Origin of the sequence: Bacillus songklensis (assembly GCF_042649685.1) — a bacterium.
Taxonomy (GTDB): domain Bacteria; phylum Bacillota; class Bacilli; order Bacillales; family Bacillaceae_H; genus Bacillus_BA; species Bacillus_BA songklensis.
Genome location: NZ_JBHRZT010000072.1, coordinates 746016 through 800735, shown reverse-complemented (window position 1 = coordinate 800735; position 54720 = coordinate 746016). Strand labels below are relative to the sequence as shown.

Sequence of the window (54720 nt, the reverse complement as noted above, 5' to 3'; positions counted from 1 at the left end):
TACAAAGAACAAAAAATGTTCCAACAACAATGATTTTCTTTGATTTATCCATGCCTATTCCCTCCATTATCGGATGATGGTATAAATAACTCCTCCATTGTAATTCCTAAATGCTTCGCTATATCAAAGGCAAGTTGTAAACTGGGATCATACTTATTGTTCTCGATAGCGTTAATCGTCTGTCTACTTACCTTACACAACTCTGCTAATTTCCCTTGAGAAAAACTGTTTTTTTCTCTATACTCCTTTATTCTATTTTCCATTCACTATACCACCTCCACATTTGTAAGGTGTCAAAAATCTTTTACATGTAAATGATAAAATAAGACAAAGAACGTGTCAAATATGTTTTACACCTTCTTTGTCTTATACGTATTTAAAACCAATTTTCATTCTTTTACTAAATGGGTGCTCAGTTTAAATACACTCTTTCACAATCACCATTTTAACATCAACGTAAATATCCAATTTTGTTTGAAAGTCTTATTACACAATCTGGCCCGATTCAAAAAGAACGCCCTTCTTATTCAAGAGAGGCACCCGTTTGAAGATCATTGACCTTATTCAAATAAGTTTTACCCTAAAATGAAAATAAGCGTTCATCCTTGTTCCAAGAAAGCTCTCTTAGAATAAATTAGTTTTGACAGCATCTTCCTTTAATATTAGCGAAAATAAACGTATGACAATTTTATAAAAGCTATTATTATTTTGAAGCAGAAAGGTAAAGTGGAAACACTTTAATAAAAACTGTGCAGCTTATATTTAGAAAAAAATTACCATTAATAATATCGCCAATGTTCCCCATCCTATAAAGGAAACATATAATTGGAGGTAGTTTCATGGCACAATTAAGAGATATCATGACATCAAATGTTGTTACAGTTAACGAAACACAGACCGTACAGGAAGCCGCAGCGTTAATGAGCGAATATAATATCGGAGTTATCCCAGTAGTAAATAACAGCAGACAAATGGTTGGAATTGTAACTGATCGTGATATTACCCTTCGTACGACAGCCCAAGGGGAAAATGCACAAACACCAGTATCTCAAGTCATGACTGCACAGAAAATCGTACAAGGTACACCTGATATGGATGTTCATCAAGCAGCAAATTTGATGGCACAGCAGCAAATTCGCCGCTTGCCGGTAATCGAAAATGGACAAATAGTAGGAATGGTTGCTTTAGGTGATCTAGCAGTACAAAATCAATATGCAAACGAGGCAGAACAGGCATTACAAAGTATTTCAACTCCTTCCGCACCTCAACAATAGTAAGGGGTTACTTTTAATTAGCACAGACCCAGACTTTGGTCTGTGCCAACATTTTTTATAATAGAAGTGAATAGCAGTTTTTTAGTCAATCAAGATAAATTCCACTATTGGTGCATACAACATTCGACTATTACTTCGTTCTCTAATTAAAGTATCCATTTTAAAAATCATTACTTATTCAACAATCTAACACTTATAAAAAGAAAGAGAACACTTCTTACTCTTGAAATGCGCCCGATTGCGGAAAATCGTTCTACACTAATTATGCTGCACAGATATTGTATATAAGTTGAATTAAAGGATTACAGCCCATCTCCGTCGAAGTATACGTATAACATTTACCAATGAACGGAGAGAAATCCCATGACTGATTCACGTCAACATGAAATTCAAACCCTGCTTGCATCGATGAAAACCACGAAAGATAAACGAATGTATGAACGTTATCAAACCATCTACTTCTACTTACAGGGCTATTCTAAAAAAGAAATCACGAACATGATCGGTCGTTCTGAAAAAACCATCTATAATTATGTGAATGCCTATGAGGAAAAAGGGCTGGACGGCTTAATCATGGGACAATCACCGGGGGCACCTCGTAAATTAACCCCTGAACAAGAACAGGAATTAATTCAAGTCATCACAACCAAACTGCCAGTCGATGTTGGTTTTCCAGCTAAACATAATTGGACCTTGGCGATCATCGCTTCTTTTATCAAAAGAGAATGGAACCAAACCTATACTCTTCGTGGGGTATCCCGACTTTTGTATGATTTAGGTCTCCGTTATACGAAACCGACTTATACGCTGGCAAAAGCTGACCCGGTAAAACAAAAAGAGTTTGTAGAAGAGATCTTTCCTGCCTATAAAAAAACTTATGAATGAGGAAATCGATCATCTTCTGTTTCAGGACGAGTCCATGATCCGCGATTATCAAGCTCTCGGGCATACATGGTTTTTAAAAGGGAAACAGCGAATCATTCCCACTTACGGAAAGCATCAAGGTGTCAAACTTATTGGTACACTTAACTATGAAACCGGTGAGGTGTTCTTCAAAAAATACTGGAACGCTATCCTACTGGAAAAATCGTCATGATTCTGGATAACGCCCGCATTCATCATGCGAAGCTGATCCAACCTTTCTTACGTGAAAACCAACATCGTTTAGAGTTGGTGTTTTTGCCTCCCTATAGTCCTGAATTAAATCTAGTTGAAGGACTCTGGAAGTGGCTTAAATCGGATGTGATTTATAACGTTTTTTATTCGTCTGTCAAAGAGATTCGCCAAAATGTGCAAGCTTTTATTCGCCAGTTGAACGACACACCCGAAAAAGTTATTGACCGATTGTGTGTGCGATTGTAAAACATAAATTCAACTTATATAGCTTGAAAACTGAACGGATGGAAGTTATTAAAACAGATAGTGGATGGAAGAGAACAAAATACGGAGATATATATAATTTTGAAAAGCTTGTTGAAGATTTAGAGCTAAAGGTACTAAGGGAGTTACATGATAAATGAAAAAGCTAATGCGGTTCCTTTCGTTATCGGTCGCCTTGCTTTTTGTCTTTCAACTGCCAGCTTCGGCAGAAAGCCTTCAAGATAATTTAGTACCAGAGGATACGGAAGCAGAATCAGTCGGAGAAGTTGACCTGAAATATAATGAGTATCCCCAACACCACTATGAACTTGATACTTATGTAGATACATCGGGTGACTGGATGCCGTGGAATTGGGCAGATGGCGCGGGAAAACAAATCTACATTGCCTTAATGGAGGTAGTAAATGCCGTTTGGAGCCTTAATGTTCTCTTAGGTAATTTTACGATGAAGATTGTTCAAGAAGCCTTTGAACTGGATTTTATTTCAGGTGTCGTAAATAAAATTGGTGCAGCTATTCAAAATATTGCCGGTTTTGGTCCTAGTGGTTTTATGGGCAATGGACTTTGGCCGTTACTTGTAACATTTGTCATCGCGATTGTGGGAGCATGGGCGACTTATGTTGGAATGGTAAAACGTGAAAGCAGCCGTGCATGGGGTGGTTTGATTTCAGCTTTTGTCATTTTTGTTTTTTCGCTTGGTTTCTTTTCTAATGCTTCAACAGTTCTGAAAGGAATTAATGATTGGTCAAGTGACCTTCAAAGCGATGTTTTAGCTGTTTCGGCTAGTATCGTAAACCCGGATGCTACTTATACAAAAGAAGAAGGGATTGCATCGATTCGCAATCAAATGTTTGACTTGATGGTGAAAAAACCTTATATGCTGATGCAATATGGTACTACGGAAGTTGAAGAAAGCCGTGTTAATAATCTTTTATCAATTGATCCTATCATCGATGCAGAAGAACGACAAAATCAAGCTCAATCTGAAGTAGAAGAAGAAAAAAATTCAATGATGTCAATTGATGGGATTACACAGCGTGCAGCGTTTGTTCCATTGCTTTTCATTGGAAATGCCATTATTGGGATCTTCCTATTACTGGTTTCGGGTTCAATCATTCTATATCAAATGATTTTCCTTGTTTTAGTGCTATTTGCGCCGGTTCCATTGCTCATGGCATTGGTTCCAAGATGGAAGCAGACAGCGTTTGATTGGGCAATGAAAGTAGTACATGCACAGTTGATGAAAATTGCGATTGCTTTATTGTTAACGATTTTGTTTGGTATTTCAGCTATTTTATATCGCGCAACAGAAGACTCCGATTTGGGATACCTAGGTATGATGATTCTCCAGATTATCTGTTTCGTTGGTATTTGGGCGAAACGAAAAGAGCTTTTTAACATCGTCTCCACGGCTGCCAATAACGTTCAAAGCAGCACAGGAGCGACATTGCAAAGTTATCGTCAGAAATACAACCAAGCCCGAAAGGTGGCACGTAAAGGTAAAGAGCTGTTGGACTCAACCAACAGCCGTGGACGCATTCGGAATCAGCCTTTAGCACAGCGTAACCTTGGTTTTCTCAATCAAGCTCAACTAGCGGACAGACAAAAACAGCTTCAGGCAACAAAGGAACGTCTTTTTGCTGCTGCAGGTGTAGCGGCGACGGCAGACCGAAGCAATGAAGAGTTTAAAGAAGGACGGGAAGCCTACAAAAATCAACTTCAAAATCGTACAGCTGTGGACCATGCGCCGGTTGGGAATGAAAAGCTGATGGATCGCCGAGATGAAGAAGCCATCGATCAAAACGAAAATGTTACATCTATTGATGAATTGCGCCGTCGTCGTTTAGGAAGGGGCAACCTTGCAAATACTCCTTTAGCAGATCGTCGAAATTCAGAGGGAGCACAACATCGAGAATCGGATACTAGGACAGAACGTTCAGATACACGTGATGTAGAGCTTACGGATCGTTTGCAAAGCCAGGGAAATCATAACATGATGGATCGTCAAAGCCATGAAGACCGCAGTAATGGCCAGCAAAGCCAACAACTAAGCGAACGTAGGGGTATTAAAAGAAATAATGATCGAGAAGTGACTCAAGATATGACCAACCGTGAGTATCATGACGGCAATATTCAAAAAGCTACTAATTGGAATGAGACCGTGACAGATACAGATCGGCGTGTTCAAGAGAATATCACCACAAGGGAAACTGCTTCACAACAAACGAATCGACGTAATGAGCGGAAGGATGAAGATAAAGAGCGTACCCATAGTATTAAAATCGATCCTTCTAAACCTATTACCAAATGGGAGGCACAGCAGCAAATCGATGAACGAAACCGGTCTAAAAAAGAGTAGGGGAGTGAGAAGGAGGGACGTATATGTTTGGATGGGACTTTGAAAATAGTAAAAGTGACCGCATCAAACTGTTTCTCTTTATTCTTGCGGTCTTTCTTGTAGTAGGGTTCACCGTTACGACGATTCTTCGCAGCATGAACAAAGCACAAGTCACAGCTATTGAAACCAAACGTACAGCTGAATCGACTAAACAGGTCGATTCAGCGCCTGCCTCTTCTGAGCATTCACAATCCGCAAGTCTAGAAGATCAAACAAACGACTATGACCAAACGGAGAAATTTTTAGAAGAAACGCTGGAAACTACGAAGGAAATCGCTGTTCAATTCGTCACAGCTTTTCATACGTACAATGCAGATAAGCCAATGGAGTATTTGGAAGACAGTAGGCCTTTTATGACTAATGCTTTATATGAAAAGATGCAACGAAATGGAAGGCGAGAAACTCTTGAACGGTCTTATCTGACGGTAAAAGAAACACAGGTTACACCAGTGGTTAATAAAAGCAGTATGGTCGTCCGTTGGAATGTGATGGTAATGGGGGAAGCGAAATCCGTGGATGGAACGACGTCAGAAACGGAAGACTGGTATTTAATTGGACTGCGTCAAGTCGATGGAGAATGGAAGGTAGAGGATGTGAGAGTCAATGTCCCAAACTAACAATCCTAACGGCTATGAAACAGAGGGAAGCTCAGCTTTAAAGAATACTGCCGGTGAAGCCGGAAAAGTTGCGGGGGAATCTGCACCGGCAAAAGCAGCTGCGGCAACTAAGTCTATTCTAGGAATATGGGGAGTTAAATTACCAAGCTTTTATGCTGTTGTTGTAGTTTTTAAAGACGAACCGTATGTCGAATATATCTATTTTGCACACAATGACATTTTGCAGTTTGATCATAGAATCACAGATGAAGGCAGAAAACAAGGTATTACTGAGTCTGATTTAAAGCATTACGTTCCTTTAGAATCACAGTAAAGGCCTTAAAAATAAAATTTAAGATTTAAAAGATTTGTTGATAAGACATCATCGAAAGATAAAATTTCTTTTTAATCGGGAATTTTCGTGAAAAATAAGTGTAACTAGAGGGTGCTCTTGATGACCTAAATAAAATGTTCACTTGTAATCGAACTCATAATAAGTATGGAATTAATTTCATTGAAAGGAGGTGCATTATGAAAAGACGAGTTGAAACATTTTCGGTTGAAGGTAAATCAATAGAGTATTCAATTATAGGTGAAGGAATACTGATCCTCATCATGCATGGAGGACATTCAAATTGCTATGAAGAATTTGGATATAATGCTTTGGTTGAGCAAGGCTTCTCTTTAATTACCCCTTCAAGAGCAGGATATGGAAAAACTTCTAAGGATATTGGGGGAAGTTTATCAAGTGCTTGCGAATTTTATTTGAAATTGTTAAATCACCTAAATCTAGAAAAAGTGCATCTTATTGCTGTTTCAGCGGGAGGACCAAGTGGTATTTATTTTTCCTCTTGTTACTCAGAAAGGGTTAATACCTTAACGTTACAATGTGCAGTCACGAAAGAATGGCTTACTCCTGAAGATAGGACATATAAAGCTGCACAGATACTTTTCCGTCCCACGGTTGAAAAATATATATGGAAGTTGGTTTCTTTCATGAATAATCAATTTCCTCACTATATGTTTAAACAAATGATCTCTTCTTTTAGTAAGCTTCCACACGATGAAGTGGTATCCAAAATGAAAGAAGATGATATAGAAGAAATTCGAAAGATGAACAATCGCCAGCGGTCAGGGTATGGGTTCTTGATTGACCTGTTACAAACAAGTAAGATCACTTCTGATGATTTGCAAGCCATTACTTGTCCTACTCTCATCATGCATAGCCAATACGATGGAGCAGTGCCTTTGGAACACGCTTACTATGCAAGTAAACTGATCCCTCGTTCGGAACTTTTTTTGCTGAATTCTTGGGGACATTTAATATGGCTTGGAAAAGAGGCTGAAGAGCTTGATAAAAAATTATTAGATTTTTTGACTACAAATAACTAAAAGACCACTTTTTTGACAAAGTGTGGTTCTTCATTGTCTAATAATCAACAACGAAAGATAACAAAACCTTGCTTTTAGACGAAAGTTTTGGATTTTTTATTTGGAATTCCTTCAAGATTAGCTCCTAAAATAACAACAGAATTGTAGTGATTATGAAAGTAATACCTCCCTGTCAAGAAAATAAAAAGAAGACGGAGAGTAATCTTTTCACAGCTTTTTAAGCATGACTAAATAAGCCTTATGATGAAAAGACAAAGTTACCTTTATCATACTACGCTTATGAGGTTAGCTGACGGGTTTGGGCAATCAAAGTTGTTCTATCTTTATGAAAGGATTCACCTACATGATAGAATCAACTTATCAAAAATGGTTTCCCTGCTTCTTGGAAGGAATTAAGGGATTTGGATATAAAATGATTATCATGATACTGTTGTTTCTAGAAAATATAAAGATAGAAAAATAATAAAATTTTCATTTGCTTTTGGTTAAATGAGAAAATGAACTTCCCTGCAGCCTCGAGTTTCATAGGGGCTATCAGGCGTTTTTAAGCAAAAAGAAAGAGAAAAGGATCCTCTTCCTTTTTGGTGTCACTCATAAATTGTTTATAGTTAAAAGGCTGTTAAAAATAATGATTATTTTTGATCTTTGGAAGCTGCTTCGATCATTCGCTCCAAGTCTTTATCCATAATAAAAACCTCAATACGCTCTCCCATTTTAGTGCTGATATCGCTGTGGCTTGAAAGCACTTTGCAGTCCGTATAGCGCTCAACAATCTCTTCAAACTCCTTGCTGTACATTTCACGCAATAGCTGTCTTGCCTGCTTGACCAGTTTTCTGCCGTTGTCGGTTCCGACAAGGTGTTTTTCCTCGACGGTGAGCACACCTTTAAAACGGGTGATGACCATATCTTTAAGAATATATGTTTTCGCTTCTTGCGGTCCACGGCCCATCAGTTCCCGTTGGAATCTTATTAATGCTTCGCTGATTTCAGCTTCCAATTTCTTTTTCGATAAAATGGGCAAATTTGTTACCTCCTGGGCTCCCATGTGGAGTGTTCATTGTGAGCTAATAGTAAGTGGACAATCTTTTATTTGTCAATCTTTCATATTTGGTGAAAAACAGAGTAAATCTTAGAAAAAATAAGATATTTCCATAAAAACATTGATTTTTCGTGATTGTTGGTACATTACGACTCATTTTTGTTGAAAATAACTATTTACAAGTCCACGATGTTCGGCGTAGAATAAGCGCATAAGAACTCAATCGAATATCGGCCTAGTCCCTGGTAACAGGGAGCGGAGGAACCAATTTTTTGGGGTTAATTCTACTGCGTAGAAGGGATGAGATACTCTTTCGCCATCCTACCCGTCAGCTAACTTCGTCGGCTAAAGCGAAGGAGGTCGTAGACCACCTTATAAGGTGTTTTTTTTGTGCGCTTTTTTACGCATGGAATGAATATCCTTATGCCAATAGATGGTCTTTTTATTTTGCTTATTTACAGTATCTAACTGAAAAAGTATGGGAGACAGAACGTAAAGAAAGCCCTTGATGCTTGCTGGACGTTAAGTAGACCAATGAGTGCTTTTTCTCCAAACAACAATAAACCTTGCCTTATTTTATTAAGGTTGTAGATGCATTTGTCTTTTATTCATGAATAGGACAAATGAATCTTCAGGTTTGTCGGTTTATTGCGGGGAAAAAGTAAGCATTGGTCTATTTTTTGTTTACGGGTGAATTCCTTTCAAAGAGGGAATGCACAGGTAAATGAAATCGCCCTTATTACGGTTTCTTCTCCCAGGGGGGAAAAAGGAAAGGAATTTTATGAGGTGATTTCAGAAGCACGGGATTTCTTAAAAGCAAGCTAGAGGAGAGAGGAGGGATAGCATGGATATTGCAGCAATTGGAATAACAGCTTTTATGTTTATTTTGTTTTATGGCTTTATTATGTTCTGTGACAAAATATTGCAGGATTAGGGAGTGAAAACAATGATTATCTTATTAGTACTAGTTTTAGGGCTTTCAATTTATTTAATTGATGCACTTATACATCCTGAAAGATATTAACGTTCATTTCGGAGGAGAAAAAAATGGATTTTGTACAAATTAGCCTTGTGTTGGTGTTGGTTATTCTTCTTGCTATCCCAATGGGAAAATACATGGCCCGGGCTTTTGCACTGGAAGAAACAAAGCTTGATCGAATCTTTGGAGGGGTTGAGAAGGGGATTTATAAAAGCTCAGGTATCACCCCATCACCTATGTCCTGGAAGCAATATGCAAAAGCATTGTTGCTGAGTAACCTGGTGATGTTTGGCATTTGCTACTTAATTGTGAGGTTACAAGGTGTTTTGCCGGGAAACCCAAGTAATATTCCCGGTATGGATCCGTTGCTATCTTTTAATACGATTTCAAGCTTTTTAACAAATACAAACTTACAGCACTACAGTGGGGAATCGGGATTATCTTATTTATCTCAAATGGCTGTCATTATGTATTTGATGTTTACGACACCTGCAACAGGTTTAGCATTATGTATCGCATTTTTCCGCGGGCTTACAGGTCAAAAAAATATCGGGAACTTTTATGTGGATTTAGTTCGCTCTCATACTCGTATTCTGATTCCTTTATCCATTTTAGTAGGACTTTTCCTTGTAGGCCAGGGGGTACCGCAGACATTAAGCCCGACTGCTGAAGTTACTACACTGGAAGGTACAGAACAACAAATTGCACGCGGACCGGTGGCTGCTTTGGAGTCTATTAAGCATATAGGAACAAATGGAGGGGGATTCTTTGGAGTAAACTCCGCGCATCCATATGAAAATCCTACTCCACTCTCAAATGTGATTGAAATTTTATCGATGTTTCTAATACCGGCATCACTTCCTTTAGTATTTGGCCACATGACACGCAGTCGAAAACAGGGATGGATCCTATTTTCAACAATGGGCCTCATGTTCCTGGCATTTTTGTCATTAGCTTACTTTAGTGAAATGAGCGGAAACCCTGCTTTGGAGAAAATTGGGCTGTCTCAAGCAGCGGGAAGCATGGAAGGAAAAGAAGTTCGATTCGGAATGGCACAAAGCGCGTTATTTACAGCAGTCACAACGGCTGCTACGACCGGTACGGTCAATAATATGCATGATACGCTAACACCGCTGGGCGGTATTGTTCCATTGGGTGAAATGATGCTGAACTGTGTGTTTGGTGGTGACGGGGTCGGTACGATTAATATTTTAATGTATGCGATTCTTGCTGTATTCCTGGCGGGACTGATGGTAGGACGAACGCCTGAATTTTTAGGACGAAAAATCGAAGGTAAGGAAATGAAACTGATCGCCATTACCATCCTGGTCCATCCAATCATCATTTTAGGCCCAAGCGCTATTGCACTGGCTACAGAAATGGGAGCGTCGGCTATCTCAAACCCGGGATTTCATGGAATTTCACAAGTAGTATATGAATTTACATCATCTGCTGCAAACAATGGATCTGGCTTTGAAGGATTAGGAGATAACACACCATTTTGGAATGTCTCAACAGGAATTGTGATGCTTTTAGGAAGATATTTATCGATGATCGCCATGATAGCAGTGGCCGGTTCCTTACTAGCGAAGACTCCGGTACCGGAGACATTAGGTACTTTTAAAACGGATAACAGCACATTCCTAGTCATTTTACTTTCGACCGTCTTAATCGTCGGAGCGCTTACGTTCTTCCCAGTTCTGGCGCTTGGGCCGATTGCAGAATGGTTGACCATTCGTTAATCAATTAAAACCTAGAAAGAGAAGGAGTCTTTCCGATGAATAGCAAGCGTAAAGCTACGATAAACAATGATATTGTCAAACAAGCTGCTATAGATGCCTTTAAAAAGCTTAATCCACGTACGATGGCCAAAAATCCTGTGATGTTTGTAGTAGAAATAGGTTTTTTTGTTACTGTCTTACTTGCTTTCTTGCCAGGGTTGTTCGGTGAAGGGGAAAGTGCAGGCTATAACGCAGTTGTCAGCATTATTTTATTTATCACGATTTTATTTGCCAATTTTGCTGAAGCTTTAGCGGAAGGAAGAGGGAAAGCTCAAGCAAATAGCTTAAAAAAAACAAAACAAGATACAAAAGCGAAATTGGTTCAGAAAGATGGAACAATTAAATTAGTTAATTCAACGGATCTACGTAAAGGTGATATTGTCCTGGTGGAAGCAAATGAGCTTATTCCAAGTGACGGTGAAATTATAGAAGGGGTCGCTGCGGTGGATGAATCAGCGATAACGGGTGAATCAGCTCCCGTCATTAAAGAATCAGGCGGAGATTTTAGTTCTGTAACAGGTGGAACCCGCGTCATCAGTGATAGTATTAAAATTCGTATTACGACAGACCCTGGTGAATCCTTCCTTGATCGGATGATTAGTTTAGTAGAAGGTGCCAAACGCCAAAAAACACCGAATGAGATTGCATTGAATACGCTGCTTGTCAGTTTAACGTTAATCTTTTTGATCGTTTGTACGACTCTTGTACCTATCTCAGCCTATGTGGATGCTCAAATACCGATTGCTACATTAATTGCTTTATTGGTTTGCTTGATTCCAACGACAATTGGAGGCCTGCTCTCTGCGATTGGTATTGCAGGAATGGATCGTGTCACCCAGTTTAATGTGATTGCGATGTCAGGTAAAGCGGTGGAAGCGGCAGGGGATATTAACACGATTATTCTTGATAAAACGGGTACCATCACACATGGTAACCGAATGGCATCTGTCTTTACCCCTGTAAACAAAGTATCAAAAGATGATTTACATCGAGTGGCGCTTCACACATCTCTTCATGATGAAACGCCAGAAGGCAGATCGATTATCGAGTTGGCAAAAAAGTTAGGAGTTCCTCAACAAGAGTTTTCATTAGAGGGTTCCGAAGGTATAGAGTTCAAAGCTGAGACTCGTATGAGTGGAACGAATTTCGCTGATGGCCGTGAGGTCCGAAAAGGTGCTGTAGATGCGATTAAGCAATATGTTGTTGAAAAAGGCGGTTCTATCCCGGGTGATTTGGATATGAGAGCCAAGGAAATTGCGACTGAAGGCGGAACTCCTCTAGCGGTAGCAGAAGGAAACCGAGTGCTAGGCTTAATTTATTTAAAGGATACAGTCAAACCGGGAATGAGAGAACGATTTGATGAGCTGAGAAAAATGGGAATCAAAACGGTCATGTGTACAGGGGATAACCCGTTAACGGCCGCTACCATTGCACGTGAAGCAGGAGTGGACGATTTTATCGCAGAGGCAAAACCGGAAGATAAAATTGCGGTCATTAAGAAGGAACAATCACAAGGAAAGCTTGTAGCCATGACTGGGGACGGAACGAACGATGCACCCGCCCTTGCCCAAGCGGATGTAGGGCTTGCGATGAACAGTGGTACCATTGCAGCGAAGGAAGCGGCCAACATGGTAGATCTTGATTCAGATCCAACTAAAATTATTGAAGTCGTTGCGATTGGAAAGCAGCTACTAATGACAAGAGGTGCCTTGACAACATTTAGTATCGCCAACGATGTGGCTAAGTATTTTGCCATTATTCCCGCGATGTTCATGTTGGCTATCCCAGAAATGAAAGCCTTGAATATTATGAATCTGGCAACACCTGAAAGTGCAATTTTATCAGCTCTTATCTTTAATGCCATCATTATTCCGATGCTAATACCTTTGGCGATGAAAGGCGTTAAATATATCCCGATGAGTGCAACAAAACTGTTAAACCGTAACCTCTTTATTTATGGAGTAGGGGGAGTAATTGCTCCGTTTATCGGAATCAAAATCATTGATGTCCTCTTAGTGTTATGTAATCTGACGTGAGTTAAAAATAAAAAACAAAAGGTGAAATAATATGTTGAAAAATATGCGTATTGCCCTTGTTTTATTGCTTATATGCGGTGTCGTTTACCCTTTGGGGATGACCGGAATTTCGAAACTGATTATGCCCGCAAAAGCGGAAGGCAGTCTTATTACGAATGAAGATGGGAAAGTAGTCGGCTCCGAGTTGATCGGACAAACATTTGAGGATCCAAAATACTTCAGCGGTCGTATTTCTTCTATAGAATATAACGCAGCAGGTTCCGGATCTGGAAACTACGCTCCTTCCAATAAAGAAATGATTGAACGTACGAAGAAAGATATCGAGACTTTCTTAAAAGCAAATCCGGATGTGAAGAAAAGTGATATTCCGGCAGATCTTTTGACAAACTCTGGGTCAGGCCTTGATCCTCACATTTCTCCAATGGCAGCAAAAATTCAAGTTCCTAGAATCGCAGAGCTGAGAGGAATAGATGAGGATGTTTTATATACGTTAATTAACGAACATACAGAAGGACGTCAGTGGGGAATCTTTGGAGAGCCAAGAGTAAACGTCTTAAAGCTAAACATGGAATTAGATCGTTTGAAATAAGGAAATGAGGAGGGTGTCCCAAAACCATGGAAAGCAATGTGTTTCTGGGACACCCCATAAAATGAATCGTCATGAAGAAACCGGCAAAATCAAAGGTTCTCGTGACGATTCATTTTATGAAAAGTATTTTTCAGAGAATAGATGAGCAGGTTTTGAGTTTGCTGCTTTTTTCGGTATGTCGTTTAAAAAGAGAGGGAAAAAACATGGATGAACACTTTCGACGGAAGACCTCTGAAGAGCTATTCCAGTCTATATCCAAACTTCAACGGGGCAGGTTAAAGATTATTCTTGGCGCTGTAAGCGGGGCAGGTAAAACCTACCACATGCTACTTGAAGGAAACATCTTAAAGAAAAAGGGAATAGATGTAGCAGTCGGTGTAATCGGGACTTCCAATCGCCCGAAGGTAGTGGAACAAATCGGAGAGCTGGAAATTCTTCAGCCCATTCAATGGTATAACAATGGAGAGATTAAGTACGATTTAAATCTTGAGGCCATTCTTACAAGGAATCCAGAAGTTGTGTTAGTCGATCATTTAGCTCATCAAAATCGGCCGGATGCTAAAAATCATACACGCCTTGAAGACGTGATAGAACTAATCAATCATCAGATCAGTGTCATTACAACGGTCAATATATACGAACTTGACGGTGCAAGAGAAGTCACGGAAAAGCTAACAGGAGTAAAAGTGAAAGTAGATCATTGTGTACCTGATAACACGTTAGCGATGGCTGATGAAGTAAAGCTGTTGGATGTGACACCTGAAGCTATTTTGAAACGCTTACAGGAAGGAAGTATTGAAGAGGCTGATCATAGAAGCAAGGCGAGGGAAAAGTTGTTTCAAAGAGATAACCTGGCCATGCTAAGAGAACTTTCTTTGCGGTTTTTAGCAGGTGAAGTAAACGAGGATTTGGACCAATATAGAGAAAAACACGGTTTAGTGGGTGCTTCGGGCGCTGCTGAGAGAATTCTCGTCTCGGCTCAATACCATTGGAATGGCTCTATTCTTATTAGGCGAGGGCACCAGATTGCCAAGCGATTGGGCGGTGATTTGTATGTAGTTTGTTTTCGTTCCCCTAATCAACCTTTTTCAAATGAGGAAGCCACTTTTAAACGCTCTATCAAAAAGTTGGTGGATAAGCTGGATGGTCGTTTTGAGGAGCTGCCAATTCTACAAGAGGATGTAGCAGAAGAAATTGTGGCGTATGCCATGAAAAACAATGTCACGAGAATTGTTATGGGACAATCAAAGAGAAGCAGATGGGAAGAGATTTGGTATGGTTCCATCATTAACAAGATATTAAGGAAGACAAGGAATGTTGATATTTTTATCGTAGCTGATCGAGCTGAGGTGGAGGGAGAGAGGGTTCTCCCGGCCAAGCAGGAGAAGGCAGAGAAATCCAATCCTTATCGAAGGCTTTCTCCAACGGAAGTAGAAGAAGAAATCCATAAAATAAAGCGGGGGACACTAAAGGTTTATGTTGGAGCTGCCCCTGGAGTGGGCAAAACCTATACGATGCTTCGGGAAGCCAACGAGCTAAAAAAGAAAGGCATCGACATAGTCATTGGTCTGTTAGAGACACACGGACGTAAAGAAACGATCGAGCAAATTGGGGAATTAGAAATCATTCCAAGAGAAAAAATTCATTATAAAAATGTTGTATTGGAAGAAATGGACACAAAGTCTATTATAAAGAGAAATCCTGAAGTGGTCTTGATTGACGAATTAGCGCATACCAATGTCCCGGGAAGTAAACACCTCAAAAGATATCAAGATGTAGAAGAAATTTTAAAGGCAGGTATATCTGTGATTTCTACCATGAATATTCAACACCTTGAGAGTCTAAATGACAGTGTCGAACAAATTACCGGTGTTCGTGTAAGGGAAACTGTCCCGGACAGGGTACTGAGAATGGCCAATGAAATCGAACTGATTGATATTTCTCCTAAATCGCTGAGGCAAAGGATGAGAGAAGGAAATATTTATGCTCAGGAAAAAGTGGAGCAAGCACTAAACCACTTCTTTAAAATCGGAAATTTAATTGCATTGCGTGAGTTGGCTTTGCGTGAAGTGGCAGATGATGTTGATGAGAGACTGGAATCCTGGGAGAGAAAGCAGGCATTAAGAGGTCCCTGGAGAAAACAGGAAGTGATTTTCGTTTGTATCAATCTCGGTCCAAATAGTGAACGGCTTATTCGACGGGGATTTCGAATCGCCTATCGTTTAAAAGCTATTTGGCATGTCGTTTATGTAAAGGACCATCATCCATTAACGGAAGAGAAAGAAAAGAACTTGTTAAAGGCAAAGTCACTAACCGAAAGTTTGGGCGGTAATTTTGAAACGTATGAAACTACAGACCGCCGAAAAGTTGTAAAAAAGATTGTGGAGCAGCTAAACAACAAACAGGCGACTCAAGTCATTATTGGACAATCTGCACGTACACGAAGGGAAGAGATATGGAAAGGGTCAGTTGTTCAGAAGTTATTAAGGGAGACTCGCCATCTTGATGGATTAGTAGTCTCTGATCATAGGTCAGAAAAAACGGACTGCTCCTAAATGTTCTTTATAAAATGAAGCTTCACTCTGTGGGGAATTCTCCACCCGTATCAAGTGTTAGTTGAACCGATCAAGATCTTATGGGCAGTCATCTCCTACTTAGCGTGGTTTGAGGTAATGCTTCTATTACCCATTAGTCGTTAGAGAGGGAGAAATAGTTTCTAACACAGACAGAACAACAAAGGCCCACAAAGAACTGTGGAGCTGAAACTTATATATGAAAGAGGTAGTTCATAATATGAATGTGGCATTTTTTCTTATCCCCAAAAGTGACCTTGTTTATATAAAAATCAATTCAACGATGCGTCAAGCTTTAGAGAAGATGGAATATCACCGATATTCAGCGGTTCCTTTAGTAGATGAAAAGGGGAGATATGCAGGCACGCTAACAGAGGGAGATTTACTGTGGAAATTAAAAAATACCCCTTCTTTAGATTTCAGTAATACTCATAAATTGCGTTTATATGAAGTTCGTTTGCACCGTTTCAATGAACCTGTAAAAATTGATGCGGAAATAGAAAATCTTTTCTCGAGAGCAATAGAGCAAAACTTTGTACCTGTTATAGATGACAATGGAATTTTTATAGGAATTGTGAGAAGAAGAGAAATTATTGAGTACTGTGCGAAAGGGTTATTACTCAAACAACGCTCTGCATGAGTCTATCTACAAAGTTTACAGAGAGGAGTCCTCTAAATGACTAAGGAGTATAGAAAGAGGATTTCAGGTGGAAGAACATTCACCAGAAGTATAAAGCGATTGTTAAGTAATTAATGAGCTAATCCAAACAGATTATAGTTGAATTTTTTGATTTCGGGCAGACTTCACCGACTAGTGAGCCTGCCCTTTTTTGACTATATACATTGTTTCAATGACAATTAAAATAAATAATAATTGTTTAATATGATGATTTTAGTCCTTGGTATTAACGAATTCCTAAATTTTTCTGAGACGGTGAAAATGACAATGCTAACATCCGTTTTAAATATTTGATACAGGTTTTAAAGTAATTCCTAATTTTTTGGCTACATAACCTGTCGTACTGGCTTGAATCAGGATAGTCACTAAGATGGCAATAAACGTGACAGAAGTAATTTCGTTCGCATAATCAACTCCTGCTGCCACGATCATCCCGGACAGAGCTGCGGGGATGACACCTGTTTCACGAACCCAGAACATAAACACAATTTCATTCCATTTCCATTTTGCCTTCCGGTCAGGTAAGGTACATAGAAGAACGGCGAGAGGTCGTGCCACAAACATGAAGACAATGACGATTAGAATTCCTTGTATCCAAAACTGACTTAGTATACCGAAATCCACCTGGGTGCCCAGTAACATAAAAATAAGCGTTCTCATAATTAAGGTTAGAGTTTCGGAAAATGCAAATACAGTTGAATTGGTTTCTTCTGAAACCTTAAAACGAAACAGCTGAGGGTTTCCAGAGATAAGACCAGCTGTGAAGGTAGCCATAAATCCGCTGGCATGGATAAACCCAGCGGCCAAATAAGAGCTAATCGCCACGACCAGGCTGACGACTGTACCGTATTTTCTTAAAAGGCCCCATTTGTGTTCTGAAGTCAAAAGAACTCCTACAAAACCAATCACCAATCCAGCTAAAATTCCACCTCCAGCTTCACGAAAGAAACTCCATAGGGTGGAAGAAACAGATAATTCAGTTTGCCCTAGAATGACGCCGAGTAAGGTAAACGTTAAGATGGAACCTGTCGCATCATTAAAGGCCGATTCACTTTCTACAGTTCGTCTTACCTTTTCCTGAATAGTGACCTGTTTAAAAACCGGCATTAAAGTTGCCGGATCTGTAGAGGCAATAACGGAAGCGAGCAGAAGGGCATACATAATAGGCATATCTAATAAATAGAAAGCGGTAACCGCTACAATCACGGCTGTAACGACAACTCCCAGTATGGATAAAAGGGAAATGGTTATCCATACTTTTTTGAGTACAGCAAAGCGAATGGCTGTCCCTCCCTCAAACAAAATTAAAATGGATCCTAAGACAATAATGAATTGATAGAATACTGAATCATTAGGCACTGTAATCAGATTGAAGGCGGATGGTCCGAGTATGATCCCTATAATCATAAACAGGGCTACATCAGGAATTTTAATTCGTTCGGCTAATTTCATAGCCATTAGTCCAAAAAGAAAGACCATGGTAATCATATATAGTTCACGTTGAACAATACTCATAACGGTGGCTTCCATTTATATCTCTCCTTTTATTTGATTTTCATAATTCTAGATTGCTCTTGTTGTACCCAAGATATTTAAAAATAAATCCGCTTCAGAATATTCGAAAGGGAGAAATGAGAAAGCTGTGACAGATGTTCTCGATTTTACATATGTTTCATTCGTTATTATGTGGGTGTCTTAGTAAAGGATATAATGTGAAAAAAGCAGTATAAGTGATTGAGGTTTTTGAACAAATAGAACATGTTTCAATTCAAGAACAAATGGAAAAAATATTCAGAGATAAATAGGTGACTTTCTGAACAATGTATGTCGGTAATAATCCGTGTACAAAAAGTTTAAGGAGATAGATCATGTCTTATTCGTTATTCAACAAACGGGCCATTTAATGGAATAAGGCTTCTGAACAAAATTGAATATTTATCCTAATTAATCAGTATGAGCTTGTAAAGAAATGTACTTAAAAGTAACGGGTTAGCTGTACAAGTTATAAATTTAATGGTTTAAAGTTATAGAGCACTTCTTTGAATGAGGAATGCTTTTTATTTTTGCTTAAAGTAAAAATATACAATAAAAAAATCATCTAAATTAATAAAATTTTATTGTAAATCGATAAAATCTATATTAAAATCAAAATCAGAATAAATAGGTGAGGTGCTTTTTATGGAAAAAGTAACAACGTTGTTTTTAAAAATAGCTGTTATTCTTTTAGGAATCCCAGTTCTTGCTCTGTGCACCTTTTTGGTGCCTGAGATGGCGAATTTTGCAGCAAAATTGCTTCCAGAGTTTGCTTTTATAAAATATCTCGTTTTCATGGCTTTTGATGCATCGGCGATACCTTTTTACTTTGCTTTGTATCAGGCTTTCAAACTCTTACGCTATATTGACAAAAATAAAGCTTTCTCCGATTTATCTGTAAAAGCTTTAAAGAAAATTAAATACTGTGCCATCACAATCAGTATTTTGCATGTGCTAGTTTGGCCGCTCTTCTATATCTTTGCGGAAGTAGACGACGCACCAGGAGTTATCTTTGTCGGATTGGTTGTTCCTTTTGCTTCGATGGTTATCGCAGTCTTTGCGGCTGTTCTCCAAAAACTTTTACAAGAAGCAATTGATATCAAATCAGAAAATGATTTAACGGTCTGAGGTGAATAACGATGGCAATTATAATCAATATTGATGTGATGTTAGCAAAAAGGAAAATGAGCGTAACAGAACTTTCGGAGAAAGTTGGAATAACAATGGCAAACCTTTCTATATTGAAAAATGGAAAGGCAAAAGCGATTCGATTATCTACTTTAGAAGCAATTTGTAAGGCTTTAGAATGTCAGCCTGGAGATATTTTAGAATACAAAAGTGACGAAGACAGTTAAACATTGTGGAGGAAACTTAATATAACAATTATTAGGGGAGGTATAACTATGGACATTAACAATTTGATTATTGAAAATATTGCTAACCCTCATGAGCTGGAGAGAATGTATAGAAAAGACCCGAAAGCTTTTAAAGAGTCATTCCCACACGCATGGGAACAAAATCCTGATTCTCAGGTTCTTGGCGTTTGGTATGAAAGATTGCATTTCAAGGAGACGGCAAATACAGAAAAATCTTCCTTGCTTCAAAAAGGTTTCTTATTCATGGGCATTTTAGCCATTCTGGCCGGGATAAGCACCAGAATCATTTTCCATTTTGTCGAACTGGAAGCAATTGCTCCAATTAACCTGGCTTTTGGTATAATTCCCTTTATTGCTGCCTATTTTGTTTACAATAATACTCCGAAAAAAAATGTTATTTATTCCCTTGCAGCGTTGTTCCTAATTTCCGGGTTTTATCTTAATATGCTGCCATTAAATTATAAAGACAGTATTATCCTTGCTTATTTGCACCTTCCCATATTCTTATGGGGATTGGTAGGGCTTGCATTTACAGGAAATGAATATTCAAAAGGCAGTACAAGATTAGCCTATATTAAATTTAATTTGGAATATTGTATTCTCTACGCCAGCATGGCAGTTAGCGGAATGGTGCTAGCAGCATTAACCATGCAGTTATTTAGCTTTGTTGGCTTGGATATAGAAGACTTCTATTTTAGTAATGTCGTTTTATTTGGTGCTGCCGCTCTCGCTATTGTGGCTGCATACCTGGTATCAATGAATCTTAAACTTGCTAAGAATATTACACCATATATAGCTAAAATTTTTAGTCCTCTTGTCCTGGTTACATTGTTGGTCTATCTTATAACGGTTATATGGGTCGGAAAAAATCCATTCTTGGACCGCAATTTCCTGATAGCCTTCAACGGAATACTCCTTGGTGTATTGGCCGTTACCATATTTTCCATTATCGAGAGCGACTCAGTCGAGAAAAAGAACATTTCAGATTATATAAATTTTGCCTTAATTGTTCTTGCGCTTATCATTGACAGTGTGGCTTTGTCAGCCATCGTGTTCAGACTTTCTTCTTATGGGATTACGCCTAATAGACTTGCTGTTTTAGGAGTAAACATACTTATCTGGGCAAATCTAATTTGGATTATGCTCTCCTATATGCGTTTTCTACAAAACAAATCCGGACCTTCAACTATCCAAGATGCCATTACTAAGTATTTGCCGGTCTACGGACTTTGGGCAGCTTTCGTTACATTTACTTTTCCTATAATTTTTAATTAGAAAAGCTCTGTTAATGTCACGAAAAGCTAATCTTCTATAACGTATAAAACCCTTAGAGCCGATATTATGCGGCTTTTTATACAGAGTTGCATAGTTTTGGCTTATTTTCATTACTAAAGTTAAAAAGGGGGCATTCAAACTAGAAGACATAATATATTGTTGCAACTGGATTCTTTAAAATATGTCCAGTTTCATGTGCCCACCGAAAAAGGACTTCATGAAACGTATTTGATAAGCTAAACTTGCAGGTTTTAAGTTTGAGTTTGATTTAGATTAAATGTGAAAAGATGTACTTACACGAAAGAGGGCTTTTCTTTCATAAGATGATAGCAATGATATTCAATAAAAGGGCGCTATTATTGAGCAACACAGGTAGAAAACGATCAAACTTTATTTAAGAGTTACAAAAGGCAAAGTAGCATCTTTTATCAGATAGATGCTACTTTTTCTTCGTATTCCCTCATAATTTTGTAAAACGTATTTTTCTTCAACTCTAACATTTCCATGAATATGACTCCAGTCACTTCTCCATTTTTCCATTTTGGATAAGTTTCTTCTATTATATAAAGCTGCTTCTTACTGAGAGTTGATAAGTTTACCTGCGGCCGCCCTAGATGCTTTCCCTGGGATTTCGCCACGGCAATTCCTTCTGCTTGGCGTTGACGAATTTTCTTACGCTCCTGATCTGCAACGTAAGAAAGTAAGGATAAAAACTGATCTTCCATTAGACGGCCCATATCTCCCATGTCCCTGAACTTACGGCTGTCGAAGAGGGACTCGTTTTCCAGAACAATGATATCGGCCTTTAGCTCTCGTGTAATATGTTTCCATTCTGCAATGACTTCGTCATAATTACGGCCCATCCGATCCAGAGCATCTATGTACACTAGGTCACCTTCTCCAAGTATCTTCCGCAGCAATTGGTATTGAGGACGATCAAAATTTTTTCCACTTGCTTTATCGACAAAGATGCGTCGAGCCTCCACACCTTTCTCTAGCATTTTTTGTAATTGTCGCTGTTCATTCTGTTCTTTCGTACTTACACGTATGTATCCGTAAATACTTTCCAATTCCATTTCTCCTCTTCTACTTTGTTGCTTTATTATATCATTTTCGTTTATAAAGGTGTCTAATTAATATAAACGTTTATAAAAGATTTTTATCACCTTTTTAAACTTGATTTTACTGGGTTTGATAGCTTCGTAGTTTGTGTTTGTAAAGGTATACCTTTGTAAACGGCACAGTCAAATGACCGTGAAAGAGGTGACATATAATCTCAAATAAATGACGACAAATAAAAAAGAAAGTCACAGGTTGTTTTCTGATAAAGTTATTATTCGCCCCATAAACGTCCGTTTATGGAGCCACTTTTATTAAATTAAGCGTAGAGAACTTTTTTGTTCCGCAATAGGGCCATATTCTGGAATAAGTGATGGTGCCAAGCGTAGAAACTTGAAATAATTGTTATTATGCTAAAGGGCGGGGTAAATCAATAAGAAGAATTAAAAAAGTCGATTCCTGTACAGGAATCGATTTTTTTTAGGTTGAAATCTGCTTAGGGGTCCAAGTTTTATTGAGACTAAACAGGGGAAAATTTACAAAGAATAAGACCATTACTATGAAAAATGGAGATGAATCATATGTCAAATACAAATCAAATGCCTCGGGAAGAGGGAATAGATAATAGCTTGAGTCTTATGGAAGAAGGATACAAGTACATTTTGAACAGACGTCACAGTTTTAATTCTGATATTTTCGAGACCCGTTTGCTTGGAAAGAAAGCGATCTGCATGGGAGGAAAGGAAGCTGCGGAAGTTTTTTATGACACTGAGAAATTCAAAAGGAAAGGTGCAGCACCAAACCGGGTTGTGCAAACATTGTTTGGCAAGAATGGGGTTCAGGCGTTAGATGGACAGGCCCATAAGCATCGCAAGGAAATGTTTATGTCGATTATGTCTCCCGATGAACTTGAAAAACTAACCGACATTACAAAAAAACAGTGGGAGATAGCAGTGAATAAATGGGAACAGATGGATAAGGTTATTCTTTATGAAGAAGCGAAGGAAATTATGTGCAGGACAGCCTGCCAGTGGGCAGGTGTACCGGTACAAGAAAACGAAGTTAAGAGACTGACAAAAAATTTGGGGGCGATGTTCGAGTCGGCTGCTGCAGTCGGCCTAAATCATTGGCTAGGAAGACATGCACGGAATTACGAAGAAATATGGATCGAAGAACTCATTGAAAGGGTTCGTAAAGGGAAAGTGAATCCCCCTGAAAATACCATATTACATAGATTTGCCTGGTATCGCGATCTGGAAGGGAATCTTCTGGATACCGAGACCGCTGCTGTAGAAGTGATCAATATTTTGAGACCGATTGTGGCGATTGCTATATTCATCAACTTCATTGCGCTGGCAGTGCACCATTATCCGGAAGAAAGGGAGAAACTTAAATCTGGCGATGAAAAGTATGCTCAGATGTTTGTACAGGAAGTTCGCCGTTTTTATCCATTTTTTCCGTTTGTCGTGGCGCTGGTAAAAAAAGATTTCACCTGGAAAGGCTATAAATTTGAAGAAGGCACGTTAACCTTGCTGGATCTTTATGGAACAAATCATGACCCTAAAACTTGGAAAAATCCTGAATTGTTCAGTCCTGACCGGTTTGCAAAATGGGAAGGAAGCCCTTTTAGCTTCATTCCGCAGGGAGGTGGTGATTACTTTTTGGGACATCGCTGTGCTGGGGAGTGGGTCACCATTGAAGTCATGAAGGTGAGCCTTGATTATCTAGCGAATCGAATGGATTATGAAGTTCCTGACCAGGATTTAAGTTTCAGCATGGTTAGCATGCCAAGTATTCCCCATAGTAAAGTAGTGATCAAAAATGTTAAACAGAGAATATAATTTATTTCTAGTCTACTCAATTATTGCGAGTAATTAGCTTATTAAATGGGGGCTAAAGTTCAATAAGTGCGAGACGGCTTCAACACAGCCTTTGATCTTCAACAATCGGGCGCTATAGTTGAATAAAGGGATTTAGTAAACAACTTTTTTGTCATGTATTTTTGGTTCGATCATGAGTGTTTTTTTTTAGCAAACAACTAATTTTTGAATGTGCCGCATCTTTCAACGGAAGGATGCGGCTTCTAACCGTTAAAAGTAAACAACTTTATTTGTACTGAACAGAAACATCCATTATTATTTAATTGTAAAGGTATTTGGTAATAAAGGTGGCCTTTTAGACAATCGTCATCGTTTTGATGGTTCCTCCGATCGTTTTTTCTGCTTTTCCTAACTGTTGAATGGACTGTAACAATATCTCTTCGCAACAAGCAGGACTATGACAAGCATGCAGCTTTTGGGATAATCCCGGAAGAGTAGGTTTCATGGTCTCCCGATTTGTTCCAATGTAGGAGGCAGCCCCGGTTGGAATTTCTTCCACCGTCCTTTCTGTATTTCGATAATCATATCGATAAAGGAACGTTTCTCCCTCCGCTTTTCCCCCAATTAAATACTGAACGTTTAAGTAGAGAGAAGAGAAGGGATAGTCGAAAAACCTCTCCAGGAACGTAAGCGCGAAGTTTTGTCCATCCTGTTCTTTCTTTATTGTAAGACGGATATGCTTTAAAGTGATTTCATCTACTATTCTCAATATCTGATATACAGGCAAATTTTGTCCCCATAATCTATCCTTCATTTCCTGGATACATGGTTCAAACACTTTTACGTGTCCAGCCGTGCCGACCGCCAGCTCCAGGTTTTTCAGGGAAAGAAGATGAATTTTTTGATAATTTTCATGAATGAGGGTATTTTTAGATACATCCCATACCCGGCCATCTCCGCACATTGTAATAAAATGATTTCCTTGAAAAGCAAAAATGGCTGTCATGTCGTCCTCCGCAAACATTAAGTCGTGTTATTCCTATTATACAACTTTCAGAGAGCAATAGAAGAATATGGTATTCACCCATGAAGGGGTTAAGAGGGTTCTGGTGCAAAAACCCTTCATGTAATCTTTGTTGGTTGATTTCATGTTTATTAGCCTTATGTTCTCTTTCCCTGGTTGGCTTCCGTCCAGCCATGATATAAAATGAACAATAATAACTCCATCGTTTTTTTCATAAATATGTCGCTGAATTTTATGACGAATGGGCCCCGATCATTAAAGTGTGCGTATAATCTAAATTTTACGTATTATTTGAAGCAGTATATTCATTAATTAAATAACCATCTCGTTTAAAAAGTCACCATTTTTCTATCATGCTTCTTTAACTTTTGAATGATAAAGAAATTTAATAAAAGAATACTAAATAGAATGGGATCTACTAGAACAGAATAAGATAACTTCCATATATTGAAGGTTATGGTGCAAAAAAATTAGACATCTAAACCAAGATGAATATTACCTACTCCACGAGCAATTTTTATTCGGCATGAAAAACTTTACGTCGAATATTAACGGGTTAGAAAACTGAAGCATTCGGAATTACCCTTACATTTTTGTTAATATTTTAACAAGATTCGAGATTTGCACCAGAACCATAACGTATTTCTTTTTTATTAAAGCATCTGCCTGAAAAAAGCAGATGCTTCTTTTATTCTTACTTTGTGGATTTGTAAGCCCCCACCCTCAAAGCTCATGGAAAGCAAAGTGGCTTAGGTGGGGGACAACTGCCCGTAAGAACTCGATAAGGTCAACTAACATTCAGTGGGGGATGAAGTTTTCCTTTATCAAAATCGTTTTTTTCGTTTGCGCAAGAACGCTGGAATATCCAGCGATTCTTCTCGCTGTTCCGAGTGTCGGCCATAACCTTGAACGGGTTCTCCACGGTTTGTTGGATTACGTTGTATACGTTGTTCCTTTTGATATGGACTAGACATTCCTTCCATTGATGGTTGGGAAGACGTTTGTAATAACGGAGCCTCTTGCTCAGTGAATCCAGTAGCAATGACAGTTACGATAATTTCTTCTTTTAAGTTTTCGTTAATGGACGAACCAAAAATCATATTTAATTCCTCGTGCGAAGCAGAAGCAACTATATCGGCTGCCTCCTGTACTTCATAAAGACTTAAATTGCGGCCGCCAGTTATGTTCATGATTACACCTTGAGCTCCATTGATGGAAGTTTCCAGTAACGGACTATTTATGGCTTTCTGCGCAGCTTCAGCAGCACGGCCTTTACCTTTGGCAATACCAATTCCCATTAAGGCAGTTCCTTTATGGGACATGACCGTTTTCACGTCAGCAAAATCAAGGTTGATTAAACCCGGCACAGCAATTAAATCGGAAATCCCTTGAACACCTTGGCGAAGAACATTATCCGCTTCACGGAAGGCTTCAAGCATGGGTGTATTTTTATCTACAATCTCCAATAAGCGATCGTTTGGAATAATAATTAAGGTGTCCACTGCTTCCCTCATTGCGTTAATTCCACTTTCCGCGTTTGCTGCACGCTTGTAGCCTTCAAATTTGAACGGACGTGTTACAACCCCAATTGTCAGAGCACCAAGCTTACGGGCGATTTCAGCAATGGCGGGCGCTGCCCCTGTGCCTGTACCACCGCCCATTCCGGCTGTAACGAAAACCATGTCTGCACCTTGTAACACTTCTTGTATCTGCTGTTTGCTTTCTTCCACAGCACTTTTACCTATTTCCGGATTTGCACCTGCTCCTAAACCTCTTGTCAATGATGCACCGATTTGCATCGTGATCTCTGCTTTTGATTGATTAAGAGCTTGTGCGTCTGTATTAACGGCAATAAATTCTACACCCTCAACTCCGTCCTCGATCATACGGTTCACGGCGTTGTTTCCCCCGCCGCCAACACCGATGACTTTAATCGTGGCGAATTGGTCCATATTTGTATCAAATTCCAACATGATCATTCCTCCTCATTCATCCAAATTGCCTTGATTTCACACTATTCAAAGAGTGCCCGAAGAACTTCTTTAATATTATTCGATATTATCCGGAGTTTTCATCTTTTTTTGTATGATTTAGTAGATTATTTGATTGCCACTAACGTATGTTATGGTAACTACAATGAACCTCTGTTTTTTATACTCAGAGGTTTTTTAATTGATATATAAACAAAGCAGTATCGTTTTACTAGAAAGGAATACCGTTATCATTCTAGAAATTACAGATAAGAGCTAATGATGTAAAAGACAGGAGGGTATACATGTGAGTTCTATAAACGTTTGGGATGCCGATTTGTATGATAATCAACTTAGTTTTGTTTCTCAGTTTGGAAAAGAGATTGTTACACTTCTCCAACCCAAAACAAACGAATCCATTCTAGATTTGGGTTGTGGAACAGGGGACTTGACCTATGAAATAGCAAGGCTAGGGGCAAATGTGATGGGAATTGATAATTCTCCGGAAATGTTAAAAGTGATTCCTCAACCATTACAACGGTTGTTGTATTCCTGCCGTCAGGGTTTGTTGGCGGAGCCGCAGGTGAGTTCTTCCTCCCATTTGCGCTAACGATTGTCTTTTCATTGTTAGCATCATTGATTGCAGCAGTAACCATTGTATGATCCCGGTGATGTATGAACTCTTTTTCCGACGACAAGCAAAGCGTGAAAAACGACACAAACCCGATTTGATAGATTAAGCATACAATCAGAATTCATATCATGCACTGCCGGCAGTGCATTTCTGCTGAAAAATAAAAAAGATTGTAACTTTTTCACTGTTTCGACGTCTGTCTATATAGGAAGATGTTTAAGAACAAAGAAAAAATGACTCATTCTATATACATAGACATATTGATAAGGCGAGGTGAATACGGTTGCCAGTGAGTAGAGAATTTATTGAAGAGTTAAAACGCAACGGAGTAAAAGCAGAAGTATGTCCACCAAGAAGTTCATTTTCATTTTATCATGTGCATGATCGAGTAGATGGTACAGATGAAAGCATTAAAGGACGGGAACGGAATGAACCGAAAGAATACAATTATTGAATCAGCGATGAAGCTTTTCGTTCAAAAAGGCCATCATGGTATACCCGTGCAAGAAATAGCGGATACCAGCGGAATAGCCAAGGTATCTTTGTACAACCATTTTAAATGAAAAGAGGCATGGTTCTCCGTTTAAAATCCTTCAGGTTCGGCCGGGGTTTTTTAGTTCTTAAATAAAGGAGAGCGGGACAACATGGGATGACACAAAAATCGATAGTATGGGCAAAGAATAAGAAGCTAGGCTGAATCAAAGAGGAAAATCCCCTCTTTGATTCAGTTTTTTAATTGGATACTTTCTCGCTTGATGGTTCCTTATGCGGATTTCCATGAATCTTATGAAGAAGGGTTTCTTTTAGTCTTAATATGTTTTGAATATATTGTACATGTGATAACTCTCCGTTTTTTAAGGAAACACGCATGGTTTCCAGTTCTTTTTCAAATAGATAGCGCACAAGCTCCCGCTCTGACACTCCCTGGCTTTTGGCGATTTCCGCCAACGTTTTGCCTTCTTTCCACATTAAATCATATTCTTCAGGACTGATTTGCAAAAATACATACAAGTGCTCATTATCAGCATTCGTTATGTTCCGTTCCTCGCCAGCAGCAGGGATATGATGGATAAAAAACAAAAAAACGAACATGACCATGATTTTGTTCATCGTTTATGCCCCTTTCTTATTTTTTATCTTTATTGTTTTGCATTCTTTTTTTATCCATACACTGCGAAAAACATTTTTTATAAAAAAAACGTCTTCATACCTTATGAGGTATATTAATATACGTATAGGGGATACGGCAAAATATTTTATGGATGATTAAATATCACAACCAGTATATGCGAGAGGTGAAAACACGGAAAAGGAGAAGACGAATATCATCCTTTTCAGCTAAAATGTTTCATATAGAATATTCCCTGTCTGTGAAATATCATAGTCACCCAATGAGTTGATTTCTGACTTAAACGCAGAGTTTGTCAAAATCTCCTTTACGATTTTTATGAGCTCTTCGTTTTCAGGTTTTTTAAGAATGACGAGATCATAACGCTCTTTTACTAATGGAATAAAGTCTACTTCAACTATTTTAGCTGCTTTTTCAATTCCTACTCCCGCATCTGCTAGTCCATTCGAAATGGCGGATGCGACACTTAAATGATTTGTCTCTTCGTGTTTATATCCTTTAATATTTCTAGGAGAAATATGATGGATTCTAAGCTGCTCATCAAGAAGGATGCGTGCTCCTGACCCTTTCTCTCTATTAATGATTTTTACATGCTGCTGACCTAAATCTGCCCACGATGTTATGTTTAGGGGGTTTCCTTTTTGAACGTAAAGTCCTGCCTTCCTTGAGATAAGATTTAGTAGAATATAGGGATAACCTATTAAAATCTTTTTTATATAAGGGAGATTGTACTCTCCTGTATCTCCGTCAAACATATGCAGGCTAACAATGTCGCACTCCCCATTGTACATAGAGATAAGGCTGTTTAAACTTCCTGCATAGGATCGCAATGGTTTATACGCCGAATGTTTTTCAATGTGTTTCCCAAGGATATCTAAAACTAAGTCCTGCCCGCTAATGACGATGTTGTGATCTTTTTTTGTTTCAGCTCTATGGGGGGCAATGAGGGGAACCGGGTTTGTGGAACTCTGAGTAGACTTATTGCCATTTATATAGTTTTCCAAGTCTTTTGCATCTACTCTCATTTGTCTTCCAACACGGAAAACAGGCAGTTCTCCCTTTTTAACGAGATCATATATGGTTAGTTTTGATACCTTTAAAAGTTTTGACACTTCTTCAATGGTGTAGGAAAGCTCTTCTGACATGTTCATCCCTCCGTCTTTTATTTTATCCCGATATCCTTTAAAAAGTAAATTCATAATGAAACACGACTCTTTTTTGTTATAATTGGTTATATCTAATTATAACTAGTGAAAAGGGAAGAGAATAATGAAAAAATCATGTTTATTATTTTTGATGCTTATGCTGTCAGTTGGAATCACAGCGGGATGTTCCGCAAATGAAAAGTTAGAAGGACAAGAAGCTTCCGATAAAAAAGTGGAATTGATTGTTTCTGCAGCAGCAAGTTTACAAGATGCACTGAATGAAATAAAAATAGGTTTCGAAAAGGAGAACCCCCATATAAAAATAGTCTATAACTATGGGGCATCGGGAGCCCTTCAACAACAGATTTCCCAGGGAGCCCCTGTCGATTTATTTTTCTCTGCCGCCGAGGATGAATTTGATCAGTTAGTTCAAGAAGGGTTAATAGAGAAAGGGAAGGGAACGGATCTTGTAGGGAATGAATTAGTGTTGGTGGTTCCAAAGGATTCAGATAAAAGAATCGAATCGTTTGAGGACATAACGCAAGCCAGAAAACTCTCAATTGGCACTCCTGAAACTGTACCAGCAGGAAAATATGCGAAAGAAACGTTAGAACACTTAAATGTCTGGAAAGACGTTGAAGAGAAGATTGTGTACGCCAAGGATGTTCGCCAAGTGCTTACATATGTTGAAACAAGAAATGTCGATGCCGGAATCGTTTATAAAACAGATGCTATGATTTCATCAAAAGTTAAAATGGTAGCAACAGCTGAAGACAAAAAACATACCCCCATTATTTATCCTTTAGGAGTGATAAAAAATAGCAAACATCCTGAGGAGGCTCAAGCGTTCTATGAATATCTTCAAACTCAGGGGTCTTTGGATGCATTGGAAAAACATGGATTTAAAGCTCTGGACGAAAAATAAATAAAGAATTTCAATTCCGAGTTGACAACTAAGAAAAGTGTGTTTAATATGTAGTTAACAGAAAATTCATACAGCATTTTATGAATAATTGATTAGCTGATCAGAAAAACTGAAGGCTTCTATTCCCAGAAAAGGGATTAGAAGCCCTTTTTATTAAGAGAGGTTCGGTGGATATCAGCTTATCATGCAGGAGGGGGATAAACATGAAAAAGTTAATGATTCTAGCATTCATCGGTTTTTTCGCTCAGTTAATCGATGGGGCACTTGGAATGGCGTATGGAGTCAGCTCTTCCACTTTGTTGCTGACGTTTGGAATTGCACCGGCTGTGGCGTCCGCTTCTGTCCATTTATCTGAGGTTGTGACAACCGCTGCTTCCGGTGTCTCACATATAAAGTTTGGAAATGTAGATAAAAAGATGGTGTACCGTTTGATTCTTCCAGGTTCCATAGGAGCTTTTTTAGGAGCGTGTTTCTTAAGCAACCTCCCTGGTGATCTTGTTAAGCCGTATGTTTCATCTTTTCTTTTATTATTAGGGATATACGTCATTTTTCGTTTTTTGTTTCAATTTCAAACAGATGAAGAAAAACAATCGAAGCCTCTGTCTTTGAAACAAACCATTCCGCTCGGGTTTATTGCCGGCTTTGCCGATGCGACAGGAGGCGGTGGATGGGGGCCGATTGCAACACCCATTCTTTTAACGAAAAAGGGGATGACGGCAAGAAAAGTAATTGGCACGGTTGATACGAGTGAGTTCGCTATTGCCGTTTCCGCGACTCTCGGTTTTGTCCTTTCCTTGGGATGGGAGCAAGTGAACTGGCTTTGGGTAGGAGCGCTTATGCTAGGGGGAATCGTAGCTGCACCCATTGCAGCGTGGCTCGTTAGATTGGTGCCGGCTCATTTAATGGGTGTATTAGTTGGCGGGTTTATTATCTTGGTAAATTCCCGCACCCTTTTGAATACATGGGTAGAAAATCATTCTTATCATCCCCTTATCTATGGTTTGATTATGCTATCATGGGCGGTCTCTATCTTATTTGCCGTTAAGAAGACCGTCAAAATTCAAGAAAATATGGATAAAGCCGTTGAAGGCTGAGGAAAAAATGGAGAGTAGAGAGTTGAGTCGAACACGAAATAGCTTTCTGCTCTAATCTTTAGTTTAATTCACACTAAATTTATGGGTATTATAGGTTTGTGGGATAAGACATTAGCGGGTATGCTATAAACAGAGAAACGCGGAAAAAGAGGAGGAAGCAGCTGATGAAAGAAAAATACCCGGTTATTCAAGGGGCAGAATCATTTTATTTTGAAGGAAATGAAGTTGGGATTCTCATTTCGCATGGGTTTATGGGTACACCCCAAAGTGTCCGTTTCCTTGGTGAGAGCCTGGCAAAGCATGGTTACACTGTTTACGGCCCGAGGTTAAAAGGGCATGGAACCCATTGCCGGGACCTGGAAAAAGCTACAAGCGCCGAATGGTTTCAAAGTTTAGAAGAAGGATATAAACGATTGAAACGGAAGTGTTCTGCCATTTTTGTCATGGGCCAATCCATGGGAGGTACCTTGACATTGCATTTGGCGAATAAGTACGGGGATATACGGGGAATCATCTTGATTAACTCTGCGTTAACGATTCCTTCATTAGAATATTTGAGGGGAAAAAGCAGCCCGAGATGGGTCCCAGAGGGTAAACCCGATATAAAAGCAAAGGGAGTTTTTGAAATCACGTACAGTCAAGCCCCTCTAACAGCCATTCATGAATTGCAGCAGCTAATGGAGGCTACACCTCCTTTGCTTCCTAACATCGCGATTCCTGTTTTAGGTATGAAATCTTCTGTCGATCATGTTGTACCTCCTGAAAATACAGTCTTTATCATGAAAAACATCGGTTCATTCAAAAAGAATGCAGTTACTCTTCACAATTCCTATCATGTGGCTTCGATGGACAATGATAAAGAGCAAATTGTGCGGCATTGCCACCAATTTATACAGCAGCATGTCTATCACAAAGTATATACAGGATAAAGAAAACTTGGCTGGCGCCAATCCTTTAAGCGCCAGCCAAGTTGCGTTTATGCAGTTCAAAAAGTCCTTTTATACTTTATTACCAGCTAAATAAAGGGGCTGACTCAAAAGCCTCCAGATGGCGGTAATCATCCGTTTTTTCTGTGATGGGCCGTCACCGTCATGCTTGATTTTCCTGGATCTTTAATGACGGTCCATCCTCTTTGGTTCTTTTCGAATCATCGTGATCTCTTTCCTGGAGTTGCTCATGATGTGTAGTTCACAACGTTACATTTGTGAAATAAATGGAAAACGGATAGGTGAATTTTCCTATATAAGGTATGAAGGTATATGTAATGATACATTGTACAGTCTAATTACTAAACAGGAATATAGAAAGAAGTGACAGCATGACACTCTCTTTTCTTCTAACAGTGTTTTCATTAGGGTTTATTAGCTCGTTTTTATCAGGAATGCTCGGAATCGGGGGATCCATCGTTTTGTATCCTCTGCTTTTGTTCGTCCCGCCCGTTTTAGGATTCAGTGGATTCGAAGCGCATGATGTAACAGGAATTGGGGCGATTCAAGCGTTGGTTTCTTCGATAACGGGAGTGTTGGCTTATCGCCAGGCTGGTTTTTTGCATAAACCTCTGATTTTATATATGGGAATCAGCGTCTTGCTTGGCGGAATCATTGGAAGTTCCATCTCGTCCATTTTCTCCGAATGGACCATCAATGTCATGTATGCATTATTGGCAACGACTGCAACGGTGATGATGTTTCTCCCGAAAAAGGGAACGGAAAATGTATCGTTGGACAAGCTTAAATTCTCGACGTTTACGGCTGTGAATTTGGCATTTTTACTCGGAATCGGCGCTGGAATTGTCGGGGCGGGAGGAGCCTTCTTACTCGTGCCGATCATGCTTGTCATCTTAAAAATCCCTACCCGTGTTACGATTGCCAGTTCACTGGCCATTACGTTTCTCTCATCGATTGGAACGACCATGGGAAAAGTGGCAACAGGGCAGGTGCTATGGGCTCCCGCCCTTTTGATCGTACTGGCGAGTATACTTGCATCCCCGCTTGGCGCCACCATTGGAAAGAAGACGAATACAAAATCGCTTCAAATGATTTTAGCGTCACTCATTATGGCGACCTCCATTAAAATTTGGTTCGACATTTTTCACTAAAAAAGCAAAAACATATTGTTTTCGCTTTTTTTGCTGAAATGACCGTATGGTTATTTGTTAAAGTAGCTATTCAACACTTTTGAAAATTCTTTTAAAGGCTGCTTGAATTGGGAGATGTCCAGGTGCTGTAAAAAAAGAAGAAGGCTTTCGACCACAACAAATTTTGGCGTTTCCATATCATTTTTCAATTCTTCTTTCAACGCTTCAATAGATGAAAGAACCTTTTCTTTCTTTTTGGAATCAAGTGCCGCCTTATGAGCGATTTCCTTCATCTCATGCAGGATAGCCATTAACTGCGTGCTGGCTTTTCTTTTTTGATAGTCTTGCACATGAATGTAGTTATCCATGATGTCGCTGTTTAGCAATGGAGTCGAATCGGGAGTCAAACCTTTTACTATATCATCCAAACGGTCAACGGCGTAATGGGCCAACTGTTTTAAGTCAATCTGCTTTTCTTCCACAATAATATAAAACATATACTCTCTAAGGATCCCGCTTAAAATAGTCGCAAGGTCAAAAGTGAACGGATCTACCTTTTCGCCATATATTTGACGAATGCGTTGACAGTACCAATTGAACATCTCAGCCCGAACTTTAAACATATAATTGCGGATTTCATCATTTACTTGGATGATTTGCTGTCGCATTTGCATATGAATAAAATCTTTTTGTGATAAAAATTGTTGAAACTGGATATGAAGCTGTTCAATGAACATATCGCGTCCAGATAATGACCGGTCTTCTTCCACTTGAGAGAACTTGCTGAACAAACGGTCATGATAGTGCTTGAAAATCGACATAAATAAATGTTCTTTGGATGAAAAATAATTGTAGATGGAACCTTTGGCAATCCCGCTGTTTTCCGCGATTTCTTGAATGGAAGTGGAATGATATCCTTTTTGGGAAAACAGCTTCATGGCTGTTTCGATAATTCGCGTGTGTTTGTCACTCATTTGTTGTCACGTCCTCATATAAAAAACTTGTTACTTTCCATTTTACACAAAAATGTCATTTTATGAAGGTTTTATGTAAATAGTTGCTCATGGCTTGTATTCCCTCTGGTTCCAATTTTTTATTTGACCAATGAACGATGTTCGAATACAATATGACTGACTGGTCATATTGTATTGAGTATAAACTAATAGTCAGAAAAAGGCGAATGTTTCTTTTTGTATTCACAAATCTGCGAAGGTAGGAGAAAAAGAAATGACAACTATACAACAAGGAATCAACAAGAAACTTGTTCTAACCGGTCTCATCATCGGGATGCTTTTCAGTGCGTTAGAACAAACGATTGTCGGAACGGCCATGCCGACCATTGTGGCCGAACTAAATGGATTTTCCATTTTTGCGTGGGTCACGACAGCGTATTTGATTACTTCTACAACGGTTGTACCAATCGTCGGGAAGCTGTCCGATTTGTATGGCAGAAGACTGCTGTATTTAATTGGTACCATCGTCTTTATCATTGGGTCCGCTCTTTGTGCGACCGCAGACTCCATGGAGCAGCTCGTGCTTTACCGCGGGCTCCAGGGAATCGGGGGCGGGATGATTATGCCGCTTTCTCAAACAATTGTCGGTGATATTTTTACGGCGGAACAGCGCGCAAAATGGCAGGGAGTATTCGGTGCCATTTTCGGTTTGAGCTCGGTAATCGGCCCGTTCATTGGAGGACTCATCGTCGATCATATTAGCTGGCATTGGATTTTCTTGATCAACGTGCCTTTTGGTTTGCTGTCGGCGATCGTCATCTTTATTGGAATGAAACATGAAATTGCGGCACCTAAAGAGAACATAAACATTGATTACCTTGGAATTGCAACATTCATTCCGGGGCTTGTGCTGCTATTGCTTTGGCTTACATTTGGCGGCGATAAATTTGAATGGTTATCTGCTACAAGCGGCTTGATGTTTGTCGGTTCTATTGTATTTTTAGGCTTGTTTTGCGTAGTTGAAACAAAAGCGAAAGAGCCAATATTGGATTTATCCCTTTTTAAAAACCGCGTCTTTGCCACAACGAACGCTTTAGGCTTTTTACTGGGCTTAGGCATGTTCGGGGCGATTATGTTTGTCCCGATGTTTATGCAAGGAATTTTAGGAGTGTCCCCGACTCAAGCGGGTTATACGATGACACCAATGATGATCGCCATGATTTTAGCAAGTATCATCGGTGGACGGTTGCTGCTTCGTTTCCGTTTTAGAACGGTTTTAACGGCGGGGATGTTGATTACGACATCCGGTTTTTATTTCATGAGTACAATGGGAGTCGACTCAAGCAAGGGAACAGCTTATGCCTATATGGTTGTGCTGGGTCTTGGAATGGGTCTTGTTATGCCGACATTGATGATTGCCGTTCAAAACGAATTTCCAAAGTCACAGCTTGGGACGGTCACATCGGCATCGACGTTCTTCCGTTCCATTGGAGGTACGATTGGTGTTACTGTATTAAATGTAGTGATGAACCAAACGCTTCAACATAAAATGACCGACGCAGCAGCCGGTGAAACGAATACGATGCTTGCGGGAGCACTGGATAAATTAAGCGATAAAACAGACGGACTGTTTGGTCTGTTAATCAACCCGGATGTCCTGCCAATGCCGGAAGAGATGAAAACAGCGATTGTTTCAACCATCCAACATGTTTGGTCTCAGTCGTTCTCCGTCGTCTTTTTAACGGGATTAGTGTTTGTAGCACTTGGAATTGTAGCAGCATTATCAGTAGGAAGCGGTAAAATTAACCGTGACCCTGAACAGCAAAACGAAGTGGGTGTAGTTGTAAACGAGTAATGGAATTTATCTTCTTGCTTTGTCAAAGAACAATAGAAAATTAGCACTAAAAAACATCTAGCCATCCTGTTAAATTAGCGCTATGATGGTTAACGTAAATAGTTGAAACGGATGAAAAAGGTGGTAAAGAAAATGAAAATTCGTAAAGCGAATGTGCGTCATGAACACGTGTTAATTGAAAATGTATATGTTTATGAAGATAAAAAGCAGCAACAAACCTTAATTGCCGTGCCGCAGTTGGAGTGGTCGACGATGATGAGCTACGAAGAAGAGATACAGGCATTTAAAAGCCGAGTGCAGGAATCACTGGAAAAAATCGTATCTCCAGAAACGGCCGAAGAATTAACGAATAAAATGAATTATTGGGTACGCGAAATGTAACGTAACGGTTCATCGCGGGAGGGGGTCCCAAGTACGTTTTTTGTACTTGAGACCCCCTCTTTTAACAGATTTATACGACCCAGTCTATAGAAGAAACAAGGGAAAATGAAGCTTTCAGTTTTGGTTACCGGGAGCCTCTGTACATTTCTGATAGGCTTGATGGAGCCCTTATACTAATCATGATAAAACGAAAAAATCACAGGTGAAGAATTCGAATAATAACGACATTGGAAGAGTCATTGATGCAGTACACTAATTGTTAAGAAAGTGTAAAAGTCCAAAAGGAGGGCTTTCACACTTTTTATTAATATTTTATAATACCCCTATAAGTATTAAAGGATGTTTCTATTCCTGTACTTGCTATCTACGCAGGAAAGATTAAAATAAAGGCAGAAGAACAGAGGAAGGGAAGGAATATGAGCAAGCAAAAAATAGATGAATCTAAATATATTCAGCAGCACTTAGCCAATGAGCGAACATATCTGGCATGGCTGCGAACCGCTGTTGCCATTGTCGGCATCGGGTTTCTAGCCGTTAGTTTACATTTCAATTACGGACCTCGTGTGAGTGAAGCAACTGATAAAATTGCTCTTGCCATGATGTTATTTGCACTCATTGTCGGATTATTTGTCATGACTGTAGGATCAGTCAGTTATTTAGCGAAACGGAAAGAAATCAATGGAGGGGCCTTTCAGTCAATCTCAACCATTGTAATTGTCGTATCAAGTGCTGTGAGTATCCTTATATTGTTATTAGGCATTTATTTCATGACGATTTTGTAGTTATGGGGTGCAGTGAATATTATAAGGAAGCATCCGTTTACGACGAAAATCCACAAAGTCAATGATGCTCAAAATGGTGTGTTGCTGAAGAAAAAATAGGAAGGTCAATAGCTGATGTGCCTGCATCGGCTTTTTCTTTTTTAGGACGGTTATCAAAGGGACCTGATCTTTTTTATTTCACGTTATAATATACCGAATGGGGGATTTGTGATTGAAACGGGATGATGATCATTTTTGGTTGGTTGAAAAAATTACGCATACCTTCCTTTTCAACACATACATTGAAAAGCGGGTATTCATGTCACAAATGTATCAGGCAGCATGAGCACATATACGTAGATTAAAGCTTCCGACACGAAATTTTTATGATTCGATTAATAAAAAATTTTTGATTTTGTAATACCCGAGCAAGTATAATAATAACATTCCATCCTATTTTATTATGGTAGGGTATTGTTGATGGAGGATAACATGGGGATTATGATTGTATTTATGATGTTGTTAATGACTCCGCTTCTATACAAGCGATATGTTCCGGTTGCAGGAGCGAAGAAAATTTCAGCGATGGATGAAGAATGTGATGCGGTATTTGTCGATGTTCGAGATTTTCATGAAGCGAAGAACTTTCCAATTTCATCAGCTGTTCACATTCCGCTTCCTTACTTGGCAAGACAGCATACTGACATTCCGAAAAAAGAAGTTGTTGTTGTTGTCTCTGATCGCATTCTACGCAATTTGAGCATTCGACAGTTAAAAAAATATGGTTACGATGTTAAAGGGTATTGGTGCATACACAACGAACATCCATGTATGAACGCACCGGCTTAAGATAATGAAATTTTGTAAACGAAGAGGGTGTCCCATACAATAAGAGAGGTAGAAAGGGTGAACGAAGATGAACTATACAGATCAAACGAAAAATCGTTTAAAACGAATTGAAGGCCAAGTTCGCGGCGTTCTTCGCATGATGGAAGAAGAAAAGAACTGTAAAGATGTCGTCACGCAGCTTTCAGCCGTTCGCAGTGCTGTCGATCGTACTATCGCCCAAATTGTAGCACTAAACTTGGAACAGTGCCTCATTGAAAAACAAGAAGCAGGAGAAGATACATCAAAAGTCGTAGAAGAAGCGATTCAATTGTTAGTGAAGAGTCGTTAAAAAATAAATTACTGCCATTCCTTGAAGACTTTTGAGTCAGCCCCTTTTTTAGTTTGACCTAAATAAAAAAGGCATCCTTCATAGAAGATTCAATGGTTGCCCCATATAACCATGCCTTTATGGAAGGAACAAAAAAACCTCATATCAGGATGAAACAAAAGGAAACATCGACGATAAACTAAAAATTATTAAAGCCGGCAGCGTGAATCATGGAGGATAAAAAATCCGAGAGTCAATTTGACTCTCGGATTTTTTGTGCAGAAACACTTTGTAAATTCCATGTGGATCTCCCGAAGAGAAAAGACGGGAAATATCGTTACTTATTATGAAAACCATAAAATGGATCATTTTTTGAACTTACGGGCCAGCTCTTGTATAAATCATTTCTATTTTAGGAAAAAATAAGCAAGTATTCTTATCAACAGGTGTGATTTATATGATTTTTTTATGGTCCGCTTTGACAAGCATTTGCCTATTGTTTGTTGTCGCCGGTATCGATGTGTTTTTGTATCGAGAAAGCATCTTTGATGTTTTACATCGTATTTTCATTAAGACTAATAGCATCGGTAAAGGTTATGTCTATATCTTTCTTATCATTAATTTTTCTATCGCCATCGTCCTTGATCTGAAGATGCGCAAAAAAACCAAAGAAAAGCGAACATGAAGGGACGGTGAAATGTAAGAAAATGAAGGTCAATCAACCGGAATATATTTCTTATACACAGCTATTTATTCTCATCCATTTCTTTGAAATCGGTTCAACCGTCGTGGTCGGTGTTGGAGATGAAGCAAAGCAAGATGCTTGGATTGCTGTGTTATTGGCTTCTTTCATCGGAGTGGGTCTCATGTTTGTTTACGTTAAAATACTAACTTTATCATCGCAAAGCAGTCTCTATCATGCATTTAGTTCTTTAATGGGCACCAAAATAAGCAACTGTGTCATTTTTATTTATATGTTGTACTTTATTTATATTGCGGCACGTGTCCTCAGGGATTTTACTGAACTTGTCAATACTGCCATTTACCCGCACACTCCAATTGAATTTGTTGCCATTCTTTTCGTCATTACAGTTATGTACTACCTGTACCACGGATTGGAAGTGTCAGCGCGGTCTCTCTTCGTATTTATGCCATACATAGCTTCTTTTTTATTCTTAATTGTGGTATTTCTTTGGATGAATGGAAGTATAGACATGAATAAAATCCGCCCCATCTTTTTCAATGGGCCAAAACCGATTTTGGCGGCCGTTTATCCTGAATTAATGACATTTCCTTATGGGGAAACGGTCGTTTTTCTTTGTTTAATGTCTTACATACAGCAAAAGGGAAAGCTTTTAATAGTAAACGCAGCTGCTGTTATCGTGTCTGGAATTGTCTTGTCCTTTTTCACTTTTATCAAGCTGGCTGTTTTAGGAGTCAACCATTCATCAAAGGCGTCGTTTCCTTTATTGTCAGCCATTCGCACGATTTCGATTGCGCATTTTTTGGAACGCCTCGATGCCCTTGGCGTCTTTGTCATGCTAATTGGGATCTTTATTAAGGTGCTGTTATTTACACTTGCGGCATTAAAAGGGATGGAAGCCATTTCATCTATTCCGTACCGATTTTTTATCCTTCCGTTTGGGGGAATCCTTTCTGTTTTATCGATGATTATAGCTGATAACTATGCAGAGCATCTACAGGAAGGATTGCAGTTTGTTCCTTATTATGTTCACCTTCCCCTTCAATACGGAATTCCCGTTTTACTGTTGATCGGTTTATGGACAAAGCAAAAACTAGGAGGGAAGCGCAGTGAAGCTGGATGAATGGATACGACAGACGAAACAAAAGAAACAGCAAAAGTTTTCGTATTCTGAAGAGTCCCTTCTGGATGAAATTAAAGAAAGTTCTGTTTCAATGGATTTGGATGAAACGGCAGAGCAATTAAAGAGGGTGTTTGGCGGGTCAGTGGATTTTTCGATGAATCGAATTAGCATCGAAAGAATGTCAGGCGTGTTATGCTATTTGGACTCGATGACCGATTCAACGCTAATATCACAAGCTGTTCTTGAACCAATTAATGTCCATAATCACTCTGAGAACTACATATTGGAGGAGCAGGGAGTTCATCGGTTTATGGATTGCCTTTTTACAGGAATGTCCAAACAACTTGTCACAGAACAGGGAAAAGCAATCGAATTATTGCTGAGAGGATATTGCTTGTTATATTTGGAAGAACGTATAGAAGCCATCGCATTAAAAATCCAGAACATTCAATACCGCACCATCACAGAACCAACTAGTCAAACAACGATACGCGGTCCAAAAGATGCGTTTATAGAGTCAGCAGATGCAAACATAAGCCTCATCCGGAGAAGAATTAAAAATCCAGCCTTAAGGTTCGAGGCATTTCAAATCGGGACAGATGCTCCTACGGCAGTCTATATTGGCTACCTGAATAACGTCGCCAACAGCGGCATAGTTCAGGAGCTGCGTGACCGTCTTCGGAAGGCGGATATGAATGCTGTCTATAGTTCAGGGGTATTGGAAGAATTCATCGTTGATCAAACGATGACCCCTTTCCCGCTGATTTTCCATACCGAAAGACCGGATACGATTGCAGCAGGTATTATTGAGGGGAAGATTGCAATCATTGTGGAAGAGACCCCTTTTGTGTTATTGATTCCGGTCGTCTTCAGTGATTTTTTCCACATTTCGGAAGATTATAACCAACTGTTTATGATGGCTTCATTCATCCGAATGATTCGTTATTTATCTTTCATGATCTCCCTTATTTTACCATCTGTTTATGTAGGAGTGATCCTATACCATCAGGAATTAATCCCGACCCAGCTTCTACTTAGCATTATCGCCCAACGAGAAGGGATTCCGTTTCCTACTGTTGTGGAAGCGATTATCATGGAGGTTACTTTTGAAATTTTGCGGGAGGCGGGGATTCGTTTGCCTCGGGCCATCGGTATGACTGTTTCCATTGTCGGCGGTCTCGTCATCGGACAGGCAGCAGTAGAAGCGGGACTTATCTCGAGTATTATGATTATTATCGTATCATTAACGGCCATTGCCAGCTTTGTCAGTCCGATTTATTCATTTTCAATGGCGGCTCGGCTTCTGCGCTTTATCTTCATGATTGTCGCGGCTTCGACAGGTTTGTATGGAGTGATGCTCGGATTAATGATCATGGTATGCCACTTAAACAGTCTCCGTTCGTTTGGTGTTCACTATTTGGAAACCATTACCAACTTTCATATAAGGACTCAAAAGGATAATTTTCTGCGTTTTCCGGCATGGGCAATGAAAACGCGTCCAAGCTTCTTACGATCAAAGCAGCCGGTGAAACAACCGGATGCACGGCCGCCGTCTCCGCCAAAAAAGGGGGATGATAATGAAAACTCTTAAGAAACATTTGCTTGCATGCTGTCTGGCAAATCTGTTCTGTTTAAGCGGGTGCTGGGACTTAGTTGAGTTAACCGAACTTACTGTCGTGGGCGGCGTTGCCGTAGGCAGGGGGGAGGAAGCAAAATATAAGCTCACATTAGAAGTTATAAACGCTGCAGAGCTGGGGCCGAAAAAAACCGGCAATTCAACTCCAGGTGTTGTCTACAGCATGGAGGGTGATGATATCTCAGAAATGTTTAAGAAATTTAATATTGTTCTATCAAGAAAGCTCATTCTCTCACATTTGCAAATCATTGTCATCTCCGAAGAGCTAGCCGAAGAGGGGATTGATGAATTTTTAGATTTTTTAGTGCGGGACCGTGAAATTCGGAATGATTTTAACATCGTCATCGCAAAAGGGAACAAAGCGAAAGATATTTTGTCGGTTACCTATCCGTTTCAAAAGGTTTCCAGCTTAAAACTCAATACGCAATTAGATACCCTCAAAAAAGATTATGGGGGAGACCCGGGAGTTCGCCTTAAGGATTTCAGTGACGCGGTGAGCTCTAAAGGAAAAGAAGCCATTCTAGAGATGATGGAAGTAAAAGGAGACCCTGAAAAAGGAAAAGAACTGACCAATATGCAAACGGAGATGCCGGATGCATTGGTGGAGGCTGTGGGGGCGGGGATTTTTCTCGGCGATAGGCTAGTCGGACAGTTCTCTATAGAAGATATACGAAATTACTCCATCATCGCTAATCAGCTTCGAGCAACGAATTATACCATTCCCTGTTCGGAAAATGGTGTTTTAGGGGTTAGAGTATACCAGGCGAAAACAGACGTTAAAACAACATATCGCGGAGATCGACCTGTCATTGATATGGAAATATTACTTGAATCTTATTTGGAGTCATCATCCTGTAAAAGTGATCTGGATAGTATTTCCACATACCGGAAATACGACAAAAAAATCTCGGACTATATAGAAGAACAAATTTTCCAAACGATTCAAAAAGCACAAGAAAAGGAATCCGATGTTTTTGGGTTTGGCGAGAAAATGGCGATCCAACGTCCCCGGACGTTCAAAAAGATTGAAAATGAATGGCCGAAGGAATTTGCAAAAGCGGAAATTAAGGTTAACGTGAAAGCGAAATTAAGAAGGGCGGGATTGGAAAAGAAATCATTTGAAGATCCGTATGAACACTAAAAGGGTGAGTTAGAGTGATAAAAAATGTTCTTTTGGATTCGGTTTGGCGCACATTGTATTAGGGGCCATCGATCTTGCAGAATATGGCCGTTAGCAAAGAGGGTGACTCAAAAGCTGATAAAGGACATACTTTCGGGTCACCTCCATCCCATTTAAAACCTTCCCATACACTGACCGGCCAGCACAATGAGTCCGAGTACCCATACATATACGGCAAACATTTTTAATGAGCGCTTCTTTAGGAAGTTGATCATCCATTTGACGGCGATGTAGCCGAAAACGGCAGATGATAGGGTGCCGATAAACAAAGAGAAAAAAGAAATTTGTTCCGCTTGTTCACTGAATAGGTCGCCAAATTGCAGGACAACAGCCCCGAAAATGGCTGGAGTGGAAAGCAAGAAGGAGAAATATGCCGCCGTTTCGCGATCCAATTTTCTCATCAATGCTGCCACAATCGTAAGACCTGAGCGGGAAATCGCAGGGAAAATGGCCGCTGCTTGAAACGTTCCGATGACAAGTGCATCCGTGTAGGTGATTTGCTCCATTTGTTTATATCCACCACGAATGGAATCGGCAAACCATAAAAACAATCCGGTCACTAAAAACTCCCAGCCGATAGTGACGCCTGTTTTGGAAATTTCTTCAAAATAATCTTTGAACAGCAGGCCGATCATAACAGCCGGAATGGTTCCAACGATTAACAAAAAAGTGAGTTTACTAAAGGGCTTTTTCAGAATATGAAGCAATTCTTCCTTATAGAAAACCAATACAGCAAGAAGGGTCCCGATATGAAGCATCGTATCCAAAAACAAACCCGCTTCATCCAATCCAAACATATGGCGGCCAAGGTACAGATGCCCCGTACTGCTAATGGGAAGAAACTCCGTTAACCCCTGTATGATTCCTAAAATAAAGGCTTCAAACCATGACATGAATATCGCCTCCAAATAAAAAACTCCTAGCCTCTATACAACATATAGTAAACAAGAGCTTGTCATACCTGTTTTATTCCGAATCGAACTACCATTTTTGATGGAATGAACAGGACAGCCCAAAGTCAAACCGAGCGGTATGTATCCATATGGAGTTCCTCAAACGGCACGTTTTCTATTCATTTATGATGATGGATAGTCTCAAAAATATGAATCCTGGGTCCTCTCCTTAAATCATAAAAAGTTTACTTCGCCCCTATAGCCGTTATCGAAGAGTGATAAAAGGGTATAGATATATGAATCCACATAAAGAATTTGACATGAGCCAAAAACGCCCATGTCAAATTCTTTACGCATAAGCGGCTGCCAATCTCCCTTTCGGGTTCTTGTCAGCCGCTTATACGAAGACCTTTGTAAGTCTGCTCAAGATGAGAGAACAGAAAAGCGCAAATAGAAGAAGGCTCGATGACAGAGGTTGAAAAATTAAGCGGGACTTATATATTGGTTGCAGCTACCATTCTTTCGGCGATTTTTGATAGAATTTTCAGATAAACAGCTATTATAATAGAAAACGGAATTTATAGTGACAGGATCGATCAGTTTGATATCCAGGGGGTGAAGGTGAACTGAAAACAATGGACATTTTAGTGTATGTGCTATCTTTTTTCGGCGTGTTAAATCTTCTGTTGGCGGTGACCATCATCTTTTTGGAAAGACGTAACGTCGCCGCTACATGGGCATGGCTGTTAGTGCTGTTTTTTATTCCGATTGCAGGATTCTTTCTCTATATTATTTTTGGTCAAAATTTAAGTAAACGAAAAATTTTTAAGCTAACGACCCAGCAAAAGAGAGAATTCGGGAGGGAGCTGGAAGAGCAAAAACAGTTGATCGAGGTAAATCAGATGCGCTATAGTGACCCTTCAACGGTCCAATATGAATCACTGATTTATATGAATGTGATCAGTGGCTATAGCCTGCTTACCCAGGATAATGACATCGAGATTTTTACGGATGGACATGACAAGTTTGATGCCTTACTTGAAAGTATCGACCATGCACAAGATCACATTCATCTTGTGTATTACATTTTTAGAAATGATCATATTGGTAAAAGAGTTCTTGATGCTTTAACGGAAAAAGCAAGGGATGGTGTCGAAGTAAGGATATTGTATGATGACATGGGTTGTTCAAGAGTTCCAAAACGCTTTTTCAAGCCGCTTATTGAAGCGGGGGGAGAGGTGGCGATCTTTTTCCCTTCCAGAATCCTTCCCTTTCTAAATTTTCGAGTGAACTATCGAAATCACCGAAAAATCGTCATTATTGATGGAAAAATAGGATATGTGGGGGGATTTAACATTGGAGATGAATATTTAGGGTTAAACAAGAAATTTGGATATTGGAGAGATACGCATTTAAAGGTCGCGGGAAGTGCTGTTGATACTCTTCAGACCCGCTTTTTCTTGGATTGGAACAGCGCATCTCCTGAAAAATCAGCTTTTGAAAAGCGGTATTATCCCTTAAAAAAATCAAATGGTTCGACGGCCGTTCAAATACTTTCAAGCGGTCCGGATTCTGAATGGCACCAAATTAGAAATGGCATTCTGAAGATGATTTATTCGGCCAAAAAGAGCATTGATATCCAAACGCCATATTTCGTTCCTGATGAAAGTGTGATGAATGCCTTAAAGATCGCCGCTGTTTCAGGGGTAGATGTCCGTATCATGATCCCAAATAAACCGGATCATATGTTTGTCTACTGGGCGACGTATTCTTATGTGGGAGAACTATTGGATGCGGGTGCAAAATGCTACAAATACGATAACGGATTCATTCATGCTAAAACAATTGTCGTCGATGGAGAAGTTGCTTCAGTCGGCACAGCGAATTTTGATGTCCGAAGTTTTAAACTGAATTTTGAAGTAAATGCGTTTATTTACGGTACAAACGCAGCAAAACGTTTAGAAAACATTTTCGAAGATGACATCCTGAGATCAACTGAGTTGACAAAAGAGATGTATGATCAGCGGTCAAGGGGCATTAAGTTCAAGGAATCAATCTCCCGGTTGTTGTCCCCTATTTTATAACAATGTTTCCATGTGCAGGATGTGTGATAACGGTGTTCCATGTTTAGTAAATGATAGTGGCGGCCCAACAAATGAATCGTTATCAAGAATTCAGTAAAATCAAGAGTTCTCTAGATGATTCATTTGATCTAAGCTCTTTTTACATAAGAAAGGAGAAGGCCTTTGAGTCAGCTTCATTTTGTGTTTGAGGAGCAACGGGAGTAACTCTTTTTATTTTTTATTTTCTTCAAGTAGTGAAAACGAACAAGGCATCGGTTTCGATTCGTTCGTGCATGTTTATAAATATATAAATAAAAAACACCTCTCTTCATAAACATCAGATTGATGTATGAAGAGGAGGTGTTTTTGCTGTTATGATACTTGTTGATTGATTGATGAATCATTTCCTTCGTTTAATTTACTGTTTTTTCGTGCATATCCGAAGTAGACGAGCAAGCCGATTCCAATCCAGATAAAGAATGCGATCCATGTGATGCCCGGCAGGCTGCTCATCAAGTATAAACAGAACAGAGCGCTTATTGCTGGCAACACCGGTACGAATGGCACTTTAAAAGAACGTTCCAAGTTTGGATGTGTTTTTCTCATGACGATTACTGCAATCGAAATTAAAGTGAAGGCTGCCAATGTTCCCATGTTTACTAAGTGAGCTAAAGTTGTTAAATCCACAAACCCCGCAATTCCTGCTCCAATGAATCCTGTTAACCAAGTATTTTTAAACGGAGTTTGGAATTTTGTATGAACCTTTGCTAATCCTTTAGGCAGTAAGCCGTCACGGCTCATGGCGTAAGAGATACGGACTTGTGCATACAGCATAACCAATAAAACGGTTGTGATACCTGTAATCGCACCAACCGAGATAAAACCGGCCAAACGATCCTGACCAACAAAAGATAGGGCAAATGATACCGGGTCTGCCACATTTAATTTCGTAAATGGAACCATGCCCGTTAAAACAAGTGAAACGATGATATAAAGGATGGTACAAATCGCAAGAGATGCAACGATTCCGGTCGGTACATCACGCTGAGGACGTTTTACTTCTTCAGCTGCTGTCGCAACCGCATCGAATCCGATGTAAGCGAAGAATACGGTTGCCGCACCGGTTACAACACCTTCAAAGCCGAACGGCATAAATGGCTGCCAGTTTTCCGGTTTTACATATCCAATTCCAGCTGCGATAAACGCAATGATAACCGCTAATTTCACAAATACCATGATATTGTTCACGCGGGCACTTTCACGGACACCTTTACTTAAAAGTGCTGTGATTAACAGAATGATCACTACAGCCGGTAAGTTAATCAACCCGCCTTGCCCGGCTCCTGGCGCAGATGAAAGCGCAGCCGGGAGTTCAAGGCCAAATCCTTTTAACAATGATTGAAAATAAGCGGACCATCCTGTCGCAACCGCCGATGTTGCAAGCAAGTATTCAAGCATTAAATCCCAGCCGATCAAGAAAGCGAAAATTTCACCTAATGTTGCATATGTGTACGTATACACACTCCCTGAAATCGGAACAGTGGAAGCGAACTCTGCGTAACAGAACGCTGCAAATGCACAGGCAAGACCGGACATGATGAATGAAAGAATCAGAGCGGGTCCTGCACTTTCAGCAGCGACAACACCTGTCAAGACAAAAATCCCTGTTCCGATAATAGCTCCAATTCCTAACAGCGTTAAGTCAAAGGCGCTGAGGGAGCGGTTTAACGATTTTTGTTTGCTTTGTTTGAGCATATCTGTAATTGATTTTTTCCTGAATAATGAATTCATGATATTTCCCCCTGCAAAGCTTTTATAGATAAAAGCGTTAAAATTCCAAAAAGTTATATTTTGTAGTATATTGTCGAAATTATTGAATGTCAATTATATTTTTAAGATTTTTTAAAAATTTTAAAATAAACTGGAATTTTTGACTAATAGGCATTTGAGGATGTATTTCAACTTCCGAAATCCATATTTTTATTTTTGTAATCAAATATTTAGTTTGTCGAAAAAATGATTATTATGTAATTTACAGTTATCACCAGAAATGATATCATTTTAATATATAAACGATATAATATGGATCGTGATAAAGAATGGCAAAGAAAAAAAGCTTTCCTCTCCGTATTGATCCTGATTTGTACAAAATCATTGAAAGATGGGCACAAGATGAATTTCGGAGCGTGAATGGACATATAGAATTTTTGTTGAAAGAAGCGGCAAGGCGTGAGGGAAGATTAGGCGGGAAGAAAAAAACGCAAGACGATTAAAGCTGATAAGGCTCGAACCTCACCATAAAGTGAATCGTCATGAATACTCCAAAAAAGAAACGGATTTTTGTGACGATTTCTTTTATGGAATGATGTGTTGCAGCATGGGGGATAGTTGATGAAGCGATGTTATGTTTCGCTGTGAAAAATCCTTTATAATAAAAGAGCAATGAATACATCAGGAGGATACGTTTTGGACAAGCAATTGAAACCTACCATTTTTTCACTCGCATATGAGCTTATCTTTATTATGATTTATTTTTTGAATATTTTGCCAAGGATGAATTCCCTGATTGCAACTCTTTATTGGTTGTCAGCCGGTTCTGTCGGGGTGATTACGGGCCTTATGGTGGTCTTTAATCAGAAGCTGGAGAAGCTCCCTTTATATTTAGCGATTGTAACCGGCGGGATTGGCTTTGTGCTGCTGGCGATGCTTTATATGGCCATCATGGTGACTTCTAGATAATGTTTTAGTACAGATACAAGGGACGAAAAGAAGATGATAAAATTACGTTACTTTGAAAAAGAAGATTTTGATAAGATGATTTTGTGGAGCCCTGCAGAAGAATTTTTAGTACAGTGGAGCGGTAATACATTTACATACCCTTTGACCGTCGAACAATTGGAAGCATATTTAAATAAATCAAATGTAGAAGGGGCAGAGCAGTTTGTCTTTTCTGTATTGGATGCCGAAACGGATGAGATGATCGGCCATATTTCCCTTGCGAAAATTGATTATAAAAACCGATCTGGGCGAATCGGCCGTGTATTAATAGGAAATGAAAAGTACCGGAATAAAGGCATTGGCAAGCAAATGATGAAAGAAATCCTTTCGTTTGGTTTTGATAAACTGAATCTGCATCGCATGACACTGGGCGTTTACGATTTCAATGAACGAGCCATTCGGACATATGAGCAAATCGGATTAGTGCGCGAGGGGCTGCTTCGTGAGGTGCAAAAAGTGAAGAACCAATATTGGAATTGTATTGAGATGAGCATGCTTGAGCATGAGTGGAAACAGAGATAAATCGTTTAAAATCCTCTTATGAAAATAACAAACAGACATACCGATTTCCTTTACAAAATGCGAAACTTTTTCCGCAATATTGGCGTATGTATTAGTGAACTTATAGAAAAGGGAGAGGCTTATGAAATTTCGATCTGCTATATTGGAATATCGATTACAGAAAGGCAACAATCAGTTTGTTCCGATTTATCACTATCCCGACATCGAACTCGAACAAGTTTTGGCACGGAGAGAATGCGAGTTTTTTGTAAAAGATGGTGTGACATTTAGACAGCTTTCTTCAGCCATTGAAGATGAGTTGTTTGTTATTTACGTAGACTTATATGAAGATGGTTTACCGGAGAAAGAAAAATCATCCATACAAGATATAAGTCTTGAAGTTCGTGAACTGAACGCTGCAAAAAATCACCCCCTCATTGCGACCGAATACGTAACCCACCACATGGATGTGTTAAGCATAATCGGGAGTGCGTATACATATTATCACGGGCAGGAGTGGGAGCGGGACTCTGCTGAAATTGACGAAGATCGCAAAGTCTATGTATTGTACGTAACACCAACCGGTTATAAGATTTCAATATAAGGAGAGGAGATCTACGTTGGACAAAACTAAAAAAATGATGACTGGTGTGTTAGCCGCTGCGCTTGCAACATCCATGACGGCGTGCGGGCAAGATCGTCCACCAAAACCGACAGGGTATGATTGTGACGATTGGGACTGGGATAAAGAAACCAGGACGTATTACTGTGATGATGACAGCTCTTCTTATTACCGCAGCTATTATCACGGCGGCACTTTTTATTCCAGCAAAAACAAACTGAAAAGCAGTTCGGGTTACAAGTCTTATTATAGTCAATATAAAGCTGGAATCGGAAGCGGTACAAAAGGCGGTTTTGGGGGATAAGATGAAGACATATCAGCAAAAAAGACAGCATTTCTATCACCATATACCTAATTTTTGGCATGACTTGTATGGAATGGAATACGCTTTATTTGATGTAAAAGAAGAAACAGCCGAACATATTCAGCGTATACGCCGTGCAGTACAAAGAATCGGTCATCTTTTTTATAAAACTGCTCCCCTTTTGCGTCAATTAGATGATGAGACATTACTCCAACTAGGTTTTCCGGTCGAATCGCTCACTTATGTCCGTTTTCAGACACCCGTGAATGAAAGTGTGATTGCCAGGCTTGATTTGGTTGTCATTGAGGATGGGGTGAAGTTGCTTGAACTGAACGCGGATACTCCCACTTTCATTAAAGAGACGTTTTTCGTAAATGGAAAAGTGTGTAAAGCGTTTGATATGAAAAATCCAAACGAAGGCTGTGAGACAACCCTTCGAGCCGCCATTCGGGAAGCTATCAAGTATGCTTTTTTCTCGCTCCAAAAAAAGAAACAGCCCCATATTGTATTTGCTTCGCATGGGGATCATGACGAGGATCGGCTGACAACCATGTATTTGCAGGAGTTATATGGCTGGCCAAGCCAATATATGAGTTTAGATCAACTGCGTATTGTGTCAGACCCTGTTATCGAAAATGGAGAAGTGGTGCTGGAGCCGGGATTATATGATTTACATGGAAAAAAAATCGATGTTTTATACCGCCAAACATACCCGATTGAACATTTAGTAAACGATGAGGATCCAGTCACAAACGAAAAAGTCGGTCAGATGCTCATGAAGCTGGTGGAAGAAAACGAATTGGCCGTTTTAAATCCGCCATCTGCTTTTTTATTGCAATCAAAAGCGGTCATGGCCCTCATTTGGGGACTTCATGAAGAGCAGCATCCTTTTTACACAGAAGAAGAGCACTCGTGGATTCATACCTATTTTTTACCCACATATTTAGATGACGAGACCTTTAACCAACAGGGTGTTCCATATGTGAAGAAACCATCATTCGGCCGTGAAGGAGATACGGTGGAAATTTATGAGGGAACGGGGGAGAAGGTAGATGAAGATCCTCATAAAACGTATCATGACTCGCTCCCTGTCTATCAGAAATTTATCGAGCTCCCAACAATAACGATTCAAACAGAGAATGGTGAAAAAACAGTGAAGTATATGTATGGATGTTTCCTTGTCAATGGTCAGGCAAGCGCAATGGGCATTCGTGCGGGACGGCAAATTACGGACAACGAATCGTATTTCCTGCCCATAGGGATCCAAAAAGAGGAGCTTTGAAGGTCTCAAAAAATCTATTGGTTTTAAAATAAAAGAAGGGAGGAACTGGTTAGTTTAGAACGACTTGTTACATGTTTATACGATTTAAATTAACCAGGAGAAACGATGGTGGATTTTATCTCGTTAGATAGTTTTTTTAGTTTTTTAGCCCATGTGGGAACAGGGTTTGTCCTCATATTACTCGGTTTGGCGGCATTTGCCTTTACAACGAAATTTTCGGAACGACAGTTGATTAAAGAAGGAAACATAGCTGTTGCCTTAAAACTTTGGGGGAAAGCAATTGGATTGGGAATCGTCATTTACACAGTATGGGGCAGCAGTGTCAACTTGCTTGATGCGTTTATTTGGGGACTCATCGGAATTGTGACACAAGTCGTTGCTTATTGGATTATCGAATACATTTTAACACCGAAAACCAATTTGGCGAAAAAAGTGGAGGAAGGAAATATCGCGATTGGCTTTAGTTTGTTTGCGGCCGGCATTGTTGTCGGGTTGGTGGTAGCAGGAAGTTTAACCTATTAAAGAAAGATCGTGTTTTTTGAGCCGTGTATAGATTATAGGATAAGACCCAACAATAAGAATGTAAATTTTTAGAGAGGGAGACAGCATCGTGAGAAAGTTGGGATTTATTCTAATAGCATGCGTGCTGGGCCTTTTGGCGGCATGCGGAGAAGATGACGCGGTTTCACCAAATCTTTACTTGATTCCAGAAGGTTACAGTGGCTGGGTACACGTTGTTTATGATAAGGACGAAGGACAGCCGACCGGAACTGAGGGAGAGTATACCGTGATTAAAGTCAATAAGGACGGAAAAAGTAAGGTAAAAACAACCTTTGCTCATGAAGGATGGGCGACGAATAAATATTATTACGTGACAAAAAATGGTGAGCGCAAAGAATTAAAGCCTGGTGAAATGGTTCATGGGGCTACAGAAGGGCGTGAGAGAATAAAAAATGCCGGTGAAGAAAATTTCTTTATTGGGACAGAGGAAGAATTTGCGCAGGCAACGGATTATACAAGGAATGCAAAGTGAGGAAAGCCAGCTTGTAGTTGGCTTTTTGTTTTTTATACCGAAATCGCATTATTTTCATTACAATAATAATATTATGTAAACTAAACTTTTTTTGAAAAATTCGCCTTTTCCCCATTGCTAACAGAACAATCTGTTATAGGATGGCACAATATCTTATAAAGAAGCAAATGAAACGGTTGCTTCGGGAATTCAGCATATCGAACAAGAGGCGACGGACAATACAAAATCCATGCATGAAAGTTCATCTGCCAGCCAAGAGCAGCTGGCCGCCATGGAAGAAATCACCTCATCTGTTCAATAAATGGTTTTAACACTTAAATATATGCATATAGATTGGTGTCGATTTTTGTAATATTTTTGTAATATTTTTGTAATATAAATGCGCTTTTATTGTAACAATAGATTGCTACAATGTAAGCGTTCAAGTTTAGTAGATTTTTACTTTGGAGGATATCTTTTAATGAAAAAGTTAATATATTCTATCGCATTATGTTCGTCTTTAACTTTCTTGCCAGCCATCGGTCACGCTCAAATGGGTGATGTGACGTTAAAGCCGGGCATGAAAAGCCAAGATGTTAAACAATTACAAGAAGGACTAAAGAAAAAAGGTTATTTTAAAGGAAATACGACTACATACTACGGAACGGTTACAAAGAATGCGGTATATCGTTTTGAAAAGGCCAACAAATTGCCTGCAGATGGAATTGCGGGTAGATCGGTTTTCCGTTTATTAGGTAAACCTGCTACAAAAGTTGCCGGGGTAAGCGTCAATAAAAGCGCACAAGTTGTAAGGGAAGCGAAAAAATATACTGGAACGCCATATAAGTGGGGCGGCACAACGCCTAAAGGATTCGATTGCAGCGGCTATTTGAACTATGTGTACAAAAACGCAGCAGGAATGAAATTGCCGCGTACGGTTGCGGAAATATACAAAAAAGGAACAAAAGTAAGCAAGCCTCAAGTGGGGGATGTTGTGTTTTTCCAAACATACAAAAAAGGTGCTTCCCATGCAGGCATTTACATTGGGAACGGGAAATTTATCCATAGTTCTTCTTCAAAAGGGGTAAGTGTTGCCTCAATGAGCAATTCCTATTGGTCTAAGCGTTATTTAGGAAGCAAGAGCTACGTATAATAGCGGGAATTTTGCTGTTTCACAAGTAACGCATTCATTTTGATCCACCGTTTATTATTGTATCGCCAATAGTTAAAATGTTTCGTGTCCATCAAGACGTTACTTTTGAGGCAACAAATCTATCTAAAGGGGAGAGTACTAAACTATTCCCTTTCTTAAAACATTTAAACCTGTTTTTATAAAATATTTAAAGGCAGCTGCATTACATTCGCAGCTGCCTTTTTTATATGATATGATAAATCTCGAAAACAACATTGGAGGGATACACATATGGCCATTATGGATGTAACCGTGATTCCAGTCGGAACCTCGACCCCAAGTGTGAGCCAATACGTGGCGGAAATACATAAAGTGTTAAAAAAACATGAAGACCGTATCAAATATGAACTCACCCCGATGAGCACGTTAATCGAGGGAGAGCTAAAAGACTTATTGGAAATCGTGCAGGAAATTCATGAGGTGCCGTTCCAACATGGATTGCAGCGTGTTTGCACAAATATTCGCATTGATGATCGCCGTGACAAGAGCCATTCGATGGAGCGTAAATTGAATGCGGTGAAATCGAAGTTGTCATAATATGCATGGA

At 39.5% G+C, this 54720-nt stretch carries 52 protein-coding genes, 3 pseudogenes and 2 riboswitches; of the genes and pseudogenes, 44 read left to right on the top strand and 11 right to left on the bottom strand.

The window, feature by feature from the left end; translation table 11 throughout:
- Positions 1–44 precede the first annotated feature (44 nt).
- The gene (locus ACFOU2_RS23035; protein WP_377918617.1) at positions 45–263 is read right to left on the bottom strand and encodes a helix-turn-helix transcriptional regulator; all 219 of its coding nucleotides are present in this window, start codon (positions 261–263) and stop codon (positions 45–47) included.
- A 576-nt stretch (positions 264–839) separates the two neighbouring features.
- Here ACFOU2_RS23035 and ACFOU2_RS23030 point away from each other — a divergent pair.
- From ACFOU2_RS23030 to ACFOU2_RS23005, 6 genes and pseudogenes are all read left to right on the top strand, one after another.
- Complete coding sequence (locus ACFOU2_RS23030; protein WP_377918616.1) at positions 840–1274, top strand: CBS domain-containing protein; 435 nt, start codon at positions 840–842, stop codon at positions 1272–1274.
- Between the two features lie 363 nt (positions 1275–1637).
- Positions 1638–2636 (top strand): annotated as a pseudogene (locus tag ACFOU2_RS23025) (IS630 family transposase).
- Between the two features lie 154 nt (positions 2637–2790).
- Positions 2791–5013, top strand: coding sequence for a CD3337/EF1877 family mobilome membrane protein (locus tag ACFOU2_RS23020; RefSeq protein WP_377918614.1), 2223 nt, complete (start codon positions 2791–2793; stop codon positions 5011–5013).
- Positions 5014–5036: 23 nt separating this feature from the next.
- Positions 5037–5669: a hypothetical protein gene (locus ACFOU2_RS23015; protein WP_377918613.1), complete on the top strand. Its 633-nt coding sequence runs from the start codon at positions 5037–5039 to the stop codon at positions 5667–5669.
- Positions 5656–5982 (top strand): hypothetical protein, encoded by a 327-nt coding sequence (locus tag ACFOU2_RS23010; protein WP_377918612.1) that lies wholly within the window; start codon positions 5656–5658, stop codon positions 5980–5982. Before ACFOU2_RS23015 ends, ACFOU2_RS23010 begins: the two co-directional genes overlap by 14 nt.
- Before the next feature lie 197 nt (positions 5983–6179).
- On the top strand, positions 6180–7040 hold the full coding sequence (locus tag ACFOU2_RS23005; protein WP_377918611.1) for an alpha/beta fold hydrolase: 861 nt from the start codon (positions 6180–6182) through the stop codon (positions 7038–7040).
- A 259-nt stretch (positions 7041–7299) separates the two neighbouring features.
- Positions 7300–7449: riboswitch (cyclic di-AMP (ydaO/yuaA leader) on the bottom strand.
- 223 nt (positions 7450–7672) lie between these two features.
- On the opposite strand, the gene ACFOU2_RS23000 is transcribed toward ACFOU2_RS23005, so the two are convergent.
- Positions 7673–8062: a DUF2294 domain-containing protein gene (locus ACFOU2_RS23000; RefSeq protein WP_377918610.1), complete on the bottom strand. Its 390-nt coding sequence runs from the start codon at positions 8060–8062 to the stop codon at positions 7673–7675.
- Positions 8063–8302: 240 nt separating this feature from the next.
- A riboswitch (cyclic di-AMP (ydaO/yuaA leader) is annotated at positions 8303–8442 on the top strand.
- A gap of 584 nt (positions 8443–9026) precedes the next feature.
- Between ACFOU2_RS23000 and kdpF the strand changes: the two genes are divergently transcribed.
- From kdpF to ACFOU2_RS22970, 6 genes are all read left to right on the top strand, one after another.
- A complete protein-coding gene (gene kdpF / locus ACFOU2_RS22995) occupies positions 9027–9104 on the top strand; it encodes a K(+)-transporting ATPase subunit F (RefSeq protein WP_377918705.1) in 78 nt (25 codons plus the stop codon).
- 23 nt (positions 9105–9127) lie between these two features.
- A complete protein-coding gene (gene kdpA, locus ACFOU2_RS22990; RefSeq protein WP_377918608.1) occupies positions 9128–10801 on the top strand; it encodes a potassium-transporting ATPase subunit KdpA in 1674 nt (557 codons plus the stop codon).
- A 35-nt stretch (positions 10802–10836) separates the two neighbouring features.
- Entirely contained in the window at positions 10837–12876 is a 2040-nt protein-coding gene (gene kdpB, locus ACFOU2_RS22985; RefSeq protein WP_377918607.1) for a potassium-transporting ATPase subunit KdpB, read from the top strand.
- Positions 12877–12907: 31 nt separating this feature from the next.
- Positions 12908–13465 (top strand): potassium-transporting ATPase subunit KdpC, encoded by a 558-nt coding sequence (gene kdpC, locus ACFOU2_RS22980; RefSeq protein ID WP_377918606.1) that lies wholly within the window; start codon positions 12908–12910, stop codon positions 13463–13465.
- A gap of 203 nt (positions 13466–13668) precedes the next feature.
- Complete coding sequence (locus tag ACFOU2_RS22975) at positions 13669–16020, top strand: universal stress protein (RefSeq protein ID WP_377918605.1); 2352 nt, start codon at positions 13669–13671, stop codon at positions 16018–16020.
- 238 nt (positions 16021–16258) lie between these two features.
- Positions 16259–16678: a CBS domain-containing protein gene (locus tag ACFOU2_RS22970; RefSeq protein ID WP_377918704.1), complete on the top strand. Its 420-nt coding sequence runs from the start codon at positions 16259–16261 to the stop codon at positions 16676–16678.
- A gap of 321 nt (positions 16679–16999) precedes the next feature.
- Here ACFOU2_RS22970 and ACFOU2_RS22965 read toward each other — a convergent pair whose 3' ends face one another.
- Positions 17000–18247 (bottom strand): cation:proton antiporter, encoded by a 1248-nt coding sequence (locus tag ACFOU2_RS22965; RefSeq protein ID WP_377918604.1) that lies wholly within the window; start codon positions 18245–18247, stop codon positions 17000–17002.
- Positions 18248–18895: 648 nt separating this feature from the next.
- On the opposite strand from ACFOU2_RS22965, the gene ACFOU2_RS22960 reads away from it, so the two are divergent.
- From ACFOU2_RS22960 to ACFOU2_RS22950, 3 genes are read left to right on the top strand one after another with little or no spacing between them, the layout of a single operon-like run.
- Positions 18896–19378: a DUF2975 domain-containing protein gene (locus ACFOU2_RS22960; RefSeq protein WP_377918603.1), complete on the top strand. Its 483-nt coding sequence runs from the start codon at positions 18896–18898 to the stop codon at positions 19376–19378.
- Positions 19379–19389: 11 nt separating this feature from the next.
- Positions 19390–19605 carry a helix-turn-helix domain-containing protein gene (locus ACFOU2_RS22955; protein WP_017153334.1) on the top strand — a complete coding sequence of 72 codons (216 nt, stop codon included), beginning with the start codon at positions 19390–19392 and terminating at the stop codon, positions 19603–19605.
- Between the two features lie 48 nt (positions 19606–19653).
- Complete coding sequence (locus ACFOU2_RS22950) at positions 19654–20901, top strand: DUF4153 domain-containing protein (protein WP_377918602.1); 1248 nt, start codon at positions 19654–19656, stop codon at positions 20899–20901.
- A 428-nt stretch (positions 20902–21329) separates the two neighbouring features.
- Here ACFOU2_RS22950 and ACFOU2_RS22945 read toward each other — a convergent pair whose 3' ends face one another.
- A complete protein-coding gene (locus tag ACFOU2_RS22945) occupies positions 21330–21971 on the bottom strand; it encodes a recombinase family protein (protein WP_377918601.1) in 642 nt (213 codons plus the stop codon).
- A 570-nt stretch (positions 21972–22541) separates the two neighbouring features.
- On the opposite strand from ACFOU2_RS22945, the gene ACFOU2_RS22940 reads away from it, so the two are divergent.
- On the top strand, positions 22542–23801 hold the full coding sequence (locus ACFOU2_RS22940) for a cytochrome P450 (RefSeq protein ID WP_377918600.1): 1260 nt from the start codon (positions 22542–22544) through the stop codon (positions 23799–23801).
- 334 nt (positions 23802–24135) lie between these two features.
- Here ACFOU2_RS22940 and ACFOU2_RS22935 read toward each other — a convergent pair whose 3' ends face one another.
- Positions 24136–24786 (bottom strand): hypothetical protein, encoded by a 651-nt coding sequence (locus ACFOU2_RS22935; RefSeq protein WP_377918599.1) that lies wholly within the window; start codon positions 24784–24786, stop codon positions 24136–24138.
- Positions 24787–25628: 842 nt separating this feature from the next.
- Entirely contained in the window at positions 25629–26777 is a 1149-nt protein-coding gene (ftsZ, locus tag ACFOU2_RS22930; protein ID WP_377918598.1) for a cell division protein FtsZ, read from the bottom strand.
- Positions 26778–27081: 304 nt separating this feature from the next.
- Here ftsZ and ACFOU2_RS22925 point away from each other — a divergent pair.
- The 4 genes and pseudogenes from ACFOU2_RS22925 to ACFOU2_RS22910 all read left to right on the top strand — a co-directional run.
- Positions 27082–27258 (top strand): annotated as a pseudogene (locus ACFOU2_RS22925) (class I SAM-dependent methyltransferase); the annotation flags it as partial.
- Between the two features lie 38 nt (positions 27259–27296).
- Positions 27297–27434, top strand: a pseudogene (locus ACFOU2_RS22920) (efflux RND transporter permease subunit); the annotation flags it as partial.
- 257 nt (positions 27435–27691) lie between these two features.
- Positions 27692–27862 carry a hypothetical protein gene (locus ACFOU2_RS22915; protein ID WP_377918711.1) on the top strand — a complete coding sequence of 57 codons (171 nt, stop codon included), beginning with the start codon at positions 27692–27694 and terminating at the stop codon, positions 27860–27862.
- The gene (locus tag ACFOU2_RS22910; RefSeq protein WP_377918597.1) at positions 27801–27971 is read left to right on the top strand and encodes a TetR/AcrR family transcriptional regulator; all 171 of its coding nucleotides are present in this window, start codon (positions 27801–27803) and stop codon (positions 27969–27971) included. The genes ACFOU2_RS22915 and ACFOU2_RS22910 overlap by 62 nt, the downstream gene beginning before the upstream one ends.
- Positions 27972–28140: 169 nt before the next feature.
- On the opposite strand, the gene ACFOU2_RS22905 is transcribed toward ACFOU2_RS22910, so the two are convergent.
- On the bottom strand, positions 28141–28518 hold the full coding sequence (locus ACFOU2_RS22905) for a hypothetical protein (protein WP_377918596.1): 378 nt from the start codon (positions 28516–28518) through the stop codon (positions 28141–28143).
- Between the two features lie 228 nt (positions 28519–28746).
- The gene (locus ACFOU2_RS22900; protein WP_377918595.1) at positions 28747–29682 is read right to left on the bottom strand and encodes a substrate-binding domain-containing protein; all 936 of its coding nucleotides are present in this window, start codon (positions 29680–29682) and stop codon (positions 28747–28749) included.
- A 124-nt stretch (positions 29683–29806) separates the two neighbouring features.
- On the opposite strand from ACFOU2_RS22900, the gene modA reads away from it, so the two are divergent.
- The 4 genes from modA to ACFOU2_RS22880 all read left to right on the top strand — a co-directional run bounded on the left by modA (position 29807) and on the right by ACFOU2_RS22880 (position 33799).
- Complete coding sequence (gene modA, locus ACFOU2_RS22895; protein ID WP_377918594.1) at positions 29807–30607, top strand: molybdate ABC transporter substrate-binding protein; 801 nt, start codon at positions 29807–29809, stop codon at positions 30605–30607.
- A 203-nt stretch (positions 30608–30810) separates the two neighbouring features.
- Positions 30811–31701 (top strand): sulfite exporter TauE/SafE family protein, encoded by an 891-nt coding sequence (locus tag ACFOU2_RS22890; RefSeq protein WP_377918593.1) that lies wholly within the window; start codon positions 30811–30813, stop codon positions 31699–31701.
- A gap of 164 nt (positions 31702–31865) precedes the next feature.
- On the top strand, positions 31866–32630 hold the full coding sequence (locus ACFOU2_RS22885; protein ID WP_377918592.1) for an alpha/beta hydrolase: 765 nt from the start codon (positions 31866–31868) through the stop codon (positions 32628–32630).
- A 389-nt stretch (positions 32631–33019) separates the two neighbouring features.
- The gene (locus ACFOU2_RS22880) at positions 33020–33799 is read left to right on the top strand and encodes a sulfite exporter TauE/SafE family protein (RefSeq protein ID WP_377918591.1); all 780 of its coding nucleotides are present in this window, start codon (positions 33020–33022) and stop codon (positions 33797–33799) included.
- A gap of 50 nt (positions 33800–33849) precedes the next feature.
- Here the strand turns inward: ACFOU2_RS22880 and ACFOU2_RS22875 are convergent, their stop codons facing one another.
- Positions 33850–34752: a TetR/AcrR family transcriptional regulator gene (locus ACFOU2_RS22875; RefSeq protein WP_377918590.1), complete on the bottom strand. Its 903-nt coding sequence runs from the start codon at positions 34750–34752 to the stop codon at positions 33850–33852.
- Between the two features lie 253 nt (positions 34753–35005).
- Between ACFOU2_RS22875 and ACFOU2_RS22870 the strand changes: the two genes are divergently transcribed.
- The 9 genes from ACFOU2_RS22870 (at position 35006) to ACFOU2_RS22830 (ending at position 43487) form a co-directional block, all read left to right on the top strand.
- Complete coding sequence (locus ACFOU2_RS22870) at positions 35006–36586, top strand: MDR family MFS transporter (RefSeq protein ID WP_377918589.1); 1581 nt, start codon at positions 35006–35008, stop codon at positions 36584–36586.
- 132 nt (positions 36587–36718) lie between these two features.
- The gene (locus tag ACFOU2_RS22865; protein ID WP_377918587.1) at positions 36719–36967 is read left to right on the top strand and encodes a YueH family protein; all 249 of its coding nucleotides are present in this window, start codon (positions 36719–36721) and stop codon (positions 36965–36967) included.
- Between the two features lie 416 nt (positions 36968–37383).
- Complete coding sequence (locus ACFOU2_RS22860; protein ID WP_377918586.1) at positions 37384–37749, top strand: YidH family protein; 366 nt, start codon at positions 37384–37386, stop codon at positions 37747–37749.
- A 471-nt stretch (positions 37750–38220) separates the two neighbouring features.
- Positions 38221–38577, top strand: coding sequence for a rhodanese-like domain-containing protein (locus ACFOU2_RS22855; protein WP_377918585.1), 357 nt, complete (start codon positions 38221–38223; stop codon positions 38575–38577).
- Positions 38578–38644: 67 nt separating this feature from the next.
- A complete protein-coding gene (locus ACFOU2_RS22850; protein ID WP_377918584.1) occupies positions 38645–38905 on the top strand; it encodes a metal-sensitive transcriptional regulator in 261 nt (86 codons plus the stop codon).
- Between the two features lie 436 nt (positions 38906–39341).
- The gene (locus tag ACFOU2_RS22845) at positions 39342–39569 is read left to right on the top strand and encodes a hypothetical protein (RefSeq protein ID WP_377918583.1); all 228 of its coding nucleotides are present in this window, start codon (positions 39342–39344) and stop codon (positions 39567–39569) included.
- Positions 39570–39591: 22 nt separating this feature from the next.
- Complete coding sequence (locus ACFOU2_RS22840; protein ID WP_377918582.1) at positions 39592–40710, top strand: GerAB/ArcD/ProY family transporter; 1119 nt, start codon at positions 39592–39594, stop codon at positions 40708–40710.
- Positions 40697–42301, top strand: a complete 1605-nt coding sequence (locus tag ACFOU2_RS22835) for a spore germination protein (RefSeq protein WP_377918581.1) — start codon at positions 40697–40699, stop codon at positions 42299–42301. The genes ACFOU2_RS22840 and ACFOU2_RS22835 overlap by 14 nt, the downstream gene beginning before the upstream one ends.
- Complete coding sequence (locus tag ACFOU2_RS22830) at positions 42288–43487, top strand: Ger(x)C family spore germination protein (protein ID WP_377918580.1); 1200 nt, start codon at positions 42288–42290, stop codon at positions 43485–43487. Before ACFOU2_RS22835 ends, ACFOU2_RS22830 begins: the two co-directional genes overlap by 14 nt.
- A 152-nt stretch (positions 43488–43639) precedes the next feature.
- Here the strand turns inward: ACFOU2_RS22830 and ACFOU2_RS22825 are convergent, their stop codons facing one another.
- Positions 43640–44419 (bottom strand): undecaprenyl-diphosphate phosphatase, encoded by a 780-nt coding sequence (locus tag ACFOU2_RS22825; protein ID WP_377918579.1) that lies wholly within the window; start codon positions 44417–44419, stop codon positions 43640–43642.
- Between the two features lie 635 nt (positions 44420–45054).
- Here ACFOU2_RS22825 and cls point away from each other — a divergent pair.
- On the top strand, positions 45055–46503 hold the full coding sequence (cls, locus tag ACFOU2_RS22820; protein WP_377918578.1) for a cardiolipin synthase: 1449 nt from the start codon (positions 45055–45057) through the stop codon (positions 46501–46503).
- Positions 46504–46854: 351 nt separating this feature from the next.
- Here the strand turns inward: cls and ACFOU2_RS22815 are convergent, their stop codons facing one another.
- Positions 46855–48273, bottom strand: a complete 1419-nt coding sequence (locus ACFOU2_RS22815) for an amino acid permease (RefSeq protein ID WP_377918576.1) — start codon at positions 48271–48273, stop codon at positions 46855–46857.
- A 308-nt stretch (positions 48274–48581) separates the two neighbouring features.
- Between ACFOU2_RS22815 and ACFOU2_RS22810 the strand changes: the two genes are divergently transcribed.
- The 10 genes from ACFOU2_RS22810 (at position 48582) to ACFOU2_RS22765 (ending at position 54710) form a co-directional block, all read left to right on the top strand.
- The gene (locus tag ACFOU2_RS22810; protein ID WP_377918575.1) at positions 48582–48755 is read left to right on the top strand and encodes a toxin-antitoxin system HicB family antitoxin; all 174 of its coding nucleotides are present in this window, start codon (positions 48582–48584) and stop codon (positions 48753–48755) included.
- Between the two features lie 193 nt (positions 48756–48948).
- Positions 48949–49221 carry a hypothetical protein gene (locus ACFOU2_RS22805; RefSeq protein WP_377918574.1) on the top strand — a complete coding sequence of 91 codons (273 nt, stop codon included), beginning with the start codon at positions 48949–48951 and terminating at the stop codon, positions 49219–49221.
- Positions 49222–49254: 33 nt separating this feature from the next.
- Positions 49255–49782, top strand: coding sequence for a GNAT family N-acetyltransferase (locus ACFOU2_RS22800; protein ID WP_377918573.1), 528 nt, complete (start codon positions 49255–49257; stop codon positions 49780–49782).
- 121 nt (positions 49783–49903) lie between these two features.
- A complete protein-coding gene (locus ACFOU2_RS22795; protein WP_377918572.1) occupies positions 49904–50365 on the top strand; it encodes a hypothetical protein in 462 nt (153 codons plus the stop codon).
- 16 nt (positions 50366–50381) lie between these two features.
- The gene (locus ACFOU2_RS22790; protein ID WP_377918571.1) at positions 50382–50687 is read left to right on the top strand and encodes a hypothetical protein; all 306 of its coding nucleotides are present in this window, start codon (positions 50382–50384) and stop codon (positions 50685–50687) included.
- Between the two features lies 1 nt (position 50688).
- The gene (locus ACFOU2_RS22785; protein ID WP_377918570.1) at positions 50689–51969 is read left to right on the top strand and encodes a glutathionylspermidine synthase family protein; all 1281 of its coding nucleotides are present in this window, start codon (positions 50689–50691) and stop codon (positions 51967–51969) included.
- 105 nt (positions 51970–52074) lie between these two features.
- The gene (locus ACFOU2_RS22780) at positions 52075–52491 is read left to right on the top strand and encodes a DUF350 domain-containing protein (protein WP_377918569.1); all 417 of its coding nucleotides are present in this window, start codon (positions 52075–52077) and stop codon (positions 52489–52491) included.
- 88 nt (positions 52492–52579) lie between these two features.
- The gene (locus ACFOU2_RS22775) at positions 52580–53002 is read left to right on the top strand and encodes a DUF6843 domain-containing protein (RefSeq protein ID WP_377918568.1); all 423 of its coding nucleotides are present in this window, start codon (positions 52580–52582) and stop codon (positions 53000–53002) included.
- A gap of 460 nt (positions 53003–53462) precedes the next feature.
- Positions 53463–54134: a C40 family peptidase gene (locus tag ACFOU2_RS22770; protein ID WP_377918567.1), complete on the top strand. Its 672-nt coding sequence runs from the start codon at positions 53463–53465 to the stop codon at positions 54132–54134.
- 270 nt (positions 54135–54404) lie between these two features.
- Entirely contained in the window at positions 54405–54710 is a 306-nt protein-coding gene (locus tag ACFOU2_RS22765) for an MTH1187 family thiamine-binding protein (protein WP_377918566.1), read from the top strand.
- Positions 54711–54720 lie beyond the last annotated feature (10 nt).

Bases quoted from the DNA above. Each gene is read 5' to 3' on its own strand.
- ACFOU2_RS23035 (WP_377918617.1), bottom strand. From the start codon at position 263: ATGGAAAATAGAATAAAGGAGTATAGAGAAAAAAACAGTTTTTCTCAA.
- ACFOU2_RS23030 (WP_377918616.1), top strand. From the start codon at position 840: ATGGCACAATTAAGAGATATCATGACATCAAATGTTGTTACAGTTAAC.
- ACFOU2_RS23020 (WP_377918614.1), top strand. From the start codon at position 2,791: ATGAAAAAGCTAATGCGGTTCCTTTCGTTATCGGTCGCCTTGCTTTTT.
- ACFOU2_RS23015 (WP_377918613.1), top strand. From the start codon at position 5,037: ATGTTTGGATGGGACTTTGAAAATAGTAAAAGTGACCGCATCAAACTG.
- ACFOU2_RS23010 (WP_377918612.1), top strand. From the start codon at position 5,656: ATGTCCCAAACTAACAATCCTAACGGCTATGAAACAGAGGGAAGCTCA.
- ACFOU2_RS23005 (WP_377918611.1), top strand. From the start codon at position 6,180: ATGAAAAGACGAGTTGAAACATTTTCGGTTGAAGGTAAATCAATAGAG.
- kdpF (WP_377918705.1), top strand. From the start codon at position 9,027: ATGATTATCTTATTAGTACTAGTTTTAGGGCTTTCAATTTATTTAATT.
- kdpA (WP_377918608.1), top strand. From the start codon at position 9,128: ATGGATTTTGTACAAATTAGCCTTGTGTTGGTGTTGGTTATTCTTCTT.
- kdpB (WP_377918607.1), top strand. From the start codon at position 10,837: ATGAATAGCAAGCGTAAAGCTACGATAAACAATGATATTGTCAAACAA.
- kdpC (WP_377918606.1), top strand. From the start codon at position 12,908: ATGTTGAAAAATATGCGTATTGCCCTTGTTTTATTGCTTATATGCGGT.
- ACFOU2_RS22975 (WP_377918605.1), top strand. From the start codon at position 13,669: ATGGATGAACACTTTCGACGGAAGACCTCTGAAGAGCTATTCCAGTCT.
- ACFOU2_RS22970 (WP_377918704.1), top strand. From the start codon at position 16,259: ATGAATGTGGCATTTTTTCTTATCCCCAAAAGTGACCTTGTTTATATA.
- ACFOU2_RS22965 (WP_377918604.1), bottom strand. From the start codon at position 18,247: ATGGAAGCCACCGTTATGAGTATTGTTCAACGTGAACTATATATGATT.
- ACFOU2_RS22960 (WP_377918603.1), top strand. From the start codon at position 18,896: ATGGAAAAAGTAACAACGTTGTTTTTAAAAATAGCTGTTATTCTTTTA.
- ACFOU2_RS22955 (WP_017153334.1), top strand. From the start codon at position 19,390: ATGGCAATTATAATCAATATTGATGTGATGTTAGCAAAAAGGAAAATG.
- ACFOU2_RS22950 (WP_377918602.1), top strand. From the start codon at position 19,654: ATGGACATTAACAATTTGATTATTGAAAATATTGCTAACCCTCATGAG.
- ACFOU2_RS22940 (WP_377918600.1), top strand. From the start codon at position 22,542: ATGTCAAATACAAATCAAATGCCTCGGGAAGAGGGAATAGATAATAGC.
- ACFOU2_RS22935 (WP_377918599.1), bottom strand. From the start codon at position 24,786: ATGACAGCCATTTTTGCTTTTCAAGGAAATCATTTTATTACAATGTGC.
- ftsZ (WP_377918598.1), bottom strand. From the start codon at position 26,777: ATGTTGGAATTTGATACAAATATGGACCAATTCGCCACGATTAAAGTC.
- ACFOU2_RS22910 (WP_377918597.1), top strand. From the start codon at position 27,801: ATGGTACAGATGAAAGCATTAAAGGACGGGAACGGAATGAACCGAAAG.
- ACFOU2_RS22905 (WP_377918596.1), bottom strand. From the start codon at position 28,518: ATGAACAAAATCATGGTCATGTTCGTTTTTTTGTTTTTTATCCATCAT.
- ACFOU2_RS22900 (WP_377918595.1), bottom strand. From the start codon at position 29,682: ATGTCAGAAGAGCTTTCCTACACCATTGAAGAAGTGTCAAAACTTTTA.
- modA (WP_377918594.1), top strand. From the start codon at position 29,807: ATGAAAAAATCATGTTTATTATTTTTGATGCTTATGCTGTCAGTTGGA.
- ACFOU2_RS22890 (WP_377918593.1), top strand. From the start codon at position 30,811: ATGAAAAAGTTAATGATTCTAGCATTCATCGGTTTTTTCGCTCAGTTA.
- ACFOU2_RS22885 (WP_377918592.1), top strand. From the start codon at position 31,866: ATGAAAGAAAAATACCCGGTTATTCAAGGGGCAGAATCATTTTATTTT.
- ACFOU2_RS22880 (WP_377918591.1), top strand. From the start codon at position 33,020: ATGACACTCTCTTTTCTTCTAACAGTGTTTTCATTAGGGTTTATTAGC.
- ACFOU2_RS22875 (WP_377918590.1), bottom strand. From the start codon at position 34,752: ATGAGTGACAAACACACGCGAATTATCGAAACAGCCATGAAGCTGTTT.
- ACFOU2_RS22870 (WP_377918589.1), top strand. From the start codon at position 35,006: ATGACAACTATACAACAAGGAATCAACAAGAAACTTGTTCTAACCGGT.
- ACFOU2_RS22865 (WP_377918587.1), top strand. From the start codon at position 36,719: ATGAAAATTCGTAAAGCGAATGTGCGTCATGAACACGTGTTAATTGAA.
- ACFOU2_RS22860 (WP_377918586.1), top strand. From the start codon at position 37,384: ATGAGCAAGCAAAAAATAGATGAATCTAAATATATTCAGCAGCACTTA.
- ACFOU2_RS22855 (WP_377918585.1), top strand. From the start codon at position 38,221: ATGGGGATTATGATTGTATTTATGATGTTGTTAATGACTCCGCTTCTA.
- ACFOU2_RS22850 (WP_377918584.1), top strand. From the start codon at position 38,645: ATGAACTATACAGATCAAACGAAAAATCGTTTAAAACGAATTGAAGGC.
- ACFOU2_RS22845 (WP_377918583.1), top strand. From the start codon at position 39,342: ATGATTTTTTTATGGTCCGCTTTGACAAGCATTTGCCTATTGTTTGTT.
- ACFOU2_RS22840 (WP_377918582.1), top strand. From the start codon at position 39,592: ATGAAGGTCAATCAACCGGAATATATTTCTTATACACAGCTATTTATT.
- ACFOU2_RS22830 (WP_377918580.1), top strand. From the start codon at position 42,288: ATGAAAACTCTTAAGAAACATTTGCTTGCATGCTGTCTGGCAAATCTG.
- ACFOU2_RS22825 (WP_377918579.1), bottom strand. From the start codon at position 44,419: ATGTCATGGTTTGAAGCCTTTATTTTAGGAATCATACAGGGGTTAACG.
- cls (WP_377918578.1), top strand. From the start codon at position 45,055: ATGGACATTTTAGTGTATGTGCTATCTTTTTTCGGCGTGTTAAATCTT.
- ACFOU2_RS22815 (WP_377918576.1), bottom strand. From the start codon at position 48,273: ATGAATTCATTATTCAGGAAAAAATCAATTACAGATATGCTCAAACAA.
- ACFOU2_RS22810 (WP_377918575.1), top strand. From the start codon at position 48,582: ATGGCAAAGAAAAAAAGCTTTCCTCTCCGTATTGATCCTGATTTGTAC.
- ACFOU2_RS22800 (WP_377918573.1), top strand. From the start codon at position 49,255: ATGATAAAATTACGTTACTTTGAAAAAGAAGATTTTGATAAGATGATT.
- ACFOU2_RS22795 (WP_377918572.1), top strand. From the start codon at position 49,904: ATGAAATTTCGATCTGCTATATTGGAATATCGATTACAGAAAGGCAAC.
- ACFOU2_RS22785 (WP_377918570.1), top strand. From the start codon at position 50,689: ATGAAGACATATCAGCAAAAAAGACAGCATTTCTATCACCATATACCT.
- ACFOU2_RS22780 (WP_377918569.1), top strand. From the start codon at position 52,075: ATGGTGGATTTTATCTCGTTAGATAGTTTTTTTAGTTTTTTAGCCCAT.
- ACFOU2_RS22770 (WP_377918567.1), top strand. From the start codon at position 53,463: ATGAAAAAGTTAATATATTCTATCGCATTATGTTCGTCTTTAACTTTC.
- ACFOU2_RS22765 (WP_377918566.1), top strand. From the start codon at position 54,405: ATGGCCATTATGGATGTAACCGTGATTCCAGTCGGAACCTCGACCCCA.